This window comes from Actinomyces haliotis, from assembly GCF_015355765.1.
In the GTDB taxonomy this organism is placed as follows: domain Bacteria; phylum Actinomycetota; class Actinomycetes; order Actinomycetales; family Actinomycetaceae; genus Actinomyces; species Actinomyces haliotis.
Genome location: NZ_JACWNA010000013.1, coordinates 1 through 57,671, shown reverse-complemented (window position 1 = coordinate 57,671; position 57,671 = coordinate 1). Strand labels below are relative to the sequence as shown.

Sequence of the window (57,671 nt, the reverse complement as noted above, 5' to 3'; positions counted from 1 at the left end):
GGCGCGCGCCGGGGACGAGTCCCGGCCTTGGACACCATGCGGTCTGCCGGCTCGACACGGAGCCGTGGGACGTTAGACTCAGGCCGACCACTCGGAGGGGAGTACTCCCACCAACGGCGACGTCGTCATCACGGCGGACCGGATCGCGGGCTTCAGCCCGGTCCCGGCCCCCGGCGTCGCAGGCCAGACCGGCCCCGTCAGCAGCGGCGCCGGCATGGCGGGAGGAGACCTTCGGTACCCAACCCGTACCGGAGGTGCACCCGCATGGACGTCCACGCCCTCGGATGGATCGCGCTCGCCGCGATCATCCTCGTCATGATCGCCGTCGACGTCGTCGGGCACGTGCGAAGCCCGCACGAGCCCACGATCCGCGAGGCCGCATGGTGGTCGCTCGCCTACGTCGCCATCGCCGTCGTCTTCGGGGGCGTCGTCTGGGCCCTCTGGGGAGCCGAGTACGGGCAGGAGTACTTCGCGGGCTATGTCACCGAGAAGGCCCTCAGCGTCGACAACCTCTTCCTCTTCGTCATCATGATCGCCGGCTTCAAGGTGCCCCGGCGGTACCAGCAGGAGGTCCTCCTCGCGGGCATCGTCACCGCCCTCGTCCTGCGGCTCGTCTTCATCCTCCTCGGTGCCGCCCTCATCGAGAGCTTCTCCTGGATCTTCTACGTCTTCGGGGCGTGGCTGCTGTGGACCGCGATCTCCCAGGCGCGCGAGGGCGTCGAGACTCCGGAGGAGCACGACGGCGAGGAGTACCGGCCCTCGCGCCTCGTCCGTCTCGTCTCCCGCGTCGTCCCCGTCACCGACGGCTTCGTCGGCGGCAAGGTCATCCACCGCGCGCACGGCCGCACCATGATCACGCCCATGCTCCTGTGCATGGTGGCGATCGGGACGGCCGACGTCATGTTCGCCGTCGACTCCATCCCCGCGATCTACTCGCTCACGGAGGAGGCGTACCTCGTCTTCGCGGCCAACGCCTTCTCCCTGCTCGGCCTGCGACAGCTCTACTTCCTCATCGACGGGCTCCTCGACCGACTCGTCTACCTCCACTACGGCCTCGCGGCGATCCTCGGCTTCATCGGGCTCAAGCTCGTCAACCACGCCCTGCACACCAACGAGGTGCCCCTCATCAACGGCGGCGAGCACTGGGACGTCATCCCGGAGCCGTCGATCGCCGTCTCGCTCGGCTTCATCGTCGTCACGATCGTCCTCACCGTCGTCGCGTCGCTGCTCTCCTCCCGGCCAGTCCCCACCCGACGCGAGGCCGGCGCGGAGTCGGAGCCCACGGGCTGAGCGGCCTCGCGCCCGGACACAAGCGCACCGCGCGCACCCGCCACCACTGACCCGTCCCACCCTGGAGCAACCTGACGCCACCGGCGCCCCGCCTCCGTCAGGAGCACACGCATGATCGTCCACCCCGTCGCCTGGGCCGCCCTCGGCGTCATCGTCGTCGGGCTGCTCGCCGTCGACTTCCTCGGCCACGCCCGAAACCCGCACCCGCCCACCATGCGCGAGGCGACGACGTGGACCCTCGGCTACATGGCGTTGGCAGCCGTGTACGGCGCGGTCATCTGGGCGGTCTACGGCGCCGTACCCGGTCAGGAGTTCTTCGCGGGCTGGCTCACCGAGTGGTCGCTCAGCGTCGACAACCTCTTCGTCTTCATCCTCATCATGGGGGCGTTCCACGTGCCGAGGCAGTACCAGCAGAAGGCGCTGCTCCTGGGCATCGTCATCGCCCTCGTGCTCCGTCTCGTCTTCATCCTGCTCGGCGCCGCCCTCATCGAGCGCTTCAGCTGGATCTTCTACCTCTTCGGCGCGTTCCTCCTCTACACGGCGGTCAAGCAGGTCACCGATGCCCTCGGCGACGACGGCGAGCCGGACGACGGCATGGAGTACGTGGACAACGGCGTCACCCGCCTCATCCGCAAGGTCGTGCCCGTCTCCGACGGCTTCGTCGGCAACCGCCTCATCCACCGCCACGCGGGCCGGACCCGCATCACGCCCCTCTTCATCTGCGTCATCGCGCTCGGCACCGCGGACCTCATGTTCGCCTTCGACTCCATCCCGGCGATCTTCGGGCTGACCCAGGAGCCCTTCCTCGTCTTCAGCGCGACGGCCTTCTCACTGCTGGGGCTGCGGCAGCTGTTCTTCCTCATCGACGGCCTCCTCGAGCGCCTCGTCTACCTGCCCTACGGCCTGGCCGTCATCCTCGGCTTCATCGGCTTCAAGCTCATCAACCACGCCCTCCATGAGAACAGCTTCTCGTGGCTCAACGGCGGCGAGCCGATCCTGGCCGTCCCGGAGCCGTCGACGACGGTCTCGCTCGGGGTCATCATCGTGACGCTCGTGCTCGTCGCCGTGACGAGCGGTATCCACACGAGGAGGAGCGAGTGACGCGGGGACTCGCAGAGACAGGCCTGAGCAGCGCGGAGGTCGCGCAGCGCGTCCGGGACGGGCGCACCAACGAGTTGCGCACCCGCACCTCGCGCTCCGCCGGGCAGATCCTGCGCGCCAACGTCTTCACGATCTTCAACGCGATCATCACGACGGCCCTCGTCCTCACCCTCGTCTTCGGCCACTGGGCCGACGCGCTCTTCGGCTTCGTCCTCGTCCTCAACACGGCCACCGGCACCCTGGCGGAGATCCGCGCCAAGCGGGCCCTGGACAGGCTCTCGGTGCTCGACGCACCGGTCGCCCACGTCGTCCGCGACGGGCACGAGTCCGACGTCGAGGTCGGCGCCATCGTCCTCGACGACGTGCTGCGCCTGCGCGCCGGCGAGCAGGTGCCAGCGGACGCCGAGGTGCTCCAGGTCGACGGCCTCGAGGTCGACGAGTCCATCCTCACCGGCGAGTCCGACGCTGTGCGCCCCGAGGTCGGCGACACCGTCATGTCGGGCACGACCGTCACCTCCGGCAGCGCCGTCGTGCGCACGACAGCCGTCGGTGCCGACGCCTACGCCAACCGCCTCGCCACCGAGGCGCGCCGCTACTCGGTCGTCCGCTCCGAGCTGCAGGAGGGCACCAACCGGATCCTCACCTGGATCTCCTGGGTCATCGTGCCCGTCGGGCTGCTCGTCCTGTGGTCCCAGATGCGTCTCGACGGCTCCGTCTCTCAGTCACTCTCCTCAGGCCAGTGGCGGGTCGCCCTCGTCGCAGCGGTGGCGAGCGTCGTCGGCATGGTGCCGCAAGGCCTCGTCCTGCTCACGAGCGTCAACTTCGCGACCGCCTCCCTCAAGCTCGCCCGGCAGGACGTCCTCGTCCAGGAGCTGCCTGCCGTTGAGGTGCTCGCCCGCGTCGACACGCTCTGCCTGGACAAGACCGGCACGCTCACCACCGGACGCATCACCCTGCGCGAGGTACTCGGCGCCGACGGCGAGCCCGTCGCACCTGGGCCTGACGGGGATACGGGGGAGGGGCTGCCCGCCGGAGACCTGCGCGATCCGCTGCTCGCCCTCACCGGCGGCAGCGAGCCCAACGCCACCGCCGAGGCGGTCCTCACCGCGCTCACGGACACCGAGGTCACCGGGTCCACCGAGCTGCACCTCCTCCCCGGGGTCTCCGGCATCCTGCCTCGCACGCACTCGGCCGTCGCCTTCTCCTCGCGCCGCAAGTGGTCCGGGACGGTCCTCGACGGCGAGGCCTGGGTCATGGGCGCCCCCGAGATCGTCCTCGACGCCGCCGACGGCGCCACCGCGCTCCTCGAGCGGGCCCGGGAGCTGTCCGAGGACGGTGTCCGCGTCGTCGCCCTCGCCCACGGCGGCAGCTCCTTCGGCACCGCTCCTGACGGCGACGCGGTGCTTCCCGACGGGCTCACGGCCGCCGGCCTCGTCGAGCTCACGGAGGAGGTCCGCTCCGACGCGGCCCAGACCCTCGGGTACTTCCGCGAGCAGGGCGTCACCGTCAAGGTCATCTCCGGGGACAACCCGGTCACCGTCGCCGCTGTCGCGCGCCGCGCGGGAGTCCAGGGACCCGACGGCGCCGCACCCGTGGCGCTGGACGCCCGGGAGCTGCCCACCGAGGTCTCCGACCCCGAGGACCTCGAGCGCCTCGCCGCCGCCCTCGACGACGCCCAGGTGCTCGGCCGTGTCACCCCCGAGCAGAAGAAGGCCGTCGTCCAGGCCCTCCACCACCGGTCCCGCACCGTCGCTATGACCGGCGACGGCGTCAACGACTCCCTCGCCCTCAAGGAGGCGGACCTCGGCATCGCCATGGGCAACGGCGCTCCCGCCACGAAGGCGGTCGCCCGCATGGTGCTCCTGTCCGGCGAGTTCTCCGCCCTGCCCGGCGTCGTCGCTGAGGGACGACGCGTCATGGCGAACACCGAGCGGATCGCGAGCCTCTTCCTCGCCAAGACGGTCTACGCGAGCCTCATCGCCGTCGTCGTCGCGATCACCGCCATCAGCTACCCGTTCCAGCCCCGGCAGCTCACCATCGTCTCCTCGCTGACGATCGGCATCCCCGCCTTCGTGCTCGCGCTCGCCCCGAACTCGCAGCGATACCGCGCCGGCTTCCTCCCGCGCGTCCTCGGGCTCGCCGTGCCGGCCGGCCTCGTCGCCGGGACCACGACCCTCATGACGCGCCAGTGGCTCGAGATGACGGGAGCCGCGAGCGAGCAGGTGACGACGGGAGCGACGCTCGTTCTCGTCATCGCCGGACTGTGGCTCCTCACCCTGACGGCCAAGCCGCTGCTCGGCTGGCGCCTGGGCCTCATCCTCCTCATGGCAGGTGCCGCCGTCCTCGGCGTCCTCATCCCCGTCGTCCGCGAGTTCTTCCTGCTCGCGTGGCCGACGTGGCGGACCTGGACAGCGGTCGCCGTCGGGGGAGGAGCCGCCGTCGCCGGGATCCAGGCCCTCGCCGTCGCCCGCTGGGTACTGCGGCTCCAGGACCGGGTCGGGGAGCACGAGGAGCGCAGGGCTACGCGAGAGGGCTGAGATCCCCTGAGCGTCACTGACCGCCGTCCATGCCATGACGATCCGACCTCGCGTGCTCGGAGGTGGGCCCAACTCTTGTACCCCCCCAATTCGTTCTATGATTTTCGTGTCCACACGTTCGATCCTCTCTACGACGATGGAGTCCTAGATGAAGCATCGTCGATCCCTCATCAGTATTCTTCTCCTCTCGACGCTGACAGTCGCACCACCTGCGATGGCACACGTTGCGCAGACGAGTGACGGAGCTGCGTATGTTTGGAACCAGGGTCTTGACCTCAATGTCAAGGACATGAAGGCGGACGCTCATTCCGTGTACGGGAACGCGAACAACACGGCACACCGGCTGGATAACAACAGCGGTAGCGGAACAACCGTCAAGGCGCACTATTCCTTCACGGTTACGAGCCTCCGAGCCTGTGTCAACCGCCAGCGCCAACCTGACCTGTGCAGCGCATGGCGCTGAACTCGATTGGCCGCCTTCGATCGCTGGCTGGTCACCGGGGCCGGCGGGCTGGACGGAGAGCACCTCAACGTCCGGCGGACCAGGTGCTCTCCGTCTCCAACCTCTCGGTGAGGTTCGGAGATCGCACGGTCCTGAACAAGATTGACCTCTCGATCCGACCTGGAGAGACCGTTGCGATCACGGGTACCTCCGGGGTGGGTAAGTCGACACTTCTGTCTGCTGTTCTTGGATTGATTCGGCCATTCGAGGGCGAGGTCTTTGTGTGTGGCCACCGTGTGCCATGTGGCGCCACCGATCTTGGTGCCCGACTTCGGCGGGAGTACATGGGTGTGGTCTTTCAGGATGGATACCTTGTCGATGAGCTGACTCCGCTGGAGAACGTCATGCTTCCCGCTCTGATCGAGGGGCACTCCACAGCGGAGGCGAGGCGCTTGGCCACGGAGGCCCTCAGCCAGCTGGGTGTCCAGACCGCCAATCGCCCCACCGAGTCGTTCTCAGGCGGGGAGCGTCAACGCATCGCAATTGCTCGTGCGTGTGTCAATGAACCATCTCTCCTTCTGGCAGATGAACCGACGGGATCTCTCGATCCGTCCTCTCGGGATCTCGTGCTACGCGACCTCGCGGCTCTCGTAGCCTCGACGCGATGCGCCCTTCTCATCGTGACACATGATCCTGAGGTTTCAGCCACGGCTGACCGAGTCATGGTCCTGCGCGACGGCTGCCTCGTTCCGGAGACGGTGGATCGCCGGTGAGAAGGTCGTGGCATCTCATACGGGGTCTGGTCCGGACGGGGCAGGCACTGGCTCGTTGCTCGTCCTTGCCTGTCCGAGTGGCACGATCCGCGTGCCTGGCCCTGGCAACATGCCTCCTCAGCTGCGCCTTCGTGTCATTAGCGATCGTGTGGGGTGCGTACGACCTCCACCAGGATCGTGCTGCTGCTCTGGTACCGAGGATCTGTGACCGCCCTGACGCCACGGCACTCTATGAGTTCGGTGGTCTTGACCAGGTGGGCTTCAGGCCAGTGACCGTCATCGTGATTGCGCCCCTGAGTGAGGACGCACCACTTCCGCCTGGGCTGAGCGCGTGGCCTGGCCCCGGCGAGGCAGCGGTTTCGCCGGCACTCGGCACGGATCTCACGGGTGACCTTGCGGGCAGGTATGGCCACGTCACGTCACGTATTTCTCTCGAGGGGCTGGAGACGCCCCAAGAACGACGCGTGTACATGCGGCCCTTGGACTCCAGCCTGCGTCCGTCAGACATGGAGCCCATCTGTGGCTTCGGGACGGACGCCAGAGGCACACCGTACGCGGGTGAAGGTAGCCTCTACGCCGCTCATCCGGGGGATGTCAGCCTCCTCCTCGTTCTGTCACTGATCGTTCCGGCGGTCGGAGCTGTCGTCATCGCGGCACGGCTGAAGGATGAGGAGAGCCAGAGGCGTTCGGCTGCACTCATCAGCATGGGTATGAGGCGACGCGATCTCGCCATCGTGGATCTTGTGGGCGCTGCGCCAGCCCTGGCAGCCGGTCACGCCATGACCTGCGCGCTCATCGGCATTGCCCTGACCACGGACATCCACGTCGCCTGGCTCGACAGCAGCTTCCCCGCGGCAGACACGCGAAAGGTCGTCGGCCCGATGGCCATGGCGCTCATCGCGGGGATGCTCCTCAGCGTGCTGATCGTGATGGTTGCTGGGGGACACTATCGACGACCGCTCCTGCGATCACGGAGCGAGCGCATGCCGACGCGGCTGTCTCCGCTGGTCCTCCTGCTCACCGGCATCCTGCTCGCTGTCTGGTTTCCGTTGTGGAACCCCATGAGTCCCAACAAGCTGATCGTCTACTTCGCAGGCGTGCTGCTCGTCATCATCGGACTGCCGGGAGTGATCGACGCCGCCTGTCGAGGCGTGGGGATGGTTGTGGCGCGTGCCGGACTTCGATGGTCCCGCCCGTCGCTCCTTCTGGCTGGGAGACAAGTCGGACGACTCTCTCGAACGAGCCGTCACCTTGCCGTCGGCATCGGCCTCGCCGTGATCATGGGTGGCCAGATCCAGCTGTGGGTGGGTGCACTCGCACCTCAATACCTCCGGGCGGAAGAACAGATCTCTGACTGGGGGCAGAGCATCGCCATGGTGAGTGGGGAACCGGACGACGTCCTCTCCGTGATCAGACCACGACTGGCCGGAAGTGGTACGGATCTCGTGCAGGTGATGGTTGAGGAGACCACGACGGAGGGTGGCGTTCGCGACGTCGTAACCGTTGCGGCGTCGTGTGCCGTCCTCACCGACTGGAACCAGCGCTGTGAGCCCCACGAGGTCGGTGGCCAAGACGATCCGTTGCCCCCGTATGTCCTGGCTCAGGTTCCTGAGCTCACGGCGTTCGACGATGTCCGCGTCGTCGTGGCCACGGACTCGGCTATGACTGCCTCAACCGGCGTGCTCTCAAACACGGTCTATCTCGTGTCCTCCAAGGGCAACAACCTCGATCTGGCCTCGTGGTCCCGGACCCTCAACCGGCTGTTGCCGGGAGCACAGATAAGCTCTGTCACGGATCAGTGGATGGTGGCCGGAACCGTGACACGACTCCAGTCACGGTGGACCATCGTCTTCGGTGCCGTGGGGATCGGCACGGTCTGCCTCGTCCTCGGGTGCGCGCTCGTGCTCGCCAACGCGCACACAGCAGAGCTGTTTGCCCGGCTGTCCGTGGTCGCGGGCGCAGGGCGGACCGCGTCGCGAGCAGCGGCGTGGCGCACGGCACTGGTCACGGTCCTGACAGGGGGAGTGTCCACCGTTCTCTACGCCGTGCTTCCGCTTGGCATGGCCCAGGCGACGGACGACAGCTTCGACCTCCTGTGGCGTCCGAGCCCGGCCTACTCGATCATGTGCCTGGCGTTGACAGGAACCACGGCGATCATCGTCGCCATCATGGCTGGCACCGCCGCGCGTGCGGCTCAGCGGCGATGGCAGCCGTGACCGGGTACGCGTCGAGGGCGGAGCCGGCCTCAGTGGAGGATGCCGATGACCGGGTCGTACTCGTGCGGGATCCGCTCGGCGATGAAGCCGTTCTTGTGGAAGGGGTCGTCGTCGAGCAGGGCCAGGGCGCCCTCGGCGTCCTCGGCACGGACGATGATGAGCGCGTCGTGCGTGCCCACGTAGGGACCGGCCGCCAGCAGACGGTCCTCCTTCGCGAGCTCGCCGTTGAAGGCGCGGTGGGAGGGGCGGACGACGGCCATCTCGTCGTCCTTGTCCGTGACGTAGTGGTACTCGACTGCGAAGATCTTGCTCATGGGAGCAGCCTATCGGCGTCGGCCCGCGCACGTGGCGAATCACTCGCCCGCCACCGTCGAACACCTGTATGAGCGGGACGAGGGGCCCACCTAGACTCACGCGTTGTGAATGACTCCCTCATCATCCGCGGCGCCCGCGAGCACAACCTCAAGGGCGTCAGCCTCGACCTGCCGCGCGACGAGATGATCGTCTTCACGGGCCTGTCCGGCTCCGGCAAGTCCTCCCTCGCCTTCGACACGATCTTCGCCGAGGGCCAGCGCCGCTATGTCGAGTCCCTGTCCTCCTACGCCCGCCAGTTCCTCGGCCAGATGGACAAGCCGGACGTCGACTTCATCGAGGGCCTGTCCCCGGCCGTCTCCATCGACCAGAAGTCCACCTCGCGCAACCCCCGCTCCACCGTCGGCACGGTCACCGAGGTCTACGACTACCTGCGCCTCCTCTACGCGCGCGCCGGCGTCCAGCACTGCCCCGTGTGCGACGCCGTCATCTCCTCTCAGACCCCGCAGCAGATCGTCGACCAGGTCCGCACCATGGAGGAGGGCACCCGCTTCCAGGTGCTCGCTCCCGTCGTCCGCGGTCGCAAGGGCGAGTACACCGAGCTCTTCGAGGAGCTCCAGGGCCGCGGCTTCTCCCGCGTCCGCGTCGACGGCGAGACCCACCGTCTCGGCGAGGTGCCCGCCCTCAACAAGAAGCTCAAGCACGACATCGAGGTCGTCGTCGACCGCCTCGTCGTCCGCGACAACGTCCGCCAGAGGCTCACCGACTCCGTCGAGACCGCCCTCGGGCTCGCGGACGGCCTCGTCATCATCGACAAGGTCGACCTCGACGCGGACGACCCGGAGCGCGAGCAGCGCTTCTCCGAGAAGCGAGCCTGCCCCAACGAGCACCCGCTCCAGCTCGACGAGATCGAGCCCCGCACCTTCTCCTTCAACGCCCCCTACGGCGCCTGCCCCGTCTGCACCGGCATCGGCACCCGGCTCGAGGTGGACCCCGAGCTCGTCGTCCCCGACGAGGAGCTCACCCTCGCCGAGGGCGCCATCGCCCCGTGGACCGGCCACCAGAAGCACTTCACCCGCACCCTCAAGGCGCTCGGCGAGGAGCTCGCCTTCGACGTCAACACCCCGTGGCGAGCCCTGCCAGAGCGCGCCAAGGAGGCGATCCTGCGCGGCAAGGACTACGAGGTCAAGGTCAAGTACCGCAACCGCTGGGGGCGCGAGCGCGTCTACTCGACCGGCTTCGAGGGCGTCCTCGACTACGTCATGCGCAAGCACGACGAGACCGAGTCCGAGCTCTCGCGCGAGCGCTACGAGGGCTACATGCGTGAGGTCCCGTGCCCGGCCTGCCACGGCACCCGTCTCAAGCCTGAGGTCCTCGCCGTGCGCGTCGGCGATCTGTCCATCGCCGAGCTCTCCGACCTGCCCATCAACGAGTCGCGCGACTTCCTGCGGGACCTCGAGCTCACCGGCCAGGCCGAGCGGATCGCCGGCAGCGTCCTCACCGAGATCAACGCGCGGCTCGGCTTCCTCGTCGACGTCGGCCTCGACTACCTCAGCCTGTCTCGCGGCGCCGCCACGCTCTCCGGCGGCGAGGCGCAGCGCATCCGGCTCGCCACGCAGATCGGCTCCGGACTGGTCGGCGTTCTCTACGTCCTCGACGAGCCGAGCATCGGCCTGCACCAGCGGGACAACACCCGCCTCATCGAGACCCTCGAGAAGCTCCGCGACCTCGGCAACACCCTCATCGTCGTCGAGCACGACGAGGACACGATCCGCTCGGCGGACTACATCGTCGACATCGGTCCGGGCGCGGGGGAGAAGGGCGGCGAGGTCGTCTACGCCGGCGACGTCGCCGGCCTCCTCACCGCCGAGGGCTCCTGCACGGGGGACTACCTCGCCGGGCGCCGTGAGATCACCGTGCCGGCGACACGCCGCAAGCGCGAGAAGGGCCGCGAGCTCACCGTCGTCGGCGCGCGCGAGAACAACCTCAAGGACGTCACGGTCACCTTCCCGCTCGGCGTCCTCACGGCCGTCACCGGCGTGTCCGGCTCGGGCAAGTCCTCCCTCGTCAACGCGATCCTGTACCAGGTCCTCGCGAACCGCCTCAACCGCGCCCGCGGAGTCCCGGGACGCCACAAGACCGTCAAGGGGCTCGAGAACCTCGACAAGGTCGTCCACGTCGACCAGTCGCCCATCGGCAGGACCCCGCGGTCCAACCCCGCCACCTACACGGGCGTGTGGGACCACGTGCGCAAGATCTTCGCCTCCGTCCCGGAGTCGAAGGTCCGCGGATACGGCCCCGGCCGCTTCTCCTTCAACGTCAAGGGCGGGCGCTGCGAGGCGTGCAAGGGCGACGGCACCCTCAAGATCGAGATGAACTTCCTCCCGGACGTCTACGTCCCCTGCGAGGTCTGCGAGGGCGCGCGGTACAACCGCGAGACCCTCGAGATCCGCTACAAGGACAAGACGGTCGCGGACGTCCTCGACATGACGATCAACGAGGCCGCGGACTTCTTCGCCGCCACGCCGATCATCGCCCGCCACCTCAACACGCTCGTGGAGGTGGGGCTCGGCTACGTCCGCCTCGGGCAGTCGGCGACGACGCTCTCCGGTGGTGAGGCGCAGCGCGTCAAGCTCGCCACCGAGCTCCAGCGCCGCTCGACGGGCCGGACGATCTACGTCCTCGACGAGCCGACGACGGGGCTGCACTTCGAGGACATCCGCAAGCTCCTCGAGGTCCTCCAGGGACTCGTCGACAAGGGCAACTCGGTCGTCGTCATCGAGCACAACCTCGACGTCATCGCCAACGCCGACTACGTCATCGACATGGGGCCCGAGGGCGGCAAGGGCGGCGGCACCGTGGTCGCCACGGGAACGCCCGAGCAGATCGCGGCCGTTCCCGAGTCGTACACCGGTCAGTTCCTGGCGCCGGTCCTCGAGCGGGCCAGGGAGCACGCCGGCCGCTGAGGCGGATCTTCACGCGGAACCGCCCGGGGGTGGGATGAGGGGCATCCCGCCCCCGGGCGGTCCACTCCGACCGTGCCGGCGCGCGGTCTGCGGGCACGGACGGCACCTCAGCGGCTCGGCGGCCGGAAGCGCTCGCCCCACTGGCCGCTGCCGTCGCTCGGCGGTCGCCATGCCGGTGCCATCAGACGAGGTGCTCAGTGCTGACGGCGCCTCCGCGAGCGGGAGGGCCCGGGACGCCGCCGGGCGCGTCCTCACCGGGGCCACGGCGGGCGGACGGCCGGTCGGGCTCGACCCGGCAGTCCCACCAGCGTCCGCGAGTCGAGAACGGTCTGCCGCGGACGTGCGAGCGACGGCCGACGTGGAGTAGTCGGGACCGCCCGGTGCGTGGGGCAGCGCGACACGGCGCGCGACCCAGTCGATCTTCTGGTCGATGACGGCAAGACGACGCACGACCTCGTCGAGGTCGGCGGCGGTGGGAGGCACGGGGTTCGGGGGCATCGGGGGCTCCTTGGACATGGGGGGCGTCCTTGCCGGGAGGCTACGGGCGACCGGTGCGAGCCGACAGGGGGAGACCGCCCCGTGCGGAGACGGGCGCCACCACGCCACCTTGGGGAGCCCAGGCGCCGAGCCGCGTCGGCCCAGCCGGCAGACAGCCCACGCACAGCGCGAGCACGTAACCTGAGCCCATGAGCGAGAACGGACTCACTGCCGCCCAGACCAAGATGCGCGACGCCGGCGTCGCCGAGCAGGCCATCGACGTCTTCAGCCACTACTACAAGGCTCTCGAGGAGGGCGCCACCGGCCTCATCCCCGAGGACACGATCGATCCCCTCACCGAGGTCGACTCCATCGACGACGTCGAGATCAGCGAGGAGCAGGCACGCGAGGCCCTCTCCAGGACGGTGCTCATCAAGCTCAACGGTGGCCTCGGCACCTCGATGGGCATGGACAAGGCGAAGTCCCTCCTGCCGGTGCGCGACGGCAAGTCCTTCCTCGACCTCCTCGTCGACCAGGTCATGGCCGCCCGCAAGCGCTACGACGTCGAGCTGCCGCTCATCTTCATGAACTCGTTCCGCACCCGTGAGGACACCCTCGCCGCCCTCGCCGAGCACCCGGGCATCGAGGTGGACGGGCTCCCGCTCGACTTCCTCCAGAACCGCGAGCCCAAGCTCCGTGCCGACGACCTCACCCCCGTCACCTGGGACGCCGATCCCTCGCTCGAGTGGTGCCCGCCCGGCCACGGCGACATCTACACGGCGCTCGTCGCCTCCGGCGTGCTCGACGCCCTCATCGAGCGTGGCTTCCGTTACGCGATGACCTCCAACTCCGACAACCTCGGCGCCGCACCGTCGGCTCGCCTGGCCGGCTGGTTCGCCGCCTCCGGGGCCCCGTACGCGCCCGAGCTCTGCCGCCGCACCCCGGCGGACGTCAAGGGCGGCCACCTCGCGGTGCGCAAGTCCGACGGCCGCATCATCCTGCGGGACACCGCCCAGACCCCCGTCGACGAGATGCACTACTTCACCGACCAGTTCCGCCACCCGTTCTTCCACACGAACAACCTCTGGTTCGACCTCGTGGTCCTGCGGGACACCCTCATCGAGCGCAAGGGCATCCTCGGTCTGCCCCTCATCAAGAACTCCAAGACCGTGGACCCGGGCGACTCCTCGTCGACGCCGGTCCTCCAGCTCGAGACCGCGATGGGGGCAGCCGTCGAGGCCTTCGAGGGCGCCACCGCCGTCGAGGTGCCGCGCAGCCGCTTCCTGCCGGTCAAGACGACGAACGACCTCCTGCTCCTGCGCTCGGACACCTATGAGGTGGACGAGGACGGCCTGCTCCAGATGGTCCCGGACAAGGCCTGCACGGTGAGCCTCGATCCGGACCACTACAAGAAGATCAATGACTTCGAGGCGCGGTTCCCCAAGGGAGCTCCGTCGCTCAAGGACGCGACGAGCCTCACCGTCGAGGGCGAGTGGACCTTCGGGGCCGACGTCGTCGCCGCCGGTGACGCGACCGTGTCCGCCGATGGTGCTCCCGGCGTCATCGAAGACGGCACGCGAGTATGACGCGCCCTCGCTGAGCACGCGGAAGGCCCGGACCTCGCGGTCCGGGCCTTCCTGCAACCGGTGGGCGATACTGGAATCGAACCAGTGACCTCCTCGGTGTGAACGAGGCGCTCTAACCCCTGAGCCAATCGCCCGGTGCGGGGGACAGGCTATCCAGGGGCGTCGGTCTCCGGCAAATGACGACCCGGTGAGGTGGATCACCGGGAGGCGATTTGCGGCGCCGGGTGACACGGGTGTTATTGTTTCCCAGCACCGAGCGGTTCGCTTGAACCACTTGGAACGCATGCGGATGTGGCTCAGTTGGTAGAGCATCACCTTGCCAAGGTGAGGGTCGCGGGTTCGAGTCCCGTCATCCGCTCCGAGGGGCCGGGGCCTCCCAGCTTCCCGGCCGTCTCACTGGTGGGTTGGCCGAGAGGTTAGGCACCGGCCTGCAAAGCCGTTTACACCGGTTCGAATCCGGTACCCACCTCGGGCGATTGGCGCAGCGGGAGCGCGCTTCCCTGACACGGAAGAGGTCACTGGTTCGATCCCAGTATCGCCCACCACCTCGAAGGGCCCGGTTCTACGGAACCGGGCCCTTCGTGCTACGCGGGTGGGAATGAATGACTCGATCTCACCACTGCGTCGGCAGACCGGGACCCCGCGGCCGGGGCGGCGACGTCCCTTCCTGACACCTCGGCCAGCCGGGGGGCACGTCCACGAACCAGCAAGAGAGAGCGCGCAAGACGGGCTGCGCATGACGTGTTGGGTCATCGGGCTCGGCTCCGTACACTCCTGCCATGGCTCGAAAGGTTGCTGATCCCGCCGTCATGCGCGCTGTCGCGCACCCGCTCCGACTCCAGATCCTCGACGAGATGTGGGACGCGAACCGTCCGCTCCGCGCAGCCGACCTCGCGGAGATCCTGGGCGAGCCCGCCAACTCGATCAGCTACCACGTGCGCAAGCTCCGTGACGCCGGCTACGTCATCGACGTCGAGGGACCGGAGGGCTCAACGGCGCGGGACCACTGGTACGCCGCACCTCAGAGGGGGATCCGCACCGAGGGAGAGACGGGCTCCCCCGCCGAGGCCGCGGGTGCCGCGCAACGCACTCGTTACGCCCAGCTCGCGGAGACCGTGTCCGCGGCTCAGCACGCGGAGCTCGGTCCCCAGCTCCACATCGACGGCGCGCTCTGGCTTCCCGAGGACGTGGCCGAGGACTTCGTCAAGCGGTTCGCGGACCTGGCCACGCAGATGCGCACGGCGTCCTTCGACGCGTTGGAGACCGCTGAGGACGGCACGCCCTTCACGCGGTACGCCTTCCTCGCGGACCTCGTCCCCGGAAGCCGGCACGGCGAGCGCATCGAGCGGCCCGTCGAGGAGGTGCCCGGGATGGACCCGGAGCGCCTCGAGGACGAGGAGGGGTCCTGAGCGACCCGGGAGGCCACCCGATCCCCATCCGTCACGGACGGGCCGGGGCGGCCTGGTCCGCGAACCAGTGCTCGAGGACCGCGAGCACGCCGTCCTCAGCGTTGTCCGGTGCGACGGCGTCGGCGGCAGCGAGGGCCAGCTCGGACGACCCGGCCATGGCGACGCCCGTCCCGGCTGCCTCCAGCATCTCGACGTCGTTCGCCGAGTCGCCGAACGCGGCCACCTGCTCCCAGGCGAGACCCGAGTGCTCGAGGAGCACGCCGAGCCCGAAGACCTTGTGGCGTCCCGGCATGATGACGTCCACGCAGTCGTGTCCCGATGCGACCGGCACCATCACTCCCTCCAGCGCGCTCACGAGCTCCTCGACGAGAGCCGGGTCGACGCCCTCGCGCTGGACGATCGAGCCCTTGTCGATCCGCCTCACCGTGAGGTCCGAGGCGGTCCCGACGGTCTCGTACTTCGGGAGGTAGAAGGCGAGGCAGTCGCGTATGTCGGCCGGCTGAGTGGCGAGGATGAAGGCGCCGTCCTCCTCGCCCTCGAAGAAGCCGAGCAGCTGCGCCTCCTGGTTGCCGGAGGCGACGACGAAGCGCACACCGTCCTCGCGCATCCGCCGACGGAGCATCGCGAGGCGCGGTCGGTCGAAGGTGCTGTCCGGCCGGAGGAAGGTGCCGTCCATGTCGACCGCGACCAGCGCGAGGCGCTCCGGCCGAGGGAGGCAGAGCGCACGGGGCAGCGCTGCCGGGCGATGCAGGGCCGAGGGACTGGAGCCGGTTGGGGGAGCGGCAGTGATGCCCCCCACGCTATCCGACCAGCCGGTCAAGGGACGGCCGTTCGCCGAGCGCGCCCCGCCCGCGCCCGTGGCGGTGGCACCCCGCCGAGAGCCCTAGGCTCGCACCATGGCCGACCCGTCCACCTACCGCCCCGCGCCGGGGGAGATCCCCACGTCGCCCGGCGTCTACCGCTTCATCGACGCCGAGGGCCGCGTCATCTACGTCGGCAAGGCCAAGAACCTGCGCCAGCGACTGGCCAACTACTTCCAGGACCTGGCCGCCCTCCACCCGCGCACCCAGAAGATGGTGACCACCGCGTGCGCCGTCGAGTGGACGGTCGTCGCCACCGAGGTCGAGTCCCTCGCGCTCGAGTACTCCTGGATCAAGGAGTTCAACCCGCGCTTCAACGTCATGTACAAGGACGACAAGTCCTACCCGTACCTGGCGGTCACGATGAACGAGACCTACCCGCGCGCCCAGGTGGTGCGCGGGGCGCGGCGCCCCGGCGTGCGCTACTTCGGGCCATACGTCCAGGTCTGGTCCATCCGCGACACCCTCGACCAGCTCCTGCGCGTCTTCCCCGTCCGCTCCTGCTCCTCGGGCGTCTTCAAGCGGGCACACGCCTCCGGCCGCCCCTGCCTGCTCGGCTACATTGACAAGTGCTCCGCCCCCTGCGTCGGCCGCATCAGCCCCCAGGACCACAAGGTCCTCGCCGAGGACCTGTGCGCCTTCCTCGCCGGTCGCACCGGCCCCTACCTCCGCGAGGTCGAGTCCGAGATGAGGGCTGCTGCCGCGGCCCTCGACTTCGAGAAGGCAGCACGCCTGCGCGACGACGCCGCGGCCCTCAAGAAGGTCATCGAGCAGAACGCCGTCGTGCTCGACGACGCCACCGACGCCGACGTCTTCGCCCTCGCGCGCGACGAGCTCACCGCCGCCGTCCAGGTCTTCCACGTCCGCGGCGGGCGCGTGCGCGGCCAGCGCGGCTGGGTCATCGACACCCCCGAGGACGCTACCGACGCCGACCTCGTCGAGCGCCTCCTCCAGCAGGCCTACGCCGACCTGCTCGACCCCTCCGGCGAGGAGTCCGCCCGCGACACGGGCGCCGGAAGGGCACCGGCCGCCGTCGGAGCCCCGGAGCGCTCCGGCCCCACCACGTCGCTCGGCGTCGGCGGGCGCGCCCCCTCCTCGCCGCTCGCCCGGACCTCCGGACAGACGGGCGCCGACCGCCGCCACCGGGCGGACTACTCCAGCGGAGCGACGAGCGTCGACGACGTCGCGCACACCGCCACCACCGCCGTGCCGCGCGAGATCCTCGTGCCCGTCATGCCCGACGACGCCCCAGCCGTCTCGTCCTGGCTCACCGGACTGCGCGGCGCCAAGGTCGATCTGCGCGTCCCCCTGCGCGGTGACAAGGCCGCGCTCATGGCGACCGTCCGGAAGAACGCCGAGGAGGCTCTGCGCCTCCACAAGACTCGCCGCGCTGGCGACCTCACCCAGCGGTCCCAGGCGCTCGACGAGCTGGCGGAGGCGCTCGAGCTCCCCGAGGCGCCCCTGCGCGTCGAGTGCTACGACATCTCGCACACCCAGGGCACCTACCAGGTCGGCTCCATGGTCGTCTTCGAGGACGGCGCCCCTAAGAAGGCCGACTACCGTCACTTCATCGTCCGCGGCGAGAACGGCGACGGAGCGACAGACGACACGGCCGCCATGCACGAGGTCCTCACCCGCCGCTTCAAGCGGCTCCTCGCCGAGCAGGGCGCCCAGGCCGGCGAGGCCGGGCGGGAGGCGGCCGAGGCGATCCTCGCCGGCGAGGTCCCGTCCGAGGCGCCGGTCGACGACGACGGCGTGCCCCTCGTCTCGGGCCCCGTCGACCCGACGACCGGCCGCGCCAAGCGCTTCTCGTACGCGCCGAGCCTCGTCGTCGTCGACGGCGGCCTGCCCCAGGTCAACGCCGCCCGCGCCGTCCTCGACGAGCTCGGTGTCGACGTCCCGCTCGTCGGCCTCGCCAAGCGCCTCGAGGAGGTCTGGGTACCGGGCGACGAGTTCCCCGTCGTCCTCCCGCGCACCTCACCGGCTCTCTACCTGCTCCAGCACCTGCGCGACGAGTCTCACCGCTTCGCCATCACCCACCACCGCAAGAAGCGCTCCCAGGGCATGACCCGATCCGTCCTCGACGAGATCCCGGGGCTCGGCCCGGCCCGCCAGGCCGCCCTCCTCAAGGAGCTCGGCTCCGTCAAGAGGATCCGTGCCGCGAGCGTCGAGGAGGTCGCCGCCGTCAAGGGAATTGGTCCCGCGCTCGCCGGGACGATCCATGAGCACCTCAACGCGCAGCCTGCACCGGCCGAGCGGGGCATCGCCCCAGGAGGTGAATCCGAAGCAGAGACACCCGCTCCCACTGCCTGACCCAATGCCGCCGTGCAGGTAATCCGCGTCTTCAACAACAACGTCGTGCTCGCGCGCGACGAGCTCGGGCGCGAGGCCGTCCTGACAGGTCGGGGCGTGGGGTTCCAGAGGGAGCCCGGGCACACGGTGGACGAGTCGCTGGTGGAGCGTCGCTACGTCCCCTCGCAGTCGGCGGAGTCCGTCGGCGAGGTGATTGCCGGTATCCCGCTTGAGCGCATCGGCCTCATCGAGCGGATCTTCCGCGCGGCCCTCCGCGACCTGGGCACGAGCGTGCCCTCGTCCTCCGTGGTCGCGGTGGTTGACCACGTCATCCAGGTGATCGAGCGCGCACGCCAGGGTCTGGAGATGGACTATCCCTTGCGCGCCGAGGTGGCACACCTCCACCCCGAGGAGCTCCGTCTCGCCGAGCGGATGATCGACGAGCTCAACGCCGCCGGCGCCGCGGGCGCGGGCATCCGTCTCCCGCGAGGCGAGGCCTCCGCGCTCGCGCTCCACCTCTTCACGGCCGCGGTCGGCGCACGATCGACGCATGAGGCCGTCGAGCAGTCGCGGGTCCTGGGCCAGGTCATGGCCGTCGTGGGGGAGTCCTGCGGGCCAGGCTTCAACCCGGACTCGATCGACGCGGCCCGGTTCGCCACGCACCTGCGGTACTTCCTCGTCCGCGCGCGCCAGGGCGTCCAGGTCTCCGACGGCACGGCGGCGGTCGTCGCCGGTCCCGTCGCCGCCACTTTCCCCGCGGCGGCGACGACGGCGCGCCGGATCGGTGAGCTCCTGGCTCTTCGCCTCGGACTCACGGTCTCCGACGACGAGCTCGCGTACCTCACTATCCACACGGCGCGCCTCCAGGCCGCGTCAGCTGCGGGTAGGTGACGCAACACACAGAGTGTCGGAGCCCGGATCGTCTGGGATCTCGCTAGCCCTCTGGTCCAGAGGGATCCTCTCCGGGGCTCCCCAGGATTGTGACCCGCGAGGGGCAAGACCAGAGCCGCAGCATCGCGCTGCCCGCTCGGGTCTTTTTTCGTCTCCGGGCACCCCACGCGGATCGAGGAGGATCCCATGGCAAAGACCGACTACGCGGCGCTCGCGCCGGACCTGCTGGAGAAGGTGGGTGGCCAGGACAACGTGAGGTCCCTGTCCCGCTGCGCCACGCGGCTGCGCTTCGCGCTCAAGGACGAGTCCAAGGCGCGCACCGACGCGATCAAGGCCACGAGCGGCGTCGTCACCGTCGTCCAGTCCGGCGGCCAGTCCAGGTAGTCATCGGCAACGACGTGCCGGTGGCTTACGACGAGATCATGAAGCTCCTGCCGGGCCTCGGGCGGGACGACGACTCCGGCGACGGAGTCAAGCGCAACCCGCTCGACGCCTTCATCGCTCTCATCTCCTCCATCTCCTCGCCCCTCCTGTGGACCCTGGCGGGGACGGGCCTGCTCAAGGCGTTCCTCGCCATGTTCGTCACCTTCGGCTGGATGAGCGCGACCTCTGACGCGTACATCGTCCTGTACGCGGCCGCCGACGCCTTCATGAACGTCCTGCCTCTCGCGCTCGCCGTCACCGCGGCGCGTCACTTCAAGGCCAACCAGTTCACCGCGCTGGCGATCGCGGGCGCTCTCGTCTACCCGACGATCATCGCGATGAACGACGGTGGCTCCCACAGCTTCCTCGGCATCCCGCTCGTCATCATGAGCTACACGAGCTCAGTTCTTCCGATCGCCGTCGCCGTCTGGGTGCAGAGCCACGTCGAGCGCTTCTGCACCCGAATCCTTCCGAGCGCCTTCCGCAACTTCATGACCCCGCTCATCACGGTCCTCATCATGGTCCCGCTCACGCTCCTCACCATCGGTCCGGCCACGACGATCGTCGCCAACGGGATCGCCAACGGCGTCCACTGGCTCTTCACGACCATGCCGTGGCTCGGTGGCGTCGTCATCGGCGGTTTCTGGCAGGTCTTCGTGATGTTCGGCCTGCACTGGGGCCTCGTGCCGATCATGACCCAGGAGATCACCACCAACGGCTACTCCCTCATCTACGGCCCCATCGCGGCCGCCGTCCTCGCCCAGGCAGCAGCCACGCTCGCCGTCATGATCCGGACCAAGGACTCCAAGACGAAGGAGCTCGCCGGCCCGGCCGCGCTGTCAGGCTTCCTCGCGGGCATCACGGAGCCCGCGATCTACGGCATCAACCTCCCGCGCAAGCTTCCCTTCTACTTCGGCATCGTCGGCGGTGCCATCGGCAGCTGCATGGGAGCGATCGCCGGCGGCCGCGTCGACCAGGCCGGGGTCTTCCCCTCCCTCATCGGTCTACCCGCCTACCTCGCCACCCCGCACTTCGCCCTGTGGTTCGCGGGCGTCGTCATCGCGTGCGTCGTGTCCTTCGTCCTGACCTTCCTGTTCGGCGTCAAGGACGACGAGATCGCTGCCGTGCCACCCGCCGCCGCCGTGCCCGCCGAGACCATTGCTGAGGCCGAGGGCATCCCGGTCAGCGCCGTCGACGGCGACTCCACCGCGCCCGCACGCCCTGCGGCTCGCGGAGACGTGAGCGACAAGCTCCCCGTCGCGGACATCGTCATCGGCGCGCCGGTCTCGGGCCACGTCATCCCGCTGTCCCAGGTGCCCGACCCGGTCTTCTCCACCGGCGTCATGGGCCGCGGCGTGGGCATCAACCCGGCGGACGGCCGGATCGTCGCACCCATCGGCGGTGAGGTCGTCGTCGCCACCGACACCGGCCACGCCTTCGGCATCCGCTCCGACGACGGCGCCGAGATCCTCGTCCACGTCGGCATTGACACCGTCAACATGAAGGGAGACGGATTCGACGTCGCGGTTGAGAAGGGGCAGCACGTGAGCGCGGGCGACCTGCTCGTGACCGCGGACCTTGGCAGGATAGCCGCGGCGGGCTACTCGCCCGTGACCGCGCTCCTCGTCACCAACACGGCCGGGTACGAGGCCGTGACACCCACGAGCGAGGGAAGTGGCGTCACCGCCGGCGACTCCGCCCTCATCGTCTCGAAGTAACCCCGTCGCAGAGAGGACACAGCACCATGACAGACACGCAGCGCACCGAGGAGCGGACCAGCGCCTTCACCCCGAGCTTCCCCGAGGACTTTCTTTGGGGCGGCGCCACCGCCGCCAACCAGCTCGAGGGGGCCTACGACGAGGGAGGAAAGGGGCTGTCCGTCCAGGACGTCACCCCACACGGCATCATCGAGCCTCCCACCGCGGGCCCCACTGAGGACAACCTCAAGCTCGTCGGCATCGACTTCTACCACCGCTACGCCGAGGACATCGCCCTCTTCGCGGAGATGGGCTTCAAGACCTTCCGGTTCTCCATCGCCTGGTCGCGGATCTTCCCCAACGGGGACGAGTCCGAGCCGAACGAGGAGGGCCTGGCCTACTACGACCGCGTTCTCGACGAGCTCGAGAAGCACGGCATCGAGCCGCTTGTCACCATCAGTCACTACGAGACCCCCCTCCACCTCGCCCGCACGTACAACGGCTGGACGAACCGCGCGCTCATCGGCTTCTACGAGCGCTACGCCCGCACCCTCTTCGAGAGGTAGGGCGAGCGCGTGAGGTACTGGCTCACCTTCAACGAGATCAACTCCCTGGCCTTCCACCCCTTCACCTCCGGCGGCATCGCGACACCGAAGGACGAGCTCACCGACCAGGACCTCTACCAGGCGATGCACCACGAGCTCGTTGCCTCGGCCCTTGCGACGAGGGCCGCCCACCAGGTGGACCCGGGTCTCAAGGTGGGCTGCATGCTCATCGCGGCACCCTTCTACCCTCTGACGCCCGACCCGCGCGACGTGTGGGCCGCCAAGCAGTCCGAGCGCGAGAACTACGCCTTCGGCGACGTCCACGTCCGCGGCGAGTACCCCGGCTACTTTCTGCGCAAGCTTCGCGAGACCGGTGTCCAGCTTGACGTCACGGACGAGGACCGGGCGCTCCTGAAGGAGAACACCGTCGACTTCGTGTCCTTCAGCTACTACATGTCGATGGCCGCCACCGGCACCCAGCACGTGGAGCCCGGCCCGGGCAACCTCATGGGCGGTGTCCCGAACCCGACCCTGGAGTCCTCGGAGTGGGGCTGGCAGATTGACCCGCTGGGTCTGCGGATCATCATCAACGACTACTGGGACCGCTGGCAGAAGCCGCTCTTCATCGTCGAGAACGGCCTCGGTGCCAAGGATGTCCTCGTTGACGGTGGCCCCGACGGGAGGACCGTCGAGGACGACTACCGGATCTCCTACATGAACGACCACCTCGTGGCGGTCTCTGAGGCGATCGAGGACGGGGCGCAGGTGCTCGGCTACACGAGCTGGGGCTGCATCGACGAGGTCTCGGCCTCGACGGCGCAGATGTCGAAGCGCTACGGGTTCATCTACGTGGACCGGAACGACGACGGCACCGGCACCCTGGCCCGCTACCGCAAGAAGTCCTTCGGCTGGTACCGCGACGTCATCGCCTCCAACGGGGCGACCCTGACCCGCTGACTGGTTGTCGGCACGGATCAGGCCGGGGCTCGCCTCGCGCGGCTCCGGCCCGCTGTCTGTCGCGCAGTCGTCAGGCGGTGACGACGCGCACCGCTCCAGCGGCCGCCCGTGCCCGCTCACGCGCCGTCTCGACGTCGTCCGCGGCAGCGACGGCCACGCCCATGCGCCGGCCCTCGTGCGCCACCGGCTTGCCGAAGATCCTTACGTCCGAGCCGGGCACGGCGAGCGCCTCGGCAACGCCCTCGTAGACGACGCCCTCGCCCCCAGCGGACTCCACGTGCGCCTTGATCACCGCGGACGCGCCGGGGCTCCGCAGGGACGTGTCCACCGGCAGCCCGAGGAGCGCCCGGGCGTGCAGCTCGAACTCGGACAGCCGCTGGCTCGCGAGCGTGACGAGCCCGGTGTCGTGCGGGCGGGGTGAGACCTCGGAGAAGAGGACCTCGCCCCCGACGATGAAGAGCTCGACACCGAAGACGCCCCAGCCACCCAGGGCCGCCGTCACCGCGCCCGCGACCTCACGTGCCCGCTCCAGGGCAGCCGGCGGCAGTGCCTGGGGCTGCCAGGACTCGACGTAGTCACCGTCGACCTGCTGGTGACCGATCGGCTCGCAGAAGCTCGTCACCGTCTCCCCGGTCTCGGGGTCGCGCGAGCGGATCGTGAGAAGCGTGATCTCCGTGTCGAAGTCGACGAAGCCCTCGACGATGACACGACCCCGGTCCACACGACCGTCCTCGGCGGCGTAGGACCAGGCCCGTTCGACGTCGTCGAGGGAGCGCACCACCGACTGGCCGTGCCCCGAGGAGGACATGACGGGCTTGACCACGCAGGGCACGCCCACCTGCTCGACGCCGGCACGCAGGTCCTCGAGGCTCGAGGCGAAGACGTAGGGGCTCGTCGGCACACCGACCTCCTCGGCGGCGAGTCGGCGGATGCCCTCACGGTCCATGGTGAGGCGGGCGGCCCGTGCGGTCGGGACGCAGCGCACCGCACCCGCCTCCTCGAGCGCGACGAGCGCGTCGGTGGCCAGCGCCTCGATCTCCGGCACGACGATGCTCGCGCCGGTGGAGCGGATCGCGGCGGTGAGCGCCACGGGGTCGGACATGTCGACCGTGAGGGCGTTGTGAGCGACCTGCTGGGCGGGAGCGCCGTCGTAGCGGTCGATGGCGGTCACCTCGACGCCGAGGCGCATGAGGGCGATCGCGACCTCCTTGCCGATCTCGCCCGAGCCCAGGAGGGCGACCCGCGTGGCCGACGTGGTCCAGGGCGTGCCGGGAGACACAACGGTGGCGGGGGAGGAGGGAACGGGGGCGGAGTGCGTCTCGGTGCTCACGGCACCAGGCTAGCGACGAGGCGACCGTGACCCGTGCCATGCTTGGCCCATGGACGCCCAGGACCACACCCCCGCTCGCCGCAGCATCCAGGACCGGCTGGCCGACCGCTCCGGCGCGTCCGGTCCAGACGAGGAGGGTCCCCGCACGGACACCGTCCCCTTCGGCATCCCGGCCATCGACGAGGCCACCCCGCCGGTGCCGCCGGCCCAGCGCCCCGAGATGATCATCGTGACAGGCATGTCCGGCGCAGGCAGGTCACGCGCCGCGATGGCCCTGGAGGACCTGGACTGGTACGTGGTCGACAACCTCCCGCCCCAGCTGCTTCCGGCGCTGGCGGGCATGATGACGACCGTCGGTGCCGGCGTCCACCGCCTCGCCGCCGTCGTCGACGTCCGCAGCCGCGAGTTCTTCAGCCACTTCATGCGCTACCTCACCGAGGTCCGCGAGGCCGGCACCAACGTCCGCCTCATCTTCCTCGACGCCTCCGACCAGGCGCTGATCCGCCGCTTCGAGTCCTCGCGCCGCCCGCACCCCCTCCAGGGCACGGGCTCGATCCTCGACGGCATCGAGCAGGAGCGCACGCTGCTCGCCGGCCTGCGCGGCACCGCCGACGACATCATCGACACGACCGACTACTCCGTCCACGACCTGGCCCGCCGCGTCCGCGAGCTCGTCGCCACCGAGTCCGAGCTCGCCCTGCGCATCACGGTCATGTCCTTCGGCTTCAAGTACGGGCTCCCCATGGACGCCGACGACGTCCTCGACGTCCGCTTCATACCCAACCCCTACTGGGTCACGGAGCTGCGCCACCTCACGGGCCGCGACGCCCCCGTCGCCGAGTACGTCTTCCGGCAGGAGGGTGCCGCGACCTTCGTCGACTCCTACGCGGACCTGCTCATCCCCATCCTGCCGCGCTACATCGACGAGCTGAAGCCCAACGTCACCATCGCGGTCGGCTGCACGGGCGGCAAGCACCGCTCCGTGGCCTCCGCCGAGCGCATCTCGGCGCGCCTGCGCGAGGCCGGGTACAAGGTGTCCACGCAGCACCGCGACCTCGGACGGGAGTGAGACGGGCCATGACCGCACCCCGAGCGACGACGCTCGACGCCTCCGGCTGGCCCCGCCGCGGCGAGGAGGGCCCCGCCGTCGTGGCCCTCGGCGGCGGGCACGGCCTCGCCGCGAGCCTCCAGGCCCTGCGCCACGTCACCCACCGCATCACCGCCGTCGTCACCGTCGCCGACGACGGCGGCTCCTCGGGCCGCCTGCGCCGTGAGTTCGACTGCCTCCCGCCCGGCGACCTGCGGATGGCGCTCGCCGCGCTCACGGACGGCTCCGAGTGGGGCCTCACCTGGCGCGACGTCCTCCAGCACCGCTTCGACGGGGAGGGCGAGCTCGACAACCACGCGCTCGGCAACCTCCTCATCCTCGCGCTGTGGCAGCTCCTCGGCGACGAGGTCGAGGGCCTGGACTGGGTGGGCCGGCTCCTGTCGATCCACGGGCGCGTGCTGCCCATGAGCGCCGAGCCCCTCGTCATCGAGGCCGACATCGTCGACGGCGACGGGCGCGAGCGGGTGACCGGGCAGGTGGCCGTCGCGATGACGCACGGGCGGATGGAGAATGTCGGGATCGTTCCCGCCGACGCCGACGCCCACCCCGAGGCGGTGCGGGCCATCGACGACGCCGACTGGGTCGTCCTCGGCCCGGGCTCCTGGTACACCTCCGTGCTTCCGCACCTCATCCTGCCGTCCATGCAGCGGGCCCTGGTCTCCACGAGGGCCCGCAAGGCCGTCGTCCTCAACCTGGCCAGGCAGGACGGGGAGACCGACGGGATGACCGCCGCCGACCACCTGCGCGTCCTGGGGGAGTACGCCCCGGAGCTGCGTCTCGACGTCGTCATCGCGGACCCCTCGACCGTGGAGGACGTCGACGACCTCGAGGCCGTCGCGGCGTCCATGGGCGCCGTCGTCCTCCTGCGCCAGGTGCGCACGGGGGACGGGCTGTGCCACCATGACCCGTTGCGACTCGCCGCCGCCTTCCGTGACGCCCTCGAGGGTGTCGCCGGGGACGTCGACGAGGACGCCCCCGCGGACGCCCGCCCCTGACGAGCGTCCCACCAGCCAGGAAGCGCAAGGAGACCAGGACATGTCGCTGACGGTCACCGTCAAGGACGAGCTCGCACGCGTGAGCACCGAGAACGCGGCCCAGCGCCGCGCTGAGGTCGCGACCATGCTGCGCTTCGCCGGCGGCCTGCACATCGTCTCGGGCCGCATCGTCATCGAGGCGGAGCTCGACCACGGCGGCGCCGTCCGCCGCCTGCACCGCGAGCTCAAGGACCTCTACGGGATGGAGCCCGAGGTCATGGTCGTCCAGGGCGGGTCCCTTCACCGTGGGAACCGCTACGTCCTGCGCGTGGGCGACCGCGGCCAGGACCTCGCCCGGCTCGTCGGCCTCGTCGACGGGCGCGGCCGCCCCGTGCGCGGCATGCCCGTGTCCGTCGTCCATGGCGGGCGGAACGTCGCCGCCTCCGCCTGGCGCGGCGCCTTCCTCGCCCGCGGCTCGCTCACCGAGCCGGGCCGCTCCTCGTCGCTCGAGGTCACCTGCCCCGGCTCCGAGGCCGCGCTCGCGCTCGTGGGCCGCGCCCGCACCTTCGACATCACCGCCAAGGCGCGCGAGGTGCGCGGCGCCGACCGCGTCGTCGTCCGCGACGGCGAGGCCATCGGCGTCCTCCTGGAGAGGATGGGTGCCACGGAGGCCCAGAAGCTCTGGGGCGAGCGCCGATCCCGTCGCGAGTCGCGCGGCACCGCCAATCGCCTCGCCAACTTCGATGACGCCAACCTGCGGCGATCCGCGCGTGCGGCAGTCGCCTCCGGTGCGCGCGTCGAGCGCGCCTTCGAGATCCTCGGCGACGAGGTCCCCGAGCACCTCGTCCAGGCCGGCCGGCTGCGCATCGAGCACAAGCAGGCGAGCCTCGAGGAGCTCGGCCAGCTCTCCGACCCCCAGCTCACCAAGGACGCCGTCGCCGGCCGTATCCGCCGGCTCCTCGCCATGGCGGACAAGAAGGCCCACGAGACGGGCGTCCCGGACACGGAGTCAGTCCTCACCCAGGACATGCTGGACCTCTGAGACTCGGTCCACGACCCGTGACGGCGTCCCCTGACCCGACGTCAAGGGACGGCGGGGTCCGCCCTCGTCGTCGGGTGACGCCCCGGGGCCGGCCGGCGCGCCGGCGACCGTGGGACCACGGTCCCGTCTGGTCCGGCAACGTCGGTCGCACGAGCCCCAGCGGACCCGCACGGGCTCCGTGTGTTCGCCCGTGGCGTGCTCAGGGCTCGCCCGTGACACCAGCGTGACGCTAGACTCGGGGCGTCGGAGAGGACAGGGACTGAGTGGTTCCCGGCAACGGGGCACCGCAGGGTCTACGTCCGCTCCGGGGCACACCTCGTGTGCACAGAGTTACGAATACGTGCGCCGTACCCGGCGCACTAGGAGGACACAAAGTGACCACCCGCGTTGGTATCAACGGCTTCGGCCGCATCGGCCGCAACTTCTTCCGCGCCGCCCGCAAGCAGGGCGCGGACTTCGAGATCGTCGCCGTCAACGACCTGACCGACATCAAGACCCTCGCCCACCTCCTCAAGTTCGACTCCATCACGGGCCGCCTTGACGCCGAGGTCTCCTACGACGAGGAGAACATCATCGTCGACGGCAAGAAGATTCGCGTCCTCGCCGAGCGCGAGCCGGGCAACCTCCCCTGGGGCGACCTCGACGTCGACATCGTCGTCGAGTCCACCGGCTTCTTCACCGACGCCACCAAGGCCAAGGCCCACATCGACGCCGGCGCCAAGAAGGTCGTCATCTCCGCCCCCGCGAAGAACGAGGACGCCACCTTCGTCATGGGCGTCAACGACAAGGACTACGACCCGGCGAAGCACAACATCATCTCGAACGCGTCCTGCACCACGAACTGCCTCGCGCCGTTCGCCAAGGTCCTGCAGGACAACTTCGGCATCAAGTCCGGCCTCATGGTGACGGTCCACGCCTACACCGGTGACCAGCGCATCCACGACGCCCCGCACAAGGACCTGCGTCGCGCCCGCGCCGCGGCCCTGAACATCGTCCCGACCTCGACCGGTGCCGCTCGCGCCGTGTCCCTGGTCCTCCCCGAGCTCAAGGGCAAGCTCGACGGCTACGCCATGCGCGTCCCGGTCCCGACCGGCTCCGTCGTCGACCTCACCTTCATCCCGGAGAAGGAGGCCACCGTCGAGGCGATCAACGCCGCCATGAAGGCCGCCGCTGAGGGCGAGCTCGAGGGCGTCCTGGAGTACTCCGAGGAGGACCTCGTCTCCACCGACATCGTCGGCGACTCCCACACCTCGATCTTCGACTCCAAGCTCACCAAGATCACCGGTGACCAGGTCAAGGTCGTCTCCTGGTACGACAACGAGTGGGGCTACTCCAACGCCCTCGTCCGCCTCACCGCCCTCGTCGGCTCCAAGCTGGCCTGAGCACGTCCTGAGGCACGCGCGCAGAGAGCCCCACTTCCGTGAGCAGCTCCGCCGCGAGCACCTGACGAGACTGACGCCCGCGCACGCCACTGCGTGCGCGGGCGTCAGTCGTCACGGGACCCCGTCAGCACGGCACGGCGCCGCGGTCAGGTCCCGACCCGAAGCAGCAACCACCACCACCGATGAGAGGTTTCATGAAGACCATCGAGTCCCTGGGCGACCTCAAGGGCAAGCGCGTCCTGGTCCGCTCCGACTTCAATGTCCCGCTCGACGCCGACAAGAACATCACCGACGACGGTCGTATCCAGGCCGCCCTCCCGACGCTGCGCACGCTCATCGACGCCGGCGCCAAGATCATCATCGTCGCGCACCTGGGCCGTCCCAAGGGCCAGGTCAACCCCGACTACTCGCTGGCCCCCGTCGCCAAGCGCCTCGCCGAGGTCACCGGCGTCAAGGTCACCCTCGCCGAGGACACCGTCGGCGAGTCCGCCAAGAAGGCCGTCTCCGAGCTCGCCGACGGCGAGATCGTCCTCCTCGAGAACGTCCGCTTCAACGCCGCCGAGACCAGCAAGGACGACGCCGAGCGCGCCGCCTTCGCCAAGGAGCTCGCCTCGCTCGCCGACGTCTTCGTCTCCGACGGCTTCGGCGTCGTCCACCGCAAGCAGGCCTCCGTCTACGACGTCGCGAAGCTCCTGCCCGCCGCCGCCGGCCTCCTCGTCGGCAAGGAGATCGAGTCGCTCTCGAAGGCCGTCAACGACCCGGAGCGCCCCTACACCGTCGTCCTCGGCGGCTCCAAGGTCTCCGACAAGCTCGGCGTCATCGCCAACCTCCTCGGCAAGGCCGACCGCCTCCTCATCGGCGGCGGCATGGCCTTCACCTTCCTCGCCGCACAGGGCTACGAGGTCGGCACCTCCCTGCTCGAGAAGGACCAGATCGACACGGTCAAGGGCTACCTCGCGACCGCCAAGGAGAAGGGCGTCGAGCTCCTCGTCCCCGTCGACGTCGTCGTCGCTCCCGAGTTCAAGGCCGACGCCCCCGCCACCACGGTGGACGCCGACGCGATCCCGGCCGACCAGATGGGCCTCGACATCGGCCCGAAGACGCAGAAGCTCTATGCCGACGCCATCGCCTCCTCCAAGACCGTCGTCTGGAACGGCCCCATGGGCGTCTTCGAGTTCCCCGCCTTCGCCGCCGGCACCAAGGCCGTCGCCCAGTCCATCTCCGACTCCGACGCCTTCAGCGTCATCGGTGGCGGTGACTCCGCCGCGGCCGTGCGGACACTCGGCTTCGACGAGTCCACCTTCTCTCACATCTCCACCGGTGGCGGCGCCTCCCTCGAGCTCCTCGAGGGCAAGACCCTCCCGGGCATCGCCGTCCTCGCGGACTGACACCGCTGCCGTCCGGCCGTCCCACGGCGGCCGGACGGACGGCAGTCCCACCCACCTCAGACCACAAGGAGTTCCCATGTCGAACCGCATCCCGCTCATGGCGGGCAACTGGAAGATGAACCTCGACCACCTCGAGGCCAACCACCTCGTCCAGGGCCTTGCGATGGCCCTTAAGGACGCGAACCACGACTACGCCAAGTGCGAGGTCCTGGTCATCCCGCCCTTCACCGACATCCGCACCGTCCAGACGATCGTCGACGCCGACGACCTCGACATCAAGTACGGCGCCCAGGACGTCTCCGTGCACGACAACGGCGCCTACACCGGCGAGATCTCCACGGAGATGCTCACCAAGCTCGGCTGCACCTACGTCGTCGTGGGCCACTCCGAGCGCCGCGAGTACCACAACGAGTCCGACGAGCTCGTCGGGGAGAAGGCCCGCAAGGTCCTCGACGCCGGCATGACCCCGATCCTCTGCTGCGGCGAGGCTCTCGACATCCGCAAGGCGGGCACCCACGTCGACTTCGTGCTGGGCCAGATCCGGGCCGCCCTCAAGGGCTGGAGCGCCGAGGACGTCGCCAAGATCGTCATCGCCTACGAGCCCATCTGGGCCATCGGCACCGGCGAGACCGCCACCGCCGAGGACGCCCAGGAGGTCTGCGGCGCGATCCGCGAGGCCCTCCGCGCCGACTACGGCGACGCCACCGCGGACGCCACCGCGGACGCCACCCGCGTCCTCTACGGCGGCTCCGCCAAGCCCGGCAACATCAAGGAGCTCATGGCCCAGGCCGACGTCGACGGCGCCCTCATCGGCGGTGCCTCCCTCAAGGCCGACTCCTTCTCGGAGATGGCCAACTTCTACGCCTGATCCGGCCCGGTGCGGCACGCGGCCCCACGCCACGCCCGCACCTCGGACCAGCGCGACCGGGGCCCGGTCACCTCACACGCGAGGTGACCGGGCCCCGGTGCACCCGTCGGGTAGAGTCCCGCTCAGACACACCGCTCCGGGACGCGCTCCCAAGGCGGATCCGAACCTCGAAGGGACCACGCGTGGGCGTCCTCACGATCATCCTCAAGGTGCTCCTCGTCCTCACGAGCATCTTCCTCATCCTGTCGATCCTCCTGCACAAGGGCAAGGGAGGCGGCCTGTCCGACATGTTCGGGGGCGGTGTCTCCTCCTCGGCCGGCTCCTCCGGCGTCGCCGAGCGCAACCTCGACCGCATCACCGTCGCCTTCGCCATCACCTGGGCCGTCACCATCGTCGGCCTCGGCCTCATCGCCAAGTTCGCGTGAGGGCCGCGGTGGGCTCGGAGCAGTCCTCCGCACGCGCCGACGGTGACCCCCGCGGCGACGCGCTCGCTCGCGCCCTTTGCGGCTACCTCGCCCACCTCCGCGTCGAGCGGGGCCTGAGCCCCAACACGCTGGCCGCCTACGAGCGCGACCTCACGAGGTACGCCGACTTCCTCACGAGCCGCTCCGTCACGGAGCCCGACGCCGTCACCGAGGCCGACGTCACCGCCTTCGCCGAGGCGCTGCGCACCGGGGAGGACGGCGGGCGGCCGCTCGCCGCCTCCTCGGCCTCTCGCACCGTGACCGCCGTGCGCGGGTGGCACAAGTTCCTCCTTGCCGAGGGCGCCACCCGTGAGGACCCCTCAGCCGCCGTCCGCCCCCCGCAGGTCGGGCGCCGCCTGCCCAAGGCCCTCACCGTCGACGAGGTCCGTGCCCTGCTCGAGGCCGCGAGCGTGGACGACTCGCCCGTCAGCCTGCGCGACCGCGCCCTCCTCGAGCTCCTGTACGCCACAGGAGCCCGCATCTCCGAGGCGGTCGGCCTCGTCGTCGACGACCTCGACCGCGACTCGGGCTGCCTGCGCCTGTTCGGGAAGGGGCGCAAGGAGCGCATCGTCCCCATGGGCGGCTACGCCTGGGACGCGCTCGAGGCGTACCTCGTCCAGGGGCGGCCCGCGCTCGCCGAGAAGGGCAGGGGCGTCCCACAGGTCTTCCTCAACACGCTGGGGCGGCCCCTGTCCCGGCAGAGCGCCTGGGCCGTCCTCCAGCAGGCCGCGGAGCGCGCCCACCTGACGAGTGCCGAGCGCCACATCTCGCCTCACACGCTGCGTCACTCCTTCGCCACGCACCTGCTCGCAGGGGGTGCCGACGTGCGCGTCGTCCAGGAGATGCTCGGCCACGCCTCGGTGACGACGACGCAGATCTACACGAAGGTCACCGTCGACCAGCTCCGCGAGGTCTACGCCACGAGCCACCCACGCGCCCTCGGCTGAGCGTGCCCGACGACGCTTCGGGTGCCGCCGGGGGCCGGGCCCGACGGCCAGCGCGCGCATGAACCGAGCGCCGCTGGACCCCCGGGACCCGCAAGGGCCCGGTGCGTTAGGGTTTCCGCCGTGAGTGACTCCAACCAGCCCGGCCTCATCGACCTGCCCGACACCACCCCGCCGGAGAAGGTCTTCCCGGTCCCCGCGCCCCTGGAGTCCCACGGCCCGGCCCGCGTCATCGCGATGTGCAACCAGAAGGGCGGCGTCGGCAAGACAACGACCACCATCAACCTGGGCGCCTCGCTCGCCGAGTACGGCCGCCGCGTCCTCATCATCGACTTCGATCCTCAGGGCGCCGCCTCCGCCGGCCTGGGCATCAACTCCCAGGAGCTCGACGAGACGATCTACGACCTCCTCGTCTCCGCCAAGCCGGACATCCGCCCCGTCATCCACCACACGACGACCGAGGGCCTCGACATCGTCCCCGCGAACATCGACCTCTCGGCCGCCGAGGTCCAGCTCGTCAACGAGGTCGCCCGCGAGCAGGCGCTCCAGCGCGTGCTGCGCCCCGTCATGGACGAGTACGACGTCATCCTCGTCGACTGCCAGCCCTCGCTCGGCCTCCTCGCCATCAACGCCCTCACCGCGGCGCACGGCGTCATCATCCCGCTCGAGACCGAGTTCTTCGCCCTGCGCGGCGTCGCCCTCCTCGTCGAGACCGTCGACCGCGTCCGCGACCGCCTCAACCCGCGCCTCCAGATCGACGGCATCCTCGCCACGATGGTGGACACCCGGACCCTCCACTCACGTGAGGTCCTCGAGCGGCTCGCCGAGGCCTTCGGCGACAAGCTCTTCGACACGCGCATCCGGCGCACCATCAAGTTCCCGGACGCCTCCGTCGCCAGCGAACCGATCACGAGCTACGCGCCCACGCACCCCGGAGCCGAGGCCTACCGCCGCCTCGCCCGGGAGATCATCGACCGCGGCGATGTCGCCTGAGACGACGGCGTCCGCCGACGGCGCGCCCGAGGCCGAGGCGGCGACGGCCGGTGTCCCGGCTGACGTCACCGACGGTCCCGACGGCGCCCGCAGCACTGCCGGCTCGGCGCCGGCGTCCGAGGTCAGGATCCCCGATACTGATGCCGGCACCCCGTCGGGAGCACCCGGGCCGCTGACCGGAGAGGGGGTCGAGCCCGCCGGACCGGCTCGCGTCCCGGGCTTCAACGTCGCCCTTCCGCAGTTCGAGGGCCCCTTCGACCTCCTTCTCGCCCTCATCGCTCGCAAGCGCCTCGACGTCACCGAGCTCGCCCTCGCGGAGGTCACCGACGAGTTCATCGCGCACATGCGCGCCGACTGGGACCTCGGGCACGCCAGCGAGTTCCTCCTCGTCGCCGCGACCCTCCTCGCGCTCAAGGCGCACCGGCTCCTGCCGCATGACGGCGACGAGGACGACGAGGACGTCGCCGAGCTCCTCGAGGCTCGGGACCTCCTCTTCGCTCGTCTGCTCCAGTACCGGGCCTACAAGGAGGCCGCCGACTGGATGCGCCGGCGCGGCGAGACCGCCCAGCGCTCCCACCCCCGCGTCGTCGGCCTCGACCCCGAGCTCGCAGCCCTCCTCCCGCGCCTCATCTCCACCATCAGTTCCGAGGAGCTCGCCCGGATCATGGCGGGCGTGCTCACGCGACCCGGCGAGCCCGAGGTCCAGACCGTCCACCTGCACGAGCGTGTGCCGGTCGGCGAGCAGATGAGCCTCCTGGCCCTGCTCCTGCACCGGCACGGGTCACGGACCTTCACCGAGCTCACGGCCGACGCGGACCGAACCGCCGTCGTCGTGGCACGCTTCCTCGCCCTCCTCATCATGCACAGGCAGGGCGCCGTCGACCTGGAACAGGAGCAGGCGATGGGGGAGATCACCGTGTCCTGGTGCGGCACTGAGGACGACCTCACGGGCATCATGGGGGCCGACGCGGAGGAGGAGTTCGATTGAGCAGCAACGAGCCCGCCCAGGGGCAGCCGACACCGGAACCGGGCGATCACCCCGAGCCGTCCGACGCGCACCCGCAGCCCACCGACGCCCTGACGCCGGGGGAGATGGGACGCCCGACCCAGCTCTCCCTGCTGTCCGCGCCCGAGCTGCGCCGCGCGACCGAGGCCGTCCTCATCGTCGCCGACGAGCCCGTCACCGCCACCGCCCTCGGCGAGGCACTCGGCGTGAGCGCCGAGACCGCCACCGCGGTGCTCGAGGACCTCGCCGCCGAGTACGACGGCTCCGCCACCCACGCGGGCGTCGCTACCGGCACCGGGCGCCAGCACGGCTTCGTCCTGCGCCACGTGGCGGGCGGCTGGCGCCTCGCCTCCGCCCCCGAGTTCCACGACCTCGTGGAGCGCTTCGTCATCGGCGGCGCCACCGCGCGCCTCTCCCAGGCCGCGCTCGAGACCCTTGCTGTCGTCGCCTACCGCCAGCCCGTCACGCGCGGGCGCGTCGCCGCGATCCGCGGCGTCAACGTCGACGGCGTCGTGCGCACGCTCCACGCCCGGGGCCTCATCGAGGAGGCCGGAGCCGAGCCGAGCGGCGCCATCCTGTACCGCACCACGACCGAGTTCCTCGAGTACCTCGGGCTGGAGTCCCTCGACGACCTCCCGCCCCTGGCCCCGTACCTGCCCGACGCGAGCGCGCTCGGCGACATCGAGGACGAGATGAGCGAGAGGAGCCTGCGATGAGCACGAGCAACCACGAGCGTCACGACGATGAGCTCGACCTGGGCACGGAGGAGTTCTACGACGAGGACGACCTCGAGGAGCTGGGCGAGGACGCCGACGCCGACGAGCTCGCGGCCTTCGACGCCGAGGCCGTCTCCGAGGAGGACGAGGCGGTGGCCGACGCCGCGCGCCGGCGGGCCGCCCGCGGGGGAGAGGACGACCCCCACGTCGAGGACGGCGAGCGCCTCCAGAAGGTCCTCGCCCACGCCGGCGTCGCCTCCCGCCGCGCCTGCGAGGGCCTCATCTCCGCCGGGCGCGTGAGCGTCGACGGCGTCGTCGTCACCGAGCCCGGCGTGCGCGTCGACCCGCTCACCCAGGAGATCCGCGTCGACGGCTCGCGCGTCCTCACCAACCCCGCCGTCGTCACCGTGCTGCTCAACAAGCCGGCCGGCGTCGTCACCACCATGGAGGACCCCGAGGGCCGGCCCACCGTCGCCGAGCTCGGCCGGCAGTGGGTGGACGAGCACGTCGAGGAGCTCGGCGGGCCCGAGCGCGCCGCCGGCGTCCGTCTCGTCCACGTCGGCCGCCTCGACACCGAGACCGAGGGGCTCCTCCTCCTGTCCAACGACGGCGAGCTCGCCCACCGCCTCATGCACCCCAGCTACGAGATCTCCAAGGCCTACGTCGCGATCGTGAAGGGCGAGGTCGAGCACTGGGTGCCGCGCAAGCTCCGCCGCGGGATCGAGCTGGAGGACGGCGAGATCCACGCCGACCGCGTCACCGTCAAGGACTCCGGCCCGGCAGGCTCCATCGTGGAGATCAGCCTCCACTCGGGCCGCAACCGGATCGTCCGTCGCATGCTCGCCGCCGTCGACCACCCGGTCAAGCGCCTCGCGCGCACCAAGCTGGGTCCGCTGTCCATCGGCGGCCTCCGGCCTGGCGAGATGCGCGCCCTCACCGGCGACGAGGTCGCCGCTCTCCAGAAGGAGGTCGGGCTGTGAGCACCGCGCCCTCCCCTCTGGGTACCGACCCGACGACCGCTGCCGTCGCCACCGCCGGCCCTGTCCTCGTCATCGGCGCCGGGCTCCTCGGCACCTCGCTCGCCCTGGCCCTCACGGCCGCGGGCGTCGAGGTCCAGCTCGCCGACACCTCACCCACGTCGCTCGCCCTCGCCCGCGACATGGGCGCTGGATCCTTGCGCACCGAGGAGTCGGCCGAGCCCGCGCTCGTCGTCGTGGCGACTCCGCCCGACGTCACCGCCGGCGTCGTCCTCGAGGCCCTGGCCGCTCACCCGGGCGCCGTCGTCACCGACGTCGCGAGCGTCAAGGACCGGATCGCCGCCGAGGTCCACCGCCGGGGCGGCGAGGCCGTATCCCGCTACGTCGGCAGCCACCCCATGGCCGGGCGGGAGCGCTCCGGCGCCGGAGCCGCTGACTCCGACCTCTTCGTCGGGCGCCCGTGGGTCGTCGTCGCCGACGGCGCCACCCCGGAGGCCGAGCTCGTCGTGCGCAACCTCGCCGTCGACGTCGGCGCGACGCCGGTCCGCATGACGGCCGCCGAGCAGGACGCCTCCGTCGCAGCCGTGAGCCACGTGCCCCAGCTCGTCGCCTCGCTCCTCGCCGCCCGCCTCGAGGACCTGCCCGAGGCCTCGCTCGCGCTGGCCGGTCAGGGGCTGCGGGACACGACGCGCATCGCGGCCTCCGACCCGCGCCTGTGGTCGGCCATCCTGGTGGGGAACGCCGGCCCCGTCGTCGAGCAGCTCCGGCGCGTGCGCGAGGACCTCGATGCCCTCATCGAGGGCATCGCCCCGGCTGCCGTCGCCCCGGACAGCGAGGCGTACAGGGCACCCGGCCGGGCGGGGGAGATCGCCCCGGGCGCCGTCGGCGCCATCACCGACGTCATGAGCCGCGGCAACGCCGGCCACGCCCGCATCCCCGGCAAGCACGGCGGGGCGCCGCGCCGCTACGCCGAGGTTCAGGTGCTCGTCCCCGACGAGCCCGGCATGCTGGGTCGGCTCTTCACCGAGGTCGGCGAGGCAGACGTCAACATCGAGGACTTCGCGATGGAGCACTCGCCCGGTCAGAGCGCCGGGCTCGCCATGCTCTCCGTGCTCCCCTCGAGCGCCCAGCGCCTCGAGCAGGCCCTGGACGCCCGGGGCTGGCGCGTCGTCCTGTCCTGAGACGGGTGCGCGATCTCATGAGAGGCGCAGGGCCGTGCGAGGGCGCCCGCATGGCAGGCTTGGCCGCGGACATCCGCCCGGGAACCCGGGCCCGCACCTGACCGGCGTCAGGACACGCACCAGGAGGCACCCATGGGAATCGTCGTCGCTATCGACGGACCGTCCGGCTCCGGCAAGTCGACCGTCTCCAAGCGCGTCGCCTCCGAGCTCGGCCTCGCCTACCTCGACACGGGCGCCATGTACCGCGCCGCCGCCTGGTGGTGCGAGCGCTCCGGCGTCGACCTCGACGACGCCACCGCCGTCGCCCGCGCCGTCGAGACCATGCCGCTCGACATGGGGCTGGACCCCGAGGCCCCCGGCGTCACCTGCGACGGCGAGGACATCGCCACCGCCATCCGCGAGCCCCACGTCGCCACCGTCGTCTCCAAGGTCGCCACGAACCTCGAGGTCCGCGCCGAGCTCAAGCGCCTCCAGCAGGAGATCATCCACGCCGAGTCCGTCGGTGACGCCTCCTCCTTCTCCGACGGCGCCGGCATCGTCGCCGAGGGCCGCGACATCACCACCGTCATCTCGCCCGACGCCGACGTCCGCCTCCTCGTCACCGCCAGCGAGGAGGCCCGCCTCACGCGCCGTGCCGCCGAGCTCGAGGCCGCCGGCAAGGCCGTCGACGCCGCCGCCCTGCGCGACCAGGTGGTGCGCCGCGACAAGGACGACGCCACCGTCTCCCAGTTCCTCACCGCCCCCGACGGCGTGACCCTCGTCGACACGAGCGACATGACCCTCGACGAGGTCGTCGAGCACGTCCTCGACCTCGTCGAGGAGGCCGTGGACGCCGCCGCGGCCCGTGACGAGCAGGACCGGCTCCGCGCCGAGGCGCTCCGCCAGGGCCTGTCCGACTACGAGCTCGACGAGGAGGACCTCGCGCTCCTCTCCGGAGAGGGGGCCCCCGCCGCCGGCGAGGACATCGAGATGGGCCTGCCCGTCCTCGCCGTCGTCGGCCGCCCCAACGTCGGCAAGTCCACCCTCGTCAACCGCGTGCTCGGCAAGCGCGTCGCCGTCGTCCAGGACACCCCGGGCGTCACCCGCGACCGCGTCTCCTACCCGGCCGAGTGGGCCGGACGGCGCTTCACCATCGTCGACACGGGCGGCTGGGAGCTCGACGTCCAGGGCCTCGACGAGGCCGTCGCCACGCAGGCGGAGGTCGCCGTCGAGATGGCCGACGCCGTGCTCCTCGTCGTCGACGCGCAGGTCGGCATCACGGATACCGACGCCCAGGTCGTCAAGATGCTTCGCCGTTCCGGCAAGCCCGTCGTCCTGGCCGCCAACAAGGTCGACTCCCCGGCCCAGGAGGGCGACGCCGCGGCCCTGTGGAACCTCGGCCTCGGCGAGCCCTACCCCGTCTCCGCGCTGCACGGCCGCGGCTCCGGCGACGTCCTCGACGCCGCCATGGAGATCCTTCCCGAGGTCTCCGCCGTCGCCGGCCCCGCCCCCGACGGCGACCTCGCCCGTGTCGCTCTCGTCGGCCGTCCCAACGTCGGCAAGTCGAGCCTCCTCAACGCGATCGCCGGCTCCGAGCGCGTCGTCGTCAACGAGCTCGCCGGCACCACCCGCGACCCCGTCGACGAGATCATCGAGCTCGACGGCCGCCAGTGGCTCTTCATCGACACCGCCGGCATCCGCCGCCGCGCCAAGCAGTCCCGCGGCGCCGACTACTACGCAGTGCTCCGCACGCAGGGGGCCATCGAGAAGGCCGAGGTCGCCGTCGTCCTCCTGGACGCCTCCGAGCCCATCAGCGAGCAGGACGTCCGCATCATCCAGCAGGTCGTCGACGCCGGACGCGGCCTCGTCCTCGTCAACAACAAGTGGGACCTCGTCGACGAGGACCGCCAGGCGCAGCTGGCCTGGGAGGTCGAGCACGACCTCGCGCACGTCGCCTGGGCCCCGCACATCAACCTCGCTGCCCGCACCGGCTGGCACACGAACCGCCTCGTGCGCGCCCTCGACGCCGCGATGGAGGGATGGACCACCCGCATCCCGACGGGCCGCCTCAACGGCTTCCTCGGAGAGCTCCAGGCGGCGACCCCGCACCCGCTGCGCGGCGGCAAGCAGCCGCGCATCCTCTTCGCCACACAGGTCCAGACGGCACCGCCGCGCATCGTCATCTTCACCACCGGCTTCCTCGACCCCGGCTATCGCCGCTTCATCGAGCGCCGCCTGCGCGAGGAGTTCGGCTTCGTCGGCTCGCCGATCCAGATCGGCGTCCGGGCGCGCGAACGGCGCCAGCGCCGCTGAGCAGGGGGACGCCGCGGTCACCGTGGCGTGGGCGGCGCACCGAGCGCCTTGGCGGCGCCGGGGCGTCCTCCCAGGAGCCGGCGCCCGCTCGCTCCTGACGAACGCCCGGGGCCCGGGACCGACGGCGGTGGGCCTGGCCATTCCCTCGCCCTAGACTGGCGCCATGCTCAAGCCTGTTGACGCAACCACCACGCCCGCCTGGACGAAGCTCACCGCTCTCCACGACTCCTTCACCCCGGACCTGCGGGGCGCCTTCGAGACGGACCCGGAGCGCGCCCAGCGCTACGGCTTCGAGCTCGGCGACCTCTACGTCGACCTCTCCAAGAACTTCCTCACCGACGACGTCCGCGACGCCCTCGTCGAGCTGGCCGAGCAGGTCGACGTCCCCGGCCGCCGCGACGCCATGTTCGCCGGCGAGCACATCAACGTCACCGAGGACCGCGCTGTCCTCCACACCGCCCTGCGCCGTGCCGCGGGCGACTCGCTCACGGTGGACGGTCAGGACGTCGTCACCGACGTGCGCGAGACGCTGGACAAGGTCTACGACTTCGCGGAGCGCGTCCGCTCCGGCGAGTGGACCGGCGTCACCGGCAAGCGCATCGAGACGGTCGTCAACATCGGCATCGGCGGCTCCGACCTCGGCCCCGTCATGGTCTACGAGGCCCTCAAGTCCTACGTCCAGGAGGGCCTCGAGGCACGCTTCATCTCCAACATCGACCCCAACGACTGCGCGGAGAAGGTCAAGGACCTCGACCCGGAGACGACGCTGTTCATCATCGCGTCGAAGACCTTCACGACTCTCGAGACCCTCACCAACGCCCGCATGGCGCGCGACTGGTTCCTCGGCGCCCTCGAGGCCAAGGGGATCAGCACGGACGGCGCGATCGCCAAGCACTTTGTCGCCGTGTCGACCGCCCTGGACAAGGTCGAGGAGTTCGGCATCGACCCCGTCAACGCCTTCGGCTTCTGGAGCTGGGTCGGTGGTCGCTACTCCGTCGACTCCGCCGTCGGCACCGTCGTCGCGGTCGCGGTAGGGCCGGAGGCCTTCGAGGAGTTCCTCTCGGGCTTCCGCACCGTCGACGAGCACTTCGCGACGAAGGCTCCGGCGGAGAACGTCCCCATGCTCATGGGCCTGCTCAACGTCTGGTACCGAAACTTCTTCAAGGCCGCCACCCACGCCGTCCTGCCCTACGCCCAGTACCTCCACCGCTTCCCGGCCTACCTCCAGCAGCTCACGATGGAGTCCAACGGCAAGTCCGTGCGCTGGGACGGCACCCCCGTCACCACGGAGACCGGTGAGGTCTTCTGGGGTGAGCCCGGCACGAACGGCCAGCACGCCTTCTACCAGCTCATCCACCAGGGCACCCAGCTCATCCCCGCGGACTTCATCGGCATCGTGAACCCGGCCCACGCCACGAAGGACGGGGACACGGACGTCCACGAGCTCTTCCTCGCGAACTTCCTCGCCCAGACCGCGGCCCTCGCCTTCGGGAAGACCGCCGACGAGGTGCGCGCCGAGGGCACGCCCGAGGAGATCGTCCCGGCCCGTGTCTTCACCGGCAACAAGCCGACGACGTCCATCCTCGCCCCCGAGGTGAGCCCCAAGGTGGTCGGCGAGCTCATCGCCCTGTACGAGCACATCACCTTCACCGAGGGCATCGTGTGGGGCATCGACTCCTTCGACCAGTGGGGTGTCGAGCTCGGCAAGAAGCTCGCTCTCCAGATCGCCCCGGCGGTCATGGGGGACGAGGCTGCCCTCGAGGCGCAGGACTCCTCGACCCAGGCGCTCATCCGCCGCTACCGCGCCGAGCGCCACTGAGGCGGGCAGCGGTCGCATGACCAGCACGACCACCGCAGCCGGTCCCGGGAACTCGATCATCCCCGAGGGCCGGCTGCGGCCGCTCACCGACGCCGAGAAGCGTCGGTACTCGCGCAACGTCCTCGTCCCAGAGGTGGGAATGCGCGGCCAGCAGAGGATCCGCGCCGCGCGTGTCCTGCTCGTGGGCGCGGGCGCTCTCGGCTCGCCGGCGGCCCTCTACCTGGCAGCTGCTGGGGTCGGGCGCCTAGGGATCATCGACGACGACGCCGTCGACGTCTCCAACCTGCAGCGCCAGATCCTTCACACGACCGCTGGGCAGGGCCGGGCCAAGGTGGACTCAGCGCTGGAGCGGGTCGAGGCGCTCAACCCGGACGTCGAGGTCGTCGCGACGCGGGCCTCGGTCACGAGCGAGAACGCGCTCGAGCTGCTGGCCGGCTGGGACGTCGTCATCGACGGCACGGACAACTTCCCGACGCGGTACCTGCTCAACGACGCCTGCGTGAGGCTCGGCGTCCCGCTGGTCCACGGCGCCGTCTTCCGCTCCGACGGGCAGGTGACGGTCCTCGACGGGCGTCGAGGCCCGTGCTACCGCTGCATCCACCCCGTGCCACCGGAGCCCGGCGCGGTGCCCTCCTGCGCGGAGGGCGGCGTCCTCGGCGTCATGCCGGGCATCGTGGGCACCATGCAGGCTACGGAGGCGCTTAAGCTCATCATCGGTGGTGCGCGTCCGCTCATCGGGCGGATGCTCGTGCTCAACGCCTGGGACGCGCGTGGCGCTGAGCTGCCGGTCGCGAAGAACCCGAGCTGCCCCGTGTGCGGGGTGGATCCTGAGACCATCGAGCTCATCGACTACGACGCCTTCTGCGGCGTCCGACTGCCCGGTGCGCCGGGCGAGAAGGAGACTGATATGAACGAGATCACCGCGGAGCAGCTGCGCGCCCGCCTGGCCGCGGGGGAGAAGGTTGGCGAGGACTTCACGCTCCTCGACGTCCGCGAGCCCAACGAGGTCGAGCTCGACGCCATCGACGGCTCCCTGCGCATCCCGCTGGGCGAGGTCGCGCAGCACGTGGGAGAGTTGAACACCTCCAAGGAGACCATCGTCCACTGCGCCGCGGGAGTCCGCTCCGCGCGCGCGATCGCAGCGCTGGAGGACGCCGGGTACACGGGGCAGCTCACCAACCTGGAGGGCGGCATGAAGGCCTGGAACGCCAGCGCCTGATCCCTCTCCCGCCGGGATCGGGACGTCCTGCCCTGAGATCAGGAGGTCCCGATCCCGCCCCGGAACGGCTCGGCCTCCACCCGCGCACACGGTGCACGGTGATGGGCGTCACCGGGTCTCGATTTCGGGGCCGCGTGCGTCATGGGCTAAAGTTCTACACGTTCCGAGCGGACCTGGTCCGCGAGGCAACGGGCTGTGGCGCAGCTTGGTAGCGCACTTGACTGGGGGTCAAGGGGTCGTGGGTTCAAATCCCGCCAGCCCGACCAACGACTGAGGGGCTCATCCGGATACCGGATGAGCCCCTCGCTCGTGTCATGAGCCCTCTGCAGGACTCAGCGATCAGGCGTGCTTGTCGTCGGCGCCGTCGCCCGGCTGGACGGTCCACTCCGGTGGAGTGTCCTTGCCGGACTCCTCGTCCTTCTCCGCGTCCTCCGCAGTCGCCTGGACGATGCCCTTGGTGTGGTGCGTCGGGGCGTACACGGCGTAGACCTGCATCGGCTCGTCGCCGGTGTTGATGATGTCGTGCCACGTGCCGGCCGGGACCTGCACGGACCAGCCGTCGCTCACCTCCTGCTCGAAGGTGAGCTCGTCCTCGGCGGGGCCCATGACGCAGCGGCCCTTGCCGGCGTCGAGACGCAGGAACTGGTCGGTCTCCGGGTGGGCCTCGAGGCCGATCGAGGAGCCCACGGGGATCGACATGAGGGTCACCTGGAGGTACTTGCCGGTCCAGGCGGTGGTCCGGTAGTTCTCGTTCTCCTGGGTGGCCGTCTCGATGTCGAAGGCGTTCGGCTCGGGACCGTTGTCGACGATCTTCATGGTGTCTCCTTCCCGGGCGCCGCGGTCGGCGCCACTGGGACCACCCTAGGAGTCCTGACGGACTCCTGCCGTGCGAGCGGACCGATCGCCCGCCGCCCGGGGCGTCTACCGGTAGAAGCCCTCGCGCAGGTGGATGCCGTGCTCCATCAATGCCTTGAGGGCCGCGAGGAAGCCGGTCCACCCCATGGAGTTGCCGAAGGCAGCGTCCGCGTTCTCCTGCGAGAGGAACCAGCCGTCCTCGGAGATCGTCACCTTCGTGCGTGCGCCGTCGTCGACGGGCTCGAAGGTGAAGGTCACGCGGGTGCTCGCGGCTGCTTCTGCCGTCGTCGACTCCGCTGCGCCCCACTCGATGACGACGCGTCGGCCCGGCTGGGCCTCGACCGGCGTGACCCGAAAGCGGCGCGGGAAGTCGGCGAAGTCCCAAGAGACCGCGTTGCCCGGCTCCAGGCGCCCCTCGGCACCACCCGTCGTGAAGTAGCGCGAGATCTGCTCCGGGTCGACGGCGGCCTCGTAGACCTCGGCGCTCGGTCGGGACACGAAGCCGAAGACGGAGAACTGGAGGCGGTCCAGCGGCGCCTCGCCGGCGTCGTTCGCGTCGTCGCCCATACCCGGGTTCTACCACGGTCACGACGCTCCTGGCCCCACGCGCTGTTCTCGCGCCACTGGACCAGCCGGGGCCGGTGCAGGCGGTCGAGCCCCGGGCGGCGGTTCCGCACGGCTCCAGGCGGACATCCGGACACGACGGTGCCCCGGCCCTCACGCGAGGACCGGGGCACCGGGATCGGGTCTGCGCAGCGATCAGAGGATGATCGGAGCGAGCGCGAAGCCGAGCGCGATGCACACGATGATCGCGACGGTGCCAGGCAGGACGAAGGGGTGGGCGAAGACGTTCTTGCCCACGCGCGTCGAGCCGGTGTCGTCCATCTCCATGGCGGCGATGGTCGTCGGGTAGTTCGGCAGCAGGTAGTAGTTCGCGACCGCCGGGTAGGAGGCGACGAGCGCCGCGGCCGGGAGACCGAGCTTGACCATGAGCGGCATGAAGGCCGCCGTCGTCGCCGCGTGCGAGAACATGAGCGGCGCGGCGAAGTAGAAGAACACGGCCGCCAGCCAGGGCTGGGACTGCAGCGGACCGGACAGCGCGTTGGAGATCTGGTCCGTGTAATGGTTGACGAAGGTGTTGCCCAGCCACGCGAGGCCGATGATGCACACGGCTGCGGTCATGCCGGCGCGGTAGGTGTCCTGCTGGGGGATGGTGCCCATGGGCTTCTTGGCGACGAGGCAGATCACGGCGGCGGCGGTCATCATGATGATCATGATGGCGGCGGTGGAGCCCATCGGCGGGTTCTCCCAGATCCCCAGCTCCTTGGAGGAGACGGTGGCGTAGGCGACGGCGAGGACAAGGGCGACCACGAAGATCCACAGGCCGGCGATGGCGCCCTTCGGGGCGCTGTAGGTCGTGTCCGCCGCAGCGGAGGGCTTCACGAGGCCCTTGCTCATGCGCTCCTGGTAGACCGGGTCGTCCTTGAGCTCCTTGCCCTGGCGGGCTGCGACGACGGCGCCGACGGCGCAGCCGATGAAGGTCGTGGGGATGACGATGGCGAGGCACTGGAGGTAGCCGACGTGAAGCGGCTCGAGGGCGACGACGAGGGCGACCATGGCCGCCGAGATCGGTGAGGCGGCGACGCCGACCTGGGAGGCGACCACGGCGATGGACAGCGGTCGCGAGGGCCGGATGCCGTGCTCCTTGGCGACGTCCACGATGACGGGGATCACCGAGTACGCGGTGTGCCCGGTGCCGCACATCATCGACATGAGGAAGGTGACGAGCGGCGCGAGGTAGGTGATCTGGTTCGGGTGGTGACGCAGCAGGACCGAGGTGAGGTGGACGAGGTGGTCCATGGCACCGACGACCTGCAGGGCCGCGACCGTGCAGATGACAGCCATGATGATGCCGACGACGGACCAGGGGACGTCATCCGTGGTGACGGTGACGCCCGTGGCGGCCAGGACGAGGATGCCGGCGGCACCGGCCAGACCGATCCCGATGCCCCCGAAACGGGCACCGATGAAGATGAACAAGAGGACGACGAGGAGATGGAGCCAGATCACAGGGTGGATCCTTCACGTGGGGCGGGGACGTGGCACGTCCTGGGGAAGCACGTCGCGCTCGACCTCGAGCGGTTCTCGGACCGTGAGGGCGGGGAGCCGCAGGGGCGCGTTCGCGACGCCATACCAGTCTAGGGAACCGGCGCAGGGCGGATGACGGACCTTTGACACGCCTCATGAGCTGCTTCCCCGGGCCGCAGTCGCCCGGGTCACCAGATCCCGGACGAGCCGCGCCTGTGGGAGCCCAGGAGGTGGGTGTCGACGATCCCGAGCGCCTCCATGAGTGCGAAGGCCGTCGTCGGCCCGACGAAGCGGAAGCCGCGGCGCTTGAGGTCCTCGGCCATCGCCTCGGACTCGGGAGAGCGCGTCGGGACCTCAGAGGGAGTACGAGGCGCGGGCGTCCGCTCGGGCTGGTACGACCACACGAGACCTGCGAGGCCCCCGTCGACGTCGTCCGCCTCCCTGAGCCGGACCGTGGCCCGCGCGTTGGAGATCGTGGCGAGGATCTTCGCCCGGTTGCGCACGATGGCGGCGTCGCCCAGAAGGCGCTCGACGTCGTCCTCCCCGAACGCGGCCACGGCCTCGACGTCGAAGCCGACGAAGGCCTCGCGGAAGGCAGGGCGCTTGCGCAGGATCGTCGCCCATGACAGGCCCGACTGAAAGGCCTCGAGGCTGAGGCGCTCGAAGACACCCCGCTCGTCGCGCACGGGAAGACCCCACTCGGTGTCGTAGTACTCCCGCAGGAGCGGGTCCTTCGCCGCCCAGACGGGTCGGGCGAGCCCGTCATCCCCGATGACGAGGCCGGAGTCCGTCGAATGCGCCGGCCCCGTGGCGTCTGCCCCTTCAGCGCCGTGAGCCGACTGGCTCACTCCGCGCCGCCGTCGACCTCAGTGAGGAGGACGGGCAGGCGCTCCCAGCCCCCGAGCGGCCACTGCGCACGAGCCGCCTCGCCCGAGGCGCGCGAGACTCGGAACTGGGCGAGCAGCGCGCGCACGAGAACACGCAGCTCGAGGGTCGCGAGCGGCCGCCCCGGGCACACGTGCACGCCGGTGCCGTAGACGAGGTTGTCCGCGGCGTGGCCCTCCGGGTCGTAGGAGTCGGGGTCGCCGAAGACCTCGGGGTCGCGGTTCGCACTGGTCCAGTCGATGACGACCTGTGTGCCGGCCTCCAGGTCGCGCCCCGCCACGTGCACGGGGCACGTGGTGACGCGGCGGTTCGAGGTGAAGGGATCGTCGATCCGCAGGACCTCGTCGACGGCGCGGTCGAGGGCGGTGTCCGAGAGCCCCGGCCACAGCTCCTGGTGCTCCGGGTGCTCGACGAGCCAGTGGAGCAGCACGCCGGTGCACAGGGCGAGGGACCCGAGGTCACCACCGGTCCAGTTGCGCAGGATGGAGACGAGCTCCTCCTCGCTCAGCGGCTCCCCGTCGCCCTTGGTGACGAGCGTGAGCGCATGGGTGACGTCCTCCGGCCCCTGGGACCCGCGGTGCTCCGCGACCAGGCCGCGCATGATGCGGTCGAACCACTCGGCGACCTCGCGCGTGCGGGCGAGCTCGCCGGAGCGCGTCGCCTCGTGGTTCGCGTCCATCCAGGAGATGAGCTCCTCCTCCACGTCCGAGCGCCACCCGAGCCAGGTCGACTGGGCGCGCACCGCGTAGACGGAGCCGATCTCGCGCACGGACCAGATCGGCGAGCCCGGCACGAGGGACTCGACGAGGGAGTCGGCCACGTTCTCGAGGCGAGGCTTGAGACGCCCCATCGCCTCGGGGGAGAAGAAGGGATCGAGCAGAGCCCGCATCTCACGGTGCTCCTCACCGTCCAGACCGTTGGGAACCTGGAGGAAGCGGGAGACGTGGTTGGAGAAGGTGGCGGCGTCCTGGGCGACCCGCACGGCCTCGGCGTGCGAGCGCACCAGAGGACGGCCGTGCGGGTCAGTGGTGTCCACCGCGGCGCGGTCCGCGTCGTGGGGGAGCTCGGCGGCGGGCGCGCCGGCGGAGGTGGCGTGGTGGACGAGGCAGCGGCTCGGCTCGGTCATGCGGCGATTCTCTCAGACGAGCGTCACGCGCTGGTGACCGCAGCCGCTCGCGTGCAGCAGACGGCACAGCGCGAGCGCAGGGCCCTTGCCTAAGTTGTCAGGACACAGCCGCCTCGCAGGAGGAGCCCTTCATGACGCCCACCAGCCTCAACCGTCGCAGCGCCCTCGTCGGCGCCGGAGCCGCCCTCGTCGCCGGTGCCGGGGGAGTGCTCATCGGACGGTCCACGGCGGGCGACGACGCAATCACCACGAGCGCGGCCGCCTCAGCGACCGGCACCACGAGCTCATCCGCCGGCACGAGCGCCAACCAGTCGATCTTCGGCACCTCCACCGCGAGCCCCGCGCGCACCCGGACCCAGCTCACCGACGGGCTCTTCGTCCTCTCGGGGATCATTGGCTACGGCCAGGCGACGGTCCTCGTCGGCAATGACGGGACCCAACGGGGCGAGATCGTCACGACGGCGCAGACCGCCGCGCAGGTGCCGATCCCCGTCGGCGGGCGCATCCTCACCACCGTCGGCCCCTCGGCCCTCGGCGTCATCCAGCCCACCGGGTTCCTCTGGCGCATCATCGACCTCGGCAGGTACACCGTCCACCACGACGTCCACGCCGTCGGGGACACCGCGTACGTGCTCGCCACGGACTCCTCGTCGGACCGCACCACCGTCCAGGACGTCGTCCTCGTCGTCGACGTGCCGACAGGCGAGATCACCCGCGTCATCGACATGACCAAGGTGCTGCCCAAGTACCTCGAGACCACCCACGCGCGCGAGGGCCAGGACAAGAACGACTGGCTCCACCTCAACTCCGTCGACGTCGTCGACGACACCGTCTACCTCTCGTCCCGCGAGACCTCGACGATCATCGCCCTCGACGGTGCGACAGGCGCCGGCACCGGCACGCCCACCATCCGCTACCTCATCGGTGCCTCCAACATCTGAGAGGGCACGGGCTACGAGTCGAAGTTCCTCACCAAGACGACGAACTTCTCCGAGAACGCCGGCCAGCACTCGCTGCAACGCCTCGACGCCCCGAGCCTCGCCGATGGCCAGTACTACCTCGAGATGTTCAACAACAACCTCTGGTACATGGGCACCCGCGACGACGTCTCCACGATGGGGCCGGCCAAGGCCTCCACCTCCGAGACGACGGGCGCGAGCGAGATTCTGCGCTACCTCGTTGACGAGAACGAGGGAACGGTCGCCGAGGCCGCACGCGTCGACGTCCCGTACTCCTCGGTCATGTCCGACGCCCTGCGCATCCGCAGCGACGACGAGCGCGACACCGACGACGGCACGCTCTCGGACCACCTCGTCGTGTGCTCGGCGAAGGCCCGCGTCTTCTCGGAGCGGACCTCAGCCGGGGAGGTGATCGCCCAGTACCGCGCCGACTCGCCCACCGGCGTCTACCGCGTGTACAAGGACTCCTTCACCGGCTACTGGTACGAGTGAGGTCCCTCCCGACGAGCCCGGAAACGGCGGAGCAGCGGCCGTCTGAGAGGATGGGAGCATGACGGACACCCCCTACGCCCCGGCCGAGCCGACCCCCTTCTCCCAGTACGAGCCCGCCGATCTCCGACTCGTCATCGCGGACATGGACGGGACGCTGCTCGACGGCGAGGGCCGCGTCCCCGCCGACCTGCCCGAGGCCGTGGCCCGGTGGCGCGACGCCGGCGTGCTCCTCGCCCCGGCCTCGGGCCGCCAGCTCGCGAACCTGCGCAGCACCCTCGGCCACGTCCTCGACGACGGCCCCGTCATCGCCGAGAACGGCACCTTCGTCGTCGTCGGGGACGAGGAGATCCACTCCGACACGATCAGCCGTGACGAGGCGGTCGCAGCCGTCGAGGTGACGCGGCGCCTCGCGGGGGCGAGCCTCGACGTCGGTGCCGTCGTCGCCTGCAAGCGCTGCGCCTACGTCGACCGCGGTGACGAGCGCTTCGTCGACGAGTGCGTCCGGTACTACACGGCCCTCGAGGTCGTCGACGACCTCCTCGCGCTCCCGCTCGACGACGTGCTCAAGGTCGCCGTGTACGACTTCGGGGACATCGAGCGCGAGGCCGCCGCGGACCTGCGGACCGCCGTCCCCGCCGTCCAGACCGTCGTCTCCGGCGCTCACTGGACCGACATGATGCCGTCGGCCGCGTCGAAGGGCCGGGCCCTGGACGCCATCCAGCGACGGCTCGGCGTCACGCCCGAGCAGACCGCCGTCTTCGGCGACTACCTCAACGACCGCGACCTCTACGCCTTCTCGGGGCCGTCCTTCGCCATGGCGAATGCGCACCCCGAGATTCGGGAGCTCGCCCGCTACGTGGCGCCGGCCAACACGGAGAACGGCGTCATCCGGGCCGTCGACGCGCTCCTCGAGGCCCGCGGCTAGGGGCTGAGCGGCTCGGTGAGCAGCCGCAGACGGCTCCGCGTACGGTGGTCGGCATGAGCACGCAGCAGGACACGACCAGCACGTACACGCTCCCCGCAGTCGGATTCGGCACCTACACGCTCCGTGGCGAGTCCGGGGCGGAGGCGGTCCGCTCCGCCATCGAGAACGGCTACCGCCTCATCGACTCGGCCTTCTCCTACGAGAACGAGGCGAGCGTCGCCCTCGGCGTCGCCCGCGCCGTCGACGCCGGCCTCGCCGCCCGCGCCGAGCTCACCATCACCTCGAAGGTCCCGGGCCGTCACTTCGGCTACGACGAGGCGCTGGCCGCCGTCGAGGAGTCCGCCGCCCGCATGGCGCCGATCGGCCCGATCGACCTCTACCTCATCCACTGGCCCAACCCCCGGCTCGACAAGTACGTCGACACCTGGCGGGCGCTCATCGAGGCGCGCGAGCGCGGCCTCGTGCGCGCCATCGGCGTCTCGAACTTCCTCCCCGAGCACCTCGACCGCCTCGAGCGGGAGACCGGCGTGCTCCCGGTCGTCAACCAGATCGAGTCGCACCCGCGATTCCCGAACACGGAGCAGGTTGCCGCTGACGCGGACCGCGGGATCCTCACCGAGGCGTGGAGCCCCATCGGCCGCAGCTCGGACCTCCTGCAGGACCCCGTCATCGCCGGGATCGCCGAGGCGCACGGCATCAGCCCGGCGCAGGCCGTGCTCGCGTGGCACGTCTCGCGGGGCGTCACCCCGATCCCGAAGTCCTCGACGCCGGCGCGTCAGGTCGAGAACCTCGCCTCGGCGCAGATCCTTCTCGACGCCGCGGAGATCGAGGCGATCACGGCCCTCGGGCGTCCCGACGGACGCCTCGCCGACCAGGACCCGGCGACCTACGAGGAGCTGTGAGCGCCTGACCCGCCGGCTCTGAGGGCAAGCGCCAGCGCGTCGACACCGCACTCCCGGAAGGCGCGCATCCGGGCCGCCCACGTGCAGTAGTCGGCGCCGTGGTACATCCCCGGCTCGATGCGCACGTCGACCCGTGCCCCCCGCTTCGCGCAGGCGGTCCGCGTAGGCGAGGTCCTCGTCGAGGAAGAGGTCGAGGTCGCCGCCCCCGATCCACCCGTCCGGGAGACCCGAGAGGTCCTGCGTGCGGGCCGGGCCCCCGGCCGCGACGCGGGCGGGGTCGACTCCGAGCTCGTCGGCGTGCTCGTGCAGCCAGGTGAGGACGGTGAGGCAGTCGTCCAGCGCCGCCGGATGGGGGTGCTGCGGCGCGCAGCCGGTACTCCACGCTGAGGGCGAGCCCGCCGGTGCGGCAGGCGATGAGGGTGCACAGGCCGTGCTCCTGGGCTGGGTCGCCGCCGACGTAGCCGCCGCCGTGGACCCACACGACGGCTGGTCTGAGCTGTCCTGACGTGGTCCGCGGATGCTCGCCCTGCTCCTGATCGTGGAGCCACGCGGGCACCTCGCGGCCACCGGAGCGGACGAGCAGAGGTGCCCGCAGGCCGGGTCGCACGCGCTGGAGGGACTCCCCGAGGTCCCGTCGGCGGGCCGCAGCGCCGACGGCGCCCACCGCTCCGACGGCCGCGAGGGCGGCCAGCGCGACGCTACCTGCGTTGGTGCGGGGGGATCCTGGTCATCGTGCCTCCTGCGGGCTCGTTCAGTCCTCGTCGAGAAGGTGCTCGATGTCGAGGGGCTCGCCGAGGCCGCCGCGCAGGGCATCGAGCTGGCGGCGCTCCTTCTTCGTGGGACGGCCGGCTCCGCGGTCGCGGATGATCGCGGCCGGGGCGTCGAGCGGCGAGGGCCGCGGTGCGGACAGGTCGGTGTAGGCGGTGCGCGCGACCGGCGCGCCCACCCGCTTGACGAGGATCCGCCTGACGATGAGGAGCCGGTCGAAGCCGTCGACGCGGTAACGGACCTCGTCACCGATGGTGACCTGCTGGGCCGGCTTGGCCGCGTCCCCGTTGACGCGGACGTGGCCCGCGCGGCACGCGGTCGTCGCGGCGGAGCGGGACTTGCACTGGCGCACCGCCCAGAGCCAGACGTCGACCCTGACCGACGTCGGCCCACCGGTCTCGAGGGCCGCCTGAATCGCCTCGGCGCGCGCCGTCTCCTTGCTCACCATGACGTCACCATGCCCGAGATCCTAGCGGCGGCGCCGCGCACGGCGGGCGCGGGCGAGGAGCCCGGCGCCGATGAGGAGGAGCCCTGCGACGAGCGCCGCCGTGTAAGCGTGCCGGTGAAGGAGGACCCGAGTGGACTGCTCGATGACCGGGCCGGTGCGGTCGAGGACGCTCGGAGCCCCGTCGCCGCCGGCGGCGCAGGAGCGCAGCGTCGTCGCCAGGGCGTCGTGGTCGGCCTGCGGCATCCCGAGCCGGTAGGCGGCCAGGACGCTCACGAAGCGCTCGGCGTAGGCGCACCGCTCGTCGGTGTCCGGCGGCCACCAGCCCTCGCCCGCGGCGGTGTCCCAGGAGCCGGTCTTGGTGGACCCGACGGGGCAGGTGGCCGGTCCGCAGGCGCCCTTGCCCTGGTTGGCCTCGCCGTCGACGGCGATGAGGTTGAGCGGGTCGTTGGCGACGAGGAGACGGGTGCGCTCGTCCCACGCCCAGGCGCCGTGGGCGTAGAGGTAGTTGAGCGGGACCACGTGGTCGATCTGGACCTCCGCGGAGGTGTCCTTGCCTCGTGTGAACGGGATCGTGCTGCCCGTGTAGGGATCGTGGAGGGTGCCCGCGTAGACCGTGGCGTCGGGGCAGGAGGTGACGCCCTGGCCACGGCCCTGCGTGAGGGGCTGGACGCCGTCCGCACGGGAGTAGTCGGCGTCGACGAGGTCTCGTCGGAGGATCTCGTTCCGGGTGTCGCAGCCGTCGCCGTCGACGTCCTCCCAGGCCTCGCCGAACCATCCCGTCCGGGACCCGCCCTCTCCCCACGACACGGCCGCCGGGGAGTCGGCGGGGAGGGCGTCGAGCGCCGACAGCGCCTGCGCGGCGGAGAGCACGGCGGTGCCCCGCTGGTCCCAGCGCACCGAGGCGGCCCCGGCGCTCGGGGGCGGAGTCGAGGTCCCGACCGCAGCGAGGAGCGCGAGGACGACCGCACCGGCACCCCGTTGCACGACCCCGCAGCCGGCCGGCCTCACGGGACGATGTGCCCCGCGGTCCGGAAGACCTCGTACCACTGCTCCCGGGTGAGCGGCAGCTCCGAGCCGGCCGCGCAGGCGCGGACGCGCTCGATCCGCGTCGTCCCGAGGACGACCTGCATGCGGGCCGGGTGACGCGTGATCCACGCCGTCGCGATCGCCTCCGGCTCGACGCTGTACTCGCCCGCGAGGCGGCCGATGACGTCATTGAGCTCGGCGTAGCGCTCACGGTCCCCGAGGAACGGGCCCGACCAACCAGGCGCCTGGAACGGTGACCACGCCTGGACGGTGGTGCCCGTGAGCCGGCAGTAGTCGAGCACCTCGCCGGTCCGGGAGGTGGCCTGGTCCTCGAACATGTTGAGCGCGACGCCCTCGGCGATCATCGGCGCGTGCGCGACGGAGAGCTGGAGCTGGTCGGCGACGAGCGGCTGCTTCACCGTGGCGCGAAGCAGCTCCATCTGGCCGCGGGTGTGGTTGGAGACGCCGAAGTGACGGACCTTGCCCGACTCCGCGAGACGGTCGAAGGCCTCGGCGACCTCCTCGGGCTCGACGAGGGCGTCCGGACGGTGCAGGAGGAGGACGTCGAGGTAGTCGGTCCGCAGGGCGGCCAGCGTTCCGTCCACCGCCTCGAGGACGTGCGCGGCGGAGAAGTCGAACCAGCCGTCCCGGATGCCGCACTTGGACTGGATGACTACCTGCTCGCGCTCCTCGGCGGACCAGTCGAGCGCCGTGCCGAAGCGCTCCTCGCAGGCGTGGTCACCGCCGTAGATGTCCGCGTGGTCGAACATGGTGATCCCGGCCTCGAGGTCCGCGTCGACGAGGGCGCGGATCTCCGCGTCGGACATGTCGTTGATGCGCATGCACCCCTGGACGACGTTGGGGACGGTGAGGTCGGAGGTGCCGAGCGGCTGAAGTCTCATGGGAGCAGGCTAGGCCGCGCCGACGACACCGACCCGGCCCGCATACGGCGAGCCCCCCAGCGGCACGATCGACCCGCTCATCGGGTTCCCTGTGGTGCCCGGTGAGCCGGGCACCACGGAGCGGCCTGCACGACCGCGGCTCCACCGGTCGTCGCCGGGGTGCTCACGACCCACCTGACGAGGTCGTGGACCTTAGGAGGCGGCAGCGCCGTCGACCTCGCCGGGCGCGCCGGCAGCAGCGGCCTCATCGAGGTAGAAGCTGGTGACAGCGCCTCGTGCGCACGAGGCCGGCGCAGCCACGGGGTCGGCCTCACCGAGGGCCTTCGCGACGGCGTCGACCTTCCCGGCACCGCCGGCGACGACCATGACGCAGCGGGCGCGCTGCAGCACCTCGAAGGTCAGCGAGACGCGCCGCGGAGGCGGCTTGGGGGAGTCCTCGACGGCGACGACGTCGGTGCCGAGCGCGAGCGCCGCCGGGTGACCGGGGAAGAGGGAGCAGACGTGCGCGTCCGGCCCCATGCCGAGGTGGACCACGTCGAGGGCCCCGTCCTCCGGACCCTCCGTCCGCAGCTCCTCCGCGAGGCGCCGCGCGGACTCCTCGAGGGTGGAGGCGAGGTCCGGTCCCGCGACGCGGTGGACGTTGGCCTCGGGGACGCCGGCCGCCGTGAACGGGGCGACGAGGATGTCGTTGCGCTCGGGGTCTCCCGCGGGCACGTAGCGCTCGTCACCGAACCAGAGGTGGAGTGAGGCGAGCCCGTCACGGCTGACGCCGGCCTCGGCGAGAGCGTCGGGCAGCACCCCGGCGAGGGCCTCCCCGCCGGATCCGCCGGTGAGGGCCACGTGGGCGGCACCGCGCTCGCTGATGGCCGCGGCGACGAGCCGGGCAGTCTCCGCGGCGGCCTCCTGGGCGGCGGCGACGAGCTCGGCGCTCACGCGCAGGACCGCGGGGGCCTGGGCCCGGGCGCCGGCGGCGATGACGTCGGCGGCGCCGCTGGGCGGCTCCTGCACCGGGCCAGCCGGGCGCTGGTCAGCAGGCATCGGGTCCGTCGTCTCAGCCACGCGCACCGCTCCTGTCCTGGATCTGGGAGCCGGCGGGCCCGTGGTGGTCCTTCGCGAAAGCCGCGAGGACCTCGGCGTAGACAGGGTCGGGCGCGAGGCGGCGCAGCTCCTCGCTCATGATGGCGACGAGCGCGCGGCGCGCCATCGTCACGACCTGCGGGGCGGCGGGCCCCGGCTGCGTGATGACGACGCGGCTCGCGTCCTTGCGGGTGATCTCCACCGTGCCGTCCTCCGTGGTCGCGGTGATGGAGGAGATGCCGACGGAGTCGGCGACGTCGCGGCGCCCTACGGGGATGCCGAGGCGAAGGGCCAGCCAGCGGATCATGAGCGAGAGCGAGGCGTTGCCGGGCTCGCCGGCGACGAGGATCTCCTTGACCTCGTGCTCGCGCAGGACGGCGTCAAGGGTCGAGGCGACCGTCGCCCGCCACAGGGTGATGCGGGTCCAGGCCAGGTCGATGTCTCCGGGCTCGTAGACGGGGGCGAGGGCGGCGAGGGCCTCGGCAGGGTCGGGCTGCGAGGGCGTGTTGGTGACGCGCGCCGTCGCGAGCCGGCCGATCGGCGAGTCGAAGGGGTTCGCCGGGGGCTGGCCCGGCCACCACGCGACGACGGGGACGTCCGGCAGGAGGAAAGGCACGACGAGCGTGTCCGTGTGCTCCGCGGCCTGGCCCCAGGGGCGCAGGACGATGGTCTCGCCGGCCCCGGCGTCGTGCCCGACGCGGATCTCCGCGTCGAGGTGCCCGGCGGAGTCGGCAGGGGCGTGCCCGTCGCGGGAGCGGGCCCCGACGGCGGTCTCGTCGGCGGGCGGGTTGACGACGGCGACGACGCGGCAGGGGTGGTCGCGGCTTGCGCCGTGCGCCGCCTCGAGAGCGTCCTCGAGGCCATCGGCGTCGGTGGAGACCAGGAGCGTCAGGACCCGGTTCCGGCCCGCTGCGGCGCCCTGGTCGATGAGCTCGGAGACGATGCGGTCGGTGGTCGTGGCGGACAGCGTGGTGATCATGAGCGCCTCCAGGTGCGCGAGTCGCGGGCGAGGAGCTCGTCGGCGCCGGCGGGCCCCCACGAGCCGGGACGGTAGCCCTCAGGAGCGCCCGAGGCGGCCCAGTGCTCGATGACGGGATCGAGGATCCGCCAGGAGAGGTCCACCTCGCGCTGGTGCGGGAAGAGCGGGGCGTCGCCGAGGAGCGCGTCGAGGATGAGGCGCTCGTAGGCCTCGGGCGACTCGTCGTTGAAGGAGGCGCCGTAGCCGAAGTCCATGGTGACGTCGCGCAGCTCCATGTGCGTGCCCGGGACCTTGGACGCCAGGCGCATCGTGATGCCCTCGTCCGGCTGGATGCGCAGGACGATGGCGTTCGCGCCGACGCCCGCGGTCGCGGCGTCGTCGAAGGGGAGGAAGGGCGGCTGCTTGAACACGACCGCCACCTCGGTGACACGGCGGGCCAGCCGCTTCCCGGCACGGAGGTAGAAGGGGACGCCCGCCCAGCGGCGGTTGGCGATCTCGAGGCGGATCGCGGCGAAGGTCTCCGTCGCCGAGCCGTCGGGGACGCCGTCCTCCTCGAGGTACGCCTTGACGGGGACGCCGCCCTGGAACCCGGCGTCGTACCGTCCGCGGGCCGTCGTCGCGTCGAGGTCGAGGACGCCGTCGCGCTCGAGGGTGACGGCCGCGAGGACCTTCTCCTTCTCCGCGCGCACGGCGGCCGCGTCCATGCTCGTCGGCTCCTCCATAGCGGTGAGCGCGAGGAGCTGGAGCAGGTGGTTCTGGATGACGTCGCGGGCGGCGCCGATCGTGTCGTAGTAGCCGGCGCGCGTCCCGATGCCGATGTCCTCGGCCATCGTGATCTGGACGTGGTCGACGTAGCCCTGGTTCCACAGGGGCTCGAACATCGTGTTCGCGAAGCGCAGCGCGAGGATGTTCTGGACGGTCTCCTTGCCGAGGTAGTGGTCGACGCGGAAGACGTCGTCGGGCCGGACGATCCGCCCGACGAGCTCGTCGAGCTCCCTGGCGGACTCGCGGTCGTGGCCGAAGGGCTTCTCGATGACGACGCGGCGCCACGAGCCCTCCTGCTCGTCCACGAGCCCGGAGTTCGCGACGCGCTCGGTGACGGCCGGGAAGTAGGACGGCGGGATGGAGAGGTAGAAGGCGCGGTTGCCCTTCGTGCCGCGGGTGGCGTCGAGCTCCGCGACGACGTCGGTGAGGCGGGAGTAGGCCTCATCGTCCTCGAAGTCGGAGAAGGTCACGAAGCGCATGCCGGCGGCGAGCTGCTCCCAGATCGCCGGGCTCCACTCGGTGCGGGCGCCCTCGCGGGCCGACTTCTCGACGTACTCGCGCACGTCGTCGTCGGACCAGTCGCGGCGACCGACGCCCACGAGGGAGAACGCGGGGGAGAGGAGGCCGCGGTTGGCCAGGTCGTAGATGGCCGGCAGGAGCTTGTGCCTGGCGAGGTCGCCGGTGATGCCGAACATCACCATGACGCAGGGGTCCGCGATGCGCGGCAGGCGCTGGTCGCGGGAGTCCAGGAGCGGGTTGTCCTGGACGTCCTGCGGCACGGCGGAGCGCGTGACGGGCGAGTCTGGGGTGTCCACGTGAGCCTTCCTCAGGGCGGGACGCTCCGGAACCGGAGCGCGGTGCCACTCTAGGTGTTGGTGGCAGACAGGTTGGTGACACTGGGAAGGGTTGACGTAGTGGGGAGGACCCCCGTTGGGTGTGGCTTGTCGACGGTCACACCAACTCAAACGGAGGTCCTCGTGACTCACTCTAATGCGCG

Annotated in this window: 44 protein-coding genes, 5 tRNA genes and 3 pseudogenes; 36 read left to right on the top strand and 16 right to left on the bottom strand. The window is 70.8% G+C overall.

Annotation, left to right across the window (positions count from 1 at the left end; genetic code table 11):
- Nucleotides 1–264: 264 nt before the first annotated feature.
- The 5 genes from IXW69_RS07350 (at nucleotide 265) to IXW69_RS07330 (ending at nucleotide 8,359) form a co-directional block, all read left to right on the top strand.
- Nucleotides 265–1,290: a TerC family protein gene (locus IXW69_RS07350; RefSeq protein WP_194785697.1), complete on the top strand. Its 1,026-nt coding sequence runs from the start codon at nucleotides 265–267 to the stop codon at nucleotides 1,288–1,290.
- A gap of 111 nt (nucleotides 1,291–1,401) precedes the next feature.
- Nucleotides 1,402–2,391 (top strand): TerC family protein, encoded by a 990-nt coding sequence (locus IXW69_RS07345; protein ID WP_194785696.1) that lies wholly within the window; start codon nucleotides 1,402–1,404, stop codon nucleotides 2,389–2,391.
- Nucleotides 2,388–4,928, top strand: a complete 2,541-nt coding sequence (locus IXW69_RS07340) for an HAD-IC family P-type ATPase (protein ID WP_194785695.1) — start codon at nucleotides 2,388–2,390, stop codon at nucleotides 4,926–4,928. The genes IXW69_RS07345 and IXW69_RS07340 overlap by 4 nt, the downstream gene beginning before the upstream one ends.
- A gap of 546 nt (nucleotides 4,929–5,474) precedes the next feature.
- The gene (locus tag IXW69_RS07335) at nucleotides 5,475–6,143 is read left to right on the top strand and encodes an ABC transporter ATP-binding protein (protein ID WP_323745227.1); all 669 of its coding nucleotides are present in this window, start codon (nucleotides 5,475–5,477) and stop codon (nucleotides 6,141–6,143) included.
- 131 nt (nucleotides 6,144–6,274) lie between these two features.
- Nucleotides 6,275–8,359 (top strand): hypothetical protein, encoded by a 2,085-nt coding sequence (locus IXW69_RS07330; protein ID WP_194785693.1) that lies wholly within the window; start codon nucleotides 6,275–6,277, stop codon nucleotides 8,357–8,359.
- 29 nt (nucleotides 8,360–8,388) lie between these two features.
- Here the strand turns inward: IXW69_RS07330 and IXW69_RS07325 are convergent, their stop codons facing one another.
- A complete protein-coding gene (locus tag IXW69_RS07325; protein ID WP_194785692.1) occupies nucleotides 8,389–8,673 on the bottom strand; it encodes a YciI family protein in 285 nt (94 codons plus the stop codon).
- A gap of 105 nt (nucleotides 8,674–8,778) precedes the next feature.
- On the opposite strand from IXW69_RS07325, the gene uvrA reads away from it, so the two are divergent.
- Both uvrA and IXW69_RS07315 read left to right on the top strand, forming a co-directional pair.
- Nucleotides 8,779–11,637: an excinuclease ABC subunit UvrA gene (gene uvrA / locus IXW69_RS07320; protein ID WP_194785691.1), complete on the top strand. Its 2,859-nt coding sequence runs from the start codon at nucleotides 8,779–8,781 to the stop codon at nucleotides 11,635–11,637.
- Between the two features lie 686 nt (nucleotides 11,638–12,323).
- The gene (locus IXW69_RS07315; protein WP_194785690.1) at nucleotides 12,324–13,700 is read left to right on the top strand and encodes a UTP--glucose-1-phosphate uridylyltransferase; all 1,377 of its coding nucleotides are present in this window, start codon (nucleotides 12,324–12,326) and stop codon (nucleotides 13,698–13,700) included.
- Between the two features lie 61 nt (nucleotides 13,701–13,761).
- Here IXW69_RS07315 and IXW69_RS07310 read toward each other — a convergent pair.
- A tRNA-Val gene (locus tag IXW69_RS07310) sits at nucleotides 13,762–13,834 on the bottom strand.
- A gap of 151 nt (nucleotides 13,835–13,985) precedes the next feature.
- Here IXW69_RS07310 and IXW69_RS07305 point away from each other — a divergent pair.
- The 4 genes from IXW69_RS07305 (at nucleotide 13,986) to IXW69_RS07290 (ending at nucleotide 15,109) form a co-directional block, all read left to right on the top strand.
- A tRNA-Gly gene (locus IXW69_RS07305) sits at nucleotides 13,986–14,058 on the top strand.
- Between the two features lie 40 nt (nucleotides 14,059–14,098).
- Nucleotides 14,099–14,169: transfer RNA gene (locus IXW69_RS07300), tRNA-Cys, on the top strand.
- A gap of 1 nt (nucleotide 14,170) precedes the next feature.
- A tRNA-Val gene (locus tag IXW69_RS07295) sits at nucleotides 14,171–14,245 on the top strand.
- Nucleotides 14,246–14,479: 234 nt separating this feature from the next.
- Nucleotides 14,480–15,109 (top strand): ArsR/SmtB family transcription factor, encoded by a 630-nt coding sequence (locus IXW69_RS07290; RefSeq protein ID WP_194785689.1) that lies wholly within the window; start codon nucleotides 14,480–14,482, stop codon nucleotides 15,107–15,109.
- A 31-nt stretch (nucleotides 15,110–15,140) separates the two neighbouring features.
- Here the strand turns inward: IXW69_RS07290 and IXW69_RS07285 are convergent, their stop codons facing one another.
- Nucleotides 15,141–15,785 (bottom strand): HAD hydrolase family protein, encoded by a 645-nt coding sequence (locus IXW69_RS07285; protein WP_228525027.1) that lies wholly within the window; start codon nucleotides 15,783–15,785, stop codon nucleotides 15,141–15,143.
- A 220-nt stretch (nucleotides 15,786–16,005) separates the two neighbouring features.
- On the opposite strand from IXW69_RS07285, the gene uvrC reads away from it, so the two are divergent.
- The 5 genes and pseudogenes from uvrC to IXW69_RS07265 all read left to right on the top strand — a co-directional run bounded on the left by uvrC (nucleotide 16,006) and on the right by IXW69_RS07265 (nucleotide 22,774).
- A complete protein-coding gene (gene uvrC, locus IXW69_RS07280) occupies nucleotides 16,006–18,282 on the top strand; it encodes an excinuclease ABC subunit UvrC (protein ID WP_194785688.1) in 2,277 nt (758 codons plus the stop codon).
- Between the two features lie 12 nt (nucleotides 18,283–18,294).
- The gene (locus IXW69_RS12055) at nucleotides 18,295–19,152 is read left to right on the top strand and encodes a CAT RNA binding domain-containing protein (protein ID WP_194785687.1); all 858 of its coding nucleotides are present in this window, start codon (nucleotides 18,295–18,297) and stop codon (nucleotides 19,150–19,152) included.
- A gap of 186 nt (nucleotides 19,153–19,338) precedes the next feature.
- Nucleotides 19,339–19,536 (top strand): PTS transporter subunit EIIB, encoded by a 198-nt coding sequence (locus IXW69_RS11635; RefSeq protein ID WP_228525025.1) that lies wholly within the window; start codon nucleotides 19,339–19,341, stop codon nucleotides 19,534–19,536.
- Nucleotides 19,537–19,556: 20 nt separating this feature from the next.
- On the top strand, nucleotides 19,557–21,293 hold the full coding sequence (locus IXW69_RS07270) for a glucose PTS transporter subunit IIA (RefSeq protein WP_323745226.1): 1,737 nt from the start codon (nucleotides 19,557–19,559) through the stop codon (nucleotides 21,291–21,293).
- Between the two features lie 26 nt (nucleotides 21,294–21,319).
- Nucleotides 21,320–22,774, top strand: a pseudogene (locus IXW69_RS07265) (glycoside hydrolase family 1 protein).
- A gap of 70 nt (nucleotides 22,775–22,844) precedes the next feature.
- On the opposite strand, the gene purT reads toward IXW69_RS07265, so the two are convergent.
- Complete coding sequence (gene purT, locus IXW69_RS07260) at nucleotides 22,845–24,104, bottom strand: formate-dependent phosphoribosylglycinamide formyltransferase (RefSeq protein ID WP_194785686.1); 1,260 nt, start codon at nucleotides 24,102–24,104, stop codon at nucleotides 22,845–22,847.
- 49 nt (nucleotides 24,105–24,153) lie between these two features.
- Here purT and rapZ point away from each other — a divergent pair, with 49 nt between their 5' ends.
- The 17 genes from rapZ to IXW69_RS07175 all read left to right on the top strand — a co-directional run bounded on the left by rapZ (nucleotide 24,154) and on the right by IXW69_RS07175 (nucleotide 42,743).
- A complete protein-coding gene (gene rapZ / locus IXW69_RS07255; RefSeq protein ID WP_194785685.1) occupies nucleotides 24,154–25,173 on the top strand; it encodes an RNase adapter RapZ in 1,020 nt (339 codons plus the stop codon).
- Between the two features lie 8 nt (nucleotides 25,174–25,181).
- On the top strand, nucleotides 25,182–26,207 hold the full coding sequence (locus tag IXW69_RS07250) for a gluconeogenesis factor YvcK family protein (RefSeq protein WP_194785684.1): 1,026 nt from the start codon (nucleotides 25,182–25,184) through the stop codon (nucleotides 26,205–26,207).
- Nucleotides 26,208–26,247: 40 nt separating this feature from the next.
- Entirely contained in the window at nucleotides 26,248–27,228 is a 981-nt protein-coding gene (whiA, locus tag IXW69_RS07245; protein ID WP_194785683.1) for a DNA-binding protein WhiA, read from the top strand.
- Between the two features lie 374 nt (nucleotides 27,229–27,602).
- Nucleotides 27,603–28,610, top strand: coding sequence for a type I glyceraldehyde-3-phosphate dehydrogenase (gap, locus tag IXW69_RS07240; protein ID WP_194785682.1), 1,008 nt, complete (start codon nucleotides 27,603–27,605; stop codon nucleotides 28,608–28,610).
- Nucleotides 28,611–28,804: 194 nt separating this feature from the next.
- Nucleotides 28,805–29,998: a phosphoglycerate kinase gene (locus IXW69_RS07235; protein WP_194785681.1), complete on the top strand. Its 1,194-nt coding sequence runs from the start codon at nucleotides 28,805–28,807 to the stop codon at nucleotides 29,996–29,998.
- 76 nt (nucleotides 29,999–30,074) lie between these two features.
- The gene (gene tpiA / locus IXW69_RS07230) at nucleotides 30,075–30,866 is read left to right on the top strand and encodes a triose-phosphate isomerase (RefSeq protein WP_194785680.1); all 792 of its coding nucleotides are present in this window, start codon (nucleotides 30,075–30,077) and stop codon (nucleotides 30,864–30,866) included.
- A 182-nt stretch (nucleotides 30,867–31,048) separates the two neighbouring features.
- On the top strand, nucleotides 31,049–31,291 hold the full coding sequence (gene secG / locus IXW69_RS07225) for a preprotein translocase subunit SecG (protein ID WP_067943184.1): 243 nt from the start codon (nucleotides 31,049–31,051) through the stop codon (nucleotides 31,289–31,291).
- On the top strand, nucleotides 31,288–32,277 hold the full coding sequence (xerD, locus tag IXW69_RS07220) for a site-specific tyrosine recombinase XerD (RefSeq protein WP_194785679.1): 990 nt from the start codon (nucleotides 31,288–31,290) through the stop codon (nucleotides 32,275–32,277). Before secG ends, xerD begins: the two co-directional genes overlap by 4 nt.
- A gap of 120 nt (nucleotides 32,278–32,397) precedes the next feature.
- A complete protein-coding gene (locus IXW69_RS07215) occupies nucleotides 32,398–33,267 on the top strand; it encodes a ParA family protein (RefSeq protein WP_194785678.1) in 870 nt (289 codons plus the stop codon).
- A complete protein-coding gene (locus tag IXW69_RS07210; protein WP_194785677.1) occupies nucleotides 33,257–34,255 on the top strand; it encodes a segregation and condensation protein A in 999 nt (332 codons plus the stop codon). Before IXW69_RS07215 ends, IXW69_RS07210 begins: the two co-directional genes overlap by 11 nt.
- Nucleotides 34,256–34,359: 104 nt before the next feature.
- The gene (gene scpB, locus IXW69_RS07205) at nucleotides 34,360–34,989 is read left to right on the top strand and encodes an SMC-Scp complex subunit ScpB (RefSeq protein WP_194785735.1); all 630 of its coding nucleotides are present in this window, start codon (nucleotides 34,360–34,362) and stop codon (nucleotides 34,987–34,989) included.
- Nucleotides 34,986–35,969 carry a pseudouridine synthase gene (locus IXW69_RS07200; protein ID WP_194785676.1) on the top strand — a complete coding sequence of 328 codons (984 nt, stop codon included), beginning with the start codon at nucleotides 34,986–34,988 and terminating at the stop codon, nucleotides 35,967–35,969. Before scpB ends, IXW69_RS07200 begins: the two co-directional genes overlap by 4 nt.
- Entirely contained in the window at nucleotides 35,966–37,147 is a 1,182-nt protein-coding gene (locus tag IXW69_RS07195) for a prephenate dehydrogenase (RefSeq protein WP_194785675.1), read from the top strand. Before IXW69_RS07200 ends, IXW69_RS07195 begins: the two co-directional genes overlap by 4 nt.
- Before the next feature lie 132 nt (nucleotides 37,148–37,279).
- Nucleotides 37,280–39,439: a bifunctional cytidylate kinase/GTPase Der gene (gene der / locus IXW69_RS07190; protein WP_194785674.1), complete on the top strand. Its 2,160-nt coding sequence runs from the start codon at nucleotides 37,280–37,282 to the stop codon at nucleotides 39,437–39,439.
- Nucleotides 39,440–39,602: 163 nt separating this feature from the next.
- The gene (gene pgi / locus IXW69_RS07185) at nucleotides 39,603–41,258 is read left to right on the top strand and encodes a glucose-6-phosphate isomerase (RefSeq protein WP_194785673.1); all 1,656 of its coding nucleotides are present in this window, start codon (nucleotides 39,603–39,605) and stop codon (nucleotides 41,256–41,258) included.
- Nucleotides 41,259–41,274: 16 nt separating this feature from the next.
- Nucleotides 41,275–42,477, top strand: a complete 1,203-nt coding sequence (gene moeB / locus IXW69_RS07180) for a molybdopterin-synthase adenylyltransferase MoeB (protein ID WP_194785672.1) — start codon at nucleotides 41,275–41,277, stop codon at nucleotides 42,475–42,477.
- 189 nt (nucleotides 42,478–42,666) lie between these two features.
- Nucleotides 42,667–42,743, top strand: a tRNA-Pro gene (locus tag IXW69_RS07175).
- A 73-nt stretch (nucleotides 42,744–42,816) separates the two neighbouring features.
- On the opposite strand, the gene IXW69_RS07170 is transcribed toward IXW69_RS07175, so the two are convergent.
- The 5 genes from IXW69_RS07170 to IXW69_RS07150 form a co-directional block, all read right to left on the bottom strand.
- On the bottom strand, nucleotides 42,817–43,293 hold the full coding sequence (locus tag IXW69_RS07170; RefSeq protein ID WP_194785671.1) for a cupin domain-containing protein: 477 nt from the start codon (nucleotides 43,291–43,293) through the stop codon (nucleotides 42,817–42,819).
- A gap of 105 nt (nucleotides 43,294–43,398) precedes the next feature.
- Nucleotides 43,399–43,899, bottom strand: a complete 501-nt coding sequence (locus IXW69_RS07165; RefSeq protein ID WP_194785670.1) for an SRPBCC domain-containing protein — start codon at nucleotides 43,897–43,899, stop codon at nucleotides 43,399–43,401.
- Between the two features lie 192 nt (nucleotides 43,900–44,091).
- Nucleotides 44,092–45,402 carry an anaerobic C4-dicarboxylate transporter family protein gene (locus tag IXW69_RS07160; protein ID WP_194785669.1) on the bottom strand — a complete coding sequence of 437 codons (1,311 nt, stop codon included), beginning with the start codon at nucleotides 45,400–45,402 and terminating at the stop codon, nucleotides 44,092–44,094.
- Nucleotides 45,403–45,608: 206 nt separating this feature from the next.
- Nucleotides 45,609–46,193 carry a DNA-3-methyladenine glycosylase I gene (locus IXW69_RS07155; RefSeq protein WP_194785734.1) on the bottom strand — a complete coding sequence of 195 codons (585 nt, stop codon included), beginning with the start codon at nucleotides 46,191–46,193 and terminating at the stop codon, nucleotides 45,609–45,611.
- Between the two features lie 71 nt (nucleotides 46,194–46,264).
- On the bottom strand, nucleotides 46,265–47,431 hold the full coding sequence (locus IXW69_RS07150) for a cytochrome P450 (protein WP_194785668.1): 1,167 nt from the start codon (nucleotides 47,429–47,431) through the stop codon (nucleotides 46,265–46,267).
- A 131-nt stretch (nucleotides 47,432–47,562) separates the two neighbouring features.
- Between IXW69_RS07150 and IXW69_RS11630 the strand changes: the two are divergent.
- The 3 genes and pseudogenes from IXW69_RS11630 (at nucleotide 47,563) to IXW69_RS07130 (ending at nucleotide 50,709) form a co-directional block, all read left to right on the top strand.
- Nucleotides 47,563–48,882 (top strand): annotated as a pseudogene (locus tag IXW69_RS11630) (aryl-sulfate sulfotransferase).
- A gap of 58 nt (nucleotides 48,883–48,940) precedes the next feature.
- Nucleotides 48,941–49,807, top strand: a complete 867-nt coding sequence (locus IXW69_RS07135) for an HAD family hydrolase (protein WP_228525024.1) — start codon at nucleotides 48,941–48,943, stop codon at nucleotides 49,805–49,807.
- A 53-nt stretch (nucleotides 49,808–49,860) separates the two neighbouring features.
- The gene (locus tag IXW69_RS07130; protein WP_194785666.1) at nucleotides 49,861–50,709 is read left to right on the top strand and encodes an aldo/keto reductase; all 849 of its coding nucleotides are present in this window, start codon (nucleotides 49,861–49,863) and stop codon (nucleotides 50,707–50,709) included.
- Between the two features lie 421 nt (nucleotides 50,710–51,130).
- On the opposite strand, the pseudogene IXW69_RS12050 reads toward IXW69_RS07130, so the two are convergent.
- The 7 genes and pseudogenes from IXW69_RS12050 to zwf form a co-directional block, all read right to left on the bottom strand.
- A pseudogene (locus IXW69_RS12050) lies at nucleotides 51,131–51,190 on the bottom strand (hypothetical protein); the annotation flags it as partial.
- Between the two features lie 270 nt (nucleotides 51,191–51,460).
- A complete protein-coding gene (locus IXW69_RS07120; RefSeq protein WP_194785665.1) occupies nucleotides 51,461–51,925 on the bottom strand; it encodes an RNA-binding S4 domain-containing protein in 465 nt (154 codons plus the stop codon).
- Between the two features lie 21 nt (nucleotides 51,926–51,946).
- Nucleotides 51,947–52,909 carry an HNH endonuclease family protein gene (locus IXW69_RS07115; protein ID WP_323745225.1) on the bottom strand — a complete coding sequence of 321 codons (963 nt, stop codon included), beginning with the start codon at nucleotides 52,907–52,909 and terminating at the stop codon, nucleotides 51,947–51,949.
- Nucleotides 52,910–52,929: 20 nt separating this feature from the next.
- On the bottom strand, nucleotides 52,930–53,853 hold the full coding sequence (locus IXW69_RS07110) for an aldo/keto reductase (RefSeq protein ID WP_194785663.1): 924 nt from the start codon (nucleotides 53,851–53,853) through the stop codon (nucleotides 52,930–52,932).
- Between the two features lie 192 nt (nucleotides 53,854–54,045).
- Nucleotides 54,046–54,912 (bottom strand): 6-phosphogluconolactonase, encoded by an 867-nt coding sequence (gene pgl / locus IXW69_RS07105; protein ID WP_323745224.1) that lies wholly within the window; start codon nucleotides 54,910–54,912, stop codon nucleotides 54,046–54,048.
- Entirely contained in the window at nucleotides 54,905–55,909 is a 1,005-nt protein-coding gene (locus IXW69_RS07100; RefSeq protein ID WP_194785662.1) for a glucose-6-phosphate dehydrogenase assembly protein OpcA, read from the bottom strand. Before IXW69_RS07100 ends, pgl begins: the two co-directional genes overlap by 8 nt.
- The gene (gene zwf / locus IXW69_RS07095) at nucleotides 55,906–57,375 is read right to left on the bottom strand and encodes a glucose-6-phosphate dehydrogenase (protein ID WP_267240552.1); all 1,470 of its coding nucleotides are present in this window, start codon (nucleotides 57,373–57,375) and stop codon (nucleotides 55,906–55,908) included. Before zwf ends, IXW69_RS07100 begins: the two co-directional genes overlap by 4 nt.
- Between the last annotated feature and the right edge of the window lie 296 nt (nucleotides 57,376–57,671).

Excerpts from the sequence above, each read along its gene's own strand:
- IXW69_RS07350 (WP_194785697.1), top strand. The coding sequence starts at position 265 with ATGGACGTCCACGCCCTCGGATGGATCGCGCTCGCCGCGATCATCCTC.
- IXW69_RS07345 (WP_194785696.1), top strand. The coding sequence starts at position 1,402 with ATGATCGTCCACCCCGTCGCCTGGGCCGCCCTCGGCGTCATCGTCGTC.
- IXW69_RS07325 (WP_194785692.1), bottom strand. The coding sequence starts at position 8,673 with ATGAGCAAGATCTTCGCAGTCGAGTACCACTACGTCACGGACAAGGAC.
- IXW69_RS07315 (WP_194785690.1), top strand. The coding sequence starts at position 12,324 with ATGAGCGAGAACGGACTCACTGCCGCCCAGACCAAGATGCGCGACGCC.
- IXW69_RS07290 (WP_194785689.1), top strand. The coding sequence starts at position 14,480 with ATGGCTCGAAAGGTTGCTGATCCCGCCGTCATGCGCGCTGTCGCGCAC.
- IXW69_RS07285 (WP_228525027.1), bottom strand. The coding sequence starts at position 15,785 with ATGGACGGCACCTTCCTCCGGCCGGACAGCACCTTCGACCGACCGCGC.
- uvrC (WP_194785688.1), top strand. The coding sequence starts at position 16,006 with ATGGCCGACCCGTCCACCTACCGCCCCGCGCCGGGGGAGATCCCCACG.
- IXW69_RS11635 (WP_228525025.1), top strand. The coding sequence starts at position 19,339 with ATGGCAAAGACCGACTACGCGGCGCTCGCGCCGGACCTGCTGGAGAAG.
- rapZ (WP_194785685.1), top strand. The coding sequence starts at position 24,154 with ATGGACGCCCAGGACCACACCCCCGCTCGCCGCAGCATCCAGGACCGG.
- IXW69_RS07250 (WP_194785684.1), top strand. The coding sequence starts at position 25,182 with ATGACCGCACCCCGAGCGACGACGCTCGACGCCTCCGGCTGGCCCCGC.
- whiA (WP_194785683.1), top strand. The coding sequence starts at position 26,248 with ATGTCGCTGACGGTCACCGTCAAGGACGAGCTCGCACGCGTGAGCACC.
- IXW69_RS07235 (WP_194785681.1), top strand. The coding sequence starts at position 28,805 with ATGAAGACCATCGAGTCCCTGGGCGACCTCAAGGGCAAGCGCGTCCTG.
- tpiA (WP_194785680.1), top strand. The coding sequence starts at position 30,075 with ATGTCGAACCGCATCCCGCTCATGGCGGGCAACTGGAAGATGAACCTC.
- IXW69_RS07210 (WP_194785677.1), top strand. The coding sequence starts at position 33,257 with ATGTCGCCTGAGACGACGGCGTCCGCCGACGGCGCGCCCGAGGCCGAG.
- scpB (WP_194785735.1), top strand. The coding sequence starts at position 34,360 with ATGGGACGCCCGACCCAGCTCTCCCTGCTGTCCGCGCCCGAGCTGCGC.
- IXW69_RS07200 (WP_194785676.1), top strand. The coding sequence starts at position 34,986 with ATGAGCACGAGCAACCACGAGCGTCACGACGATGAGCTCGACCTGGGC.
- der (WP_194785674.1), top strand. The coding sequence starts at position 37,280 with ATGGGAATCGTCGTCGCTATCGACGGACCGTCCGGCTCCGGCAAGTCG.
- pgi (WP_194785673.1), top strand. The coding sequence starts at position 39,603 with ATGCTCAAGCCTGTTGACGCAACCACCACGCCCGCCTGGACGAAGCTC.
- moeB (WP_194785672.1), top strand. The coding sequence starts at position 41,275 with ATGACCAGCACGACCACCGCAGCCGGTCCCGGGAACTCGATCATCCCC.
- IXW69_RS07170 (WP_194785671.1), bottom strand. The coding sequence starts at position 43,293 with ATGAAGATCGTCGACAACGGTCCCGAGCCGAACGCCTTCGACATCGAG.
- IXW69_RS07165 (WP_194785670.1), bottom strand. The coding sequence starts at position 43,899 with ATGGGCGACGACGCGAACGACGCCGGCGAGGCGCCGCTGGACCGCCTC.
- IXW69_RS07150 (WP_194785668.1), bottom strand. The coding sequence starts at position 47,431 with ATGACCGAGCCGAGCCGCTGCCTCGTCCACCACGCCACCTCCGCCGGC.
- IXW69_RS07135 (WP_228525024.1), top strand. The coding sequence starts at position 48,941 with ATGACGGACACCCCCTACGCCCCGGCCGAGCCGACCCCCTTCTCCCAG.
- IXW69_RS07130 (WP_194785666.1), top strand. The coding sequence starts at position 49,861 with ATGAGCACGCAGCAGGACACGACCAGCACGTACACGCTCCCCGCAGTC.
- IXW69_RS07120 (WP_194785665.1), bottom strand. The coding sequence starts at position 51,925 with ATGGTGAGCAAGGAGACGGCGCGCGCCGAGGCGATTCAGGCGGCCCTC.
- IXW69_RS07110 (WP_194785663.1), bottom strand. The coding sequence starts at position 53,853 with ATGAGACTTCAGCCGCTCGGCACCTCCGACCTCACCGTCCCCAACGTC.
- IXW69_RS07100 (WP_194785662.1), bottom strand. The coding sequence starts at position 55,909 with ATGATCACCACGCTGTCCGCCACGACCACCGACCGCATCGTCTCCGAG.
- zwf (WP_267240552.1), bottom strand. The coding sequence starts at position 57,375 with ATGGTGATGTTCGGCATCACCGGCGACCTCGCCAGGCACAAGCTCCTG.